Source organism: Burkholderia sp. MSMB1835 (assembly GCF_001526365.1).
Classification (GTDB): Bacteria; Pseudomonadota; Gammaproteobacteria; order Burkholderiales; family Burkholderiaceae; genus Burkholderia.
The window spans coordinates 1-57,671 of the sequence record NZ_LOYP01000019.1 but is presented as its reverse complement, the minus strand read 5'-3'; the positions used below and the strand labels follow the sequence as shown (position 1 = coordinate 57,671).

Genomic DNA, 57,671 nt, shown 5'->3' with positions numbered 1-57,671 from the left:
ATGGCGCTCGTCGCCGGCGCGGACCCGGGCAACAAGTACTCGGTGCCCTGGGCATACGGCACGACCGGTCTCGCGTACAACCTGACGAAGGCGCAGCAGGCGCTCGGCAAGGTGCCGCTCGACAACTGGGACATCCTGTTCAAGCCGGAAAACCTGTCGAAGCTGAAGACCTGCGGCGTGTCGGTGCTCGACGCGCCCGACCAGATGTTCGCGGCGGCGCTGCACTACATCGGCAAGGATCCGATGAGCACGAACCCGGCCGACTACAAGGCCGCGATGGACGTGCTGAAGAAGATCCGTCCGTACATCACGCAATTCAACTCGTCGGGTTACATCAACGACCTGGTCGGCGGCGACATCTGCTTCGCGTTCGGCTGGTCGGGCGACGTCGTGATCGCGAAGCATCGCGCGATCGAGGCGAAGAAGCCGTACAAGATCGAGTACTACATTCCGAAGGGCGGTGCGCCGGTGTGGTTCGACGTGATGGCGATCCCGAAGGATGCGAAGAACAAGGAAGCCGCGCTGCAGTGGATCAACTACATCGAGGATCCGAAGGTGCACGCGGCGATCACCAACGCGGTGTACTACCCGAGCGCCAACGCCGAGGCACGCAAGTACGTGCGTCCCGACGTCGCGAACGACCCGGCGGTCTACCCGCCGGCCGACGTCGTGAAGACGCTGTTCCTGCTCAAGCCGCTGCCGCCTGAAATCCAGCGTCTGCAGACGCGTCTGTGGACCGAGCTGAAGTCGGGCCGCTGACGCGAGCCGAAGTGAACCCGCAGTCATGAAGCCCCTGGTGCCCCCGGGGGCTTTGTTCGTCTAACGCAGGAGAGAAGCAGCACATCATGAATAGCCAGTCGGGCGCGCCGGTCGCGGGCGCGCCGTTCTCCGTTCCTTCCTCCGGCGCCGATGCGCGCGCCGAGAACTTTGTCCAGATCGTCGACGTCGTCAAGAAATTCGGCGACACCGAAGCCGTGCGCAGCGTCAACCTGACCGTGCGCCAGGGCGAGCTGTTCGCGCTGCTCGGCAGCTCGGGCTGCGGCAAGTCGACGTTGCTGCGGATGCTCGCGGGCCTCGAGACGGTCACGTCGGGCAAGATCCTGATCGACGGCGAGGACCTCGCGCAGATGCCGCCGTACAAGCGGCCCGTGAACATGATGTTCCAGTCGTATGCGCTGTTCCCGCACATGTCGGTCGAGTCGAACGTCGCGTTCGGACTGAAGCAGGAAGGCACGCCGAAGGCCGAGATCAAGGAGCGCGTTGCCGCGGCGCTCGAACTCGTGCAGATGGGCAAGTACGCGAAGCGCAAGCCGCACCAGCTGTCGGGCGGCCAGCAGCAGCGCGTCGCGCTCGCGCGTTCGCTCGTCAAGCGTCCGAAACTGCTGCTGCTCGACGAGCCGATGTCCGCGCTCGACAAGCAGATCCGCCAGCGTACGCAGATCGAGCTCGTCAACATCCTGAACAAGGTCGGCGTCACCTGCATCATGGTCACGCACGACCAGGAAGAGGCGATGACGATGGCGAACCGCCTCGCCGTGATGAGCGAAGGCCAGATCGTGCAGATCGGCTCGCCGAACGAAGTGTACGAATACCCGAACAGCCGCTTCTCGGCCGAATTCATCGGCTCGACGAACCTGTTCGACGGCGTGACGGTCGAGGACGAACCCGATCACGTGTACATCGAATCGCCGGAGCTGCCGAGCCGGCTGTACGTGAGCCACGGGATCTCGGGCCCGCTCGGCATGCCGGTCACGGTGTCGGTGCGCCCCGAGCGGATCGCGCTCACGCGCAAGCCGCCCGAAGGCGCGTTCAACTGGGCGCGCGGCCGGATCAGCAACGTCGCGTACATGGGCGGCTATTCGCTGTATCACGTGAAGCTCGACGCGGGCAAGACGGTGGTCGCGAACGTGTCGAGCCTCGCGATTTCCGAACTCGACACGCCGGCGCTCGGCGACGAGATCTACGTGCGCTGGAGCGCGACCGCCGGCGTGGTGCTGACGTCATGAGCGCGTTCAAGTCCCTGCTCGCGTGGCCGGTGCGGCGCTTCAACCTGACGGGCGCCACGGCGGTCGTCGCCGGGCCGTTCACGTGGCTCGTGCTGTTCTTCCTCGTGCCGTTCGTGCTGGTCGTGAAGATCAGCTTCGCGGAGCTGCAGCTCGGCATCCCGCCGTATACGGAGCTCGCGTCGTACGCGGACGGCGTCGTGCACATCGCGCTGAACCTGTCGCACTACGCGTTCCTGCTCACGGACAGCCTGTATTTCGCGACCTACGTGAACTCGGTGTGGGTCGCCGCGATCACGACGCTGCTGTGTCTGCTGCTCGGCTATCCGATGGCGTACTACATCGCGCGGTCGAACCCGGCCACCCGCAACCTGCTGATGATGGGCGTGATGCTGCCGTTCTGGACGTCGTTCCTGATCCGCGTGTACGCATGGATCGGGATCCTGAAGAACAACGGGCTCCTGAACAACTTCCTGATGTGGATCGGGCTCACCCATACGCCGATCGAGCTGTACCGCACGAACTACGCGGTGTACATCGGGATGGTGTATTCGTACCTGCCGTTCCTCGTGATGCCGCTCTACGCGCACCTCGTGAAGATGGACTTGCGCCTGCTCGAAGCCGCGTACGACCTCGGCGCGAAGCCGTGGAAGGCATTCGTGCAGATCACGCTGCCGCTGTCGAAGAACGGGATCATCGCGGGCTGCCTGCTGGTGTTCATCCCGGCGGTCGGCGAGTACGTGATTCCGGAGCTGCTCGGCGGCGCGAATACGCTGATGATCGGCCGCGTGATGTGGAACGAGTTCTTCAACAACGCGGACTGGCCGATGGCGTCGGCCGTGACTTGCGCGATGGTGTTGCTGCTGCTCGTGCCGATGGCGATGTTCCAGCACTTCCAGGCGAAGGAACAGGGAGGCCGTCGATGAAGCCGAATCGTTACCTGCAGTTCGCGGCGCTGTTCGTCGGTTTCGCGTTCCTGTACATCCCGATCATCAGCCTGATCGTCTATTCGTTCAACGAGTCGAAGCTCGTCACCGTGTGGTCGGGCTTCTCGTTTCGCTGGTACGCGGCGCTCGTCGACGACGACGAGCTGCTGACGGCCGCGTGGCTGTCGCTGAAGATCGGCGTGCTGACCGCGTTCGCGTCGGTGTTCATCGGCACGTGGGCCGGCTTCGTGCTCGCGCGGATGGGACGTTTTCGCGGCTTCGCGCTTTTCAGCGGGATGATCAACGCGCCGCTCGTGATTCCCGAGGTGATCCAGGGGATCTCGCTGCTGCTGCTGTTCATCGAGCTCGCGAAGTGGATCGGCTGGCCGGCCGAGCGCGGCGTGTTCACGATCTGGCTCGGCCACGTGATGCTGTGCATCTCGTACGTCGCGATCATCGTGCAGTCGCGCGTGCGCGAGCTGAATCCGTCGCTGGAAGAAGCCGCGCTCGATCTCGGCGCGACGCCGCTGAAGGTGTTCTTCACGATCACGCTGCCGCTGATCTCGCAGGCGCTGATCGCGGGCTGGCTGCTGTCGTTTACGCTGTCGATCGACGACCTCGTGCTGTCGGCGTTCCTGTCGGGCCCCGGCTCGACGACGCTGCCGCTCGTCGTGTTCTCGCGCGTGCGCCTCGGCCTGAACCCGGAGATGAACGCGCTCGCGACGCTGTTCATCATCGCGGTGACGGCCGGCGTCGTGATCGCGAACTTCGTGATGCTGCGTCAGGAACGCAAGCGGATGGCGGGGTTCGCGGCCGCGGCATAACGGCCTGAACCCTCTGCCAGGCGGTCTGCTCGGGCGGCTCTTCGGATGGAGGGCCGCCCGTTTTGCATCTTGCGGCGCCCGAGTCTATCTCATAAATTGACATTGAGAATCGTTCTCATTATCGTCGCGTCTGTGGCCACGTCATCGAACTTTTCAATTTGGAGTGCAGATGATTGAACTCAGGCAAGAAGAGATCGAACGGGTTTCCGGTGCAGGTTTGATGGGTGTGATCGCGGGTACCGCGGCCGGTATTGCCGCCGGGCAGGCACTGGGTCCCGAGATCGGTGCCGCGGCCGGTGCGATGGTTGGCTCGGTCGTTCCGGGAGTCGGCACCCTGGGCGGCGCGTTGATTGGCGCAGGCGCCGGTGCGGTATATGGCGCGGCATTGGGAGGCGCCGCCGGCGGCTATGTCGCGGACAAACTTCAGGAACACGGGTGGGCCTACTTTTTCCCGAATCGAATGCCGAGATTCGAGGATTTGTGGGAGTTCACCAGTTGGCTCTGAGTTTGGCCGGAAGACGTGCCGGATCCCCGGTTCGAAAAGGATTCGGCGCTGCAATGATGATGGGATGCAACGAGATGGTTTCGACTCGCGTGTTTCTTGAACGATATATCTGCCTCGCTTCGCTTTCTTTTGTCGTCGTCACGTCGCTTTATTTTGCGTGGGCGCCGCAACATGCAGCCGAGTATCTCGCCGGAAGTGTTGCTTGCGGTGCGTGTGTCGTCGTTGCGAAGGCGCTCCTGCCGAGGCATCGGGGCTTTGCCCGCATCGCGTGGTATCGGGCGAGCCTCGCGCCATGTCTGGCCGTCATCGGCGTCGTTTTGTCGATCCTCGGGCTGGCGTCGGCGATGCATGAAGGAAGCGGTGGACTCTCGTTCGTGATGCCTGGCTTATGGGCCGCCGCGCTTTACGATTATTTCGGCGTCGTGGCGCGCAAGGATTGATCCGGCGCGGCGTGCGCGCCGTGCCGGACATCGTTTGATATTTATCCGCCGAACGCCGCCTTGGCCAGCAACCCCAGCGCGACACAGACGAGCACGGCCGCGAAGCCGGCCTGCACGTGCCGCGCGGCGAGGCGGCGCGACGCGCCGCGGCCGGCGGCCATGCCGAGCGCGGTCGCGACGGTAAACCACAGCGTCACGTCGAGCGGCGCGCGCGTGCCCGATGCGAGCGTCGCGAGCACGCCGCCGGTGCCGACCAGCGCGATCACCATCAGCGACGTCGCGACCACCCCATGCATCGACACGTTCGTGAACTTGCGCAGCATCGGCACGATCACGAAGCCGCCGCCGACGCCGAGCAACCCGGTCATCAAGCCCGTGACCGCGCCGGTCGACGCCAGCGCGATGCCCACGGGCCACGACCACACGAGCCGGCCCGTATCGGGATTCACGCGGCCGACGCACAGCGGCGACGCGTCGGCATCGGCCGGCTGCCGCCGCAGGGCCTGTCGCAGCAGGCGGCCGGCGACGACGAGCATCGTCAGCGCGAACAGCGTGAGCAGCAGGCGCTGCGGCAGCACGTGCGCGAGCCGGACGCCGAGCGTGGTCAGCGGCACGCCGGCCACGGCCATCAGCAGCGCCGCGCGATAGCGCACGAGCCCGCGGCGGAAGCCTTCGAGCGTGCCGAGCGCGGCACTGCCCGCGACCGCGACGAGTGCGACGGGGGTGGCCTGCTGCATCGGCCAGCTCATCCCGACGACGAGCGCGGGCACCGCGAGAATGCCGCCACCGGCGCCGGTCAGGCCGAGCACGGCGCCGACGAAGCCGCCCAGTACGAGGGAAATCAGCATGACGTCATCGCGCTCCGGTCAACGTGCGATCGCGGGCTTCGCGAGCCATTCGCGGCCCTTGAGCATCGCCTTCCAGTAGAGCGGCGGCAGCACGCGCTCCTTGAGCAGCCACGCGAGCCGCGACGGCCGCTTGCCGTCGATCAGCCATGCGGGGAAGGTCGGGGCGACCTTGCCGCCGTACAGGAATTCGGCGAGCACGATCTTGCCGCGCTCGACGGTGAGCGGGCACGAGCCGTAGCCGTCGTACGCGGCGTCGCCCCATGCGAGGCCGAGCGACGCGAGCAGGTTGTGCGCGACGACGGGCGCCTGCTTGCGGGCGGCCGCGGCCGTTTTCGCGTTGGTCGTGTTGGTGACGTCGCCGAGGGCGTAGATGTCCGGAAAACGTGTGTGCCGCAGCGTCGCCGGATCGACGTCGATCCAGCCGGCCGCGTCGGCGAGCGGGCTCGCGCGCACGAAGTCGGGCGCCTTCTGCGGCGGCACGACGTGGATCATGTCGAACGAACGCTCGACCGTTTCCTTGCCGCCGTCCGGCAGCGCGCGCGAGAACGTCGCACGGCGCGCGGGCCCGTCGATCGCGACGAGGTCATGGCCGAACGACAGTGCGATGTCGTAGCTTTTCACGTATTCCATCAGCGCGGGCACGTAATCGGCGACGCCGAACAGCGCGCCGCCCGCATTCAGGAATTCGACGTTCGCGGCGTCGAGGCGCCCGGTGCGTCGCCAGTGGTCGCACGACAGGTACATCGCCTTTTGCGGTGCGCCCGCGCACTTGATCGGCATCGGCGGTTGCGTGAAGAGCGCATTGCCGCCGCGGAACGCGCGCACGAGCTCCCACGTGTACGGCGCGAGTTCGTAGCGGTAGTTCGACGTGACGCCGTTGCGGCCGAGCGTGTCGGCGAGGCCGTCGATCGCGTGCCAGTCGAGCTTGAGCCCCGGGCACACGACGAGCCTGCGATAACCGATGCGTCGGCCGCCGTCGAGCACGACCGCGTGCGCGTCGGGCTCGAAGCCCGCGACGGCGGCCCGGATCCGCTGCACGCCGCGCGGCAGCACGTCGGTCATCGGCCGCGCGGTGGCGCCGGGCCGGAACACGCCCGCGCCGACCATCGTCCAGCCGGGCTGGTAATAGTGAACGTCGGCGGGATCGATTACCGCGATGTCGAGCGACGCGTCGCGCGCGCGCAGGCTCGACGCGACCGCGATGCCGGCCGCGCCGGCGCCGACGATCACGATGTCGTGCCGCGCGTCCGCGGCCGGCGCCGCCTGGCGGATGCCCGCCGCGTGAAGCGGGGGCAGGTCGGCCGCCGCGATCGGCGGCGGGACCGACTGCGCGTCGGTCAGCTTGCGAATGGTCATGTCGGGTTCTCCGGAGGGGGCGGGGCGCGCGGCTCAGATCGCGTCGAGCGGGATCTTCAGGTAGCGCACGCCGTTGTTTTCGGGCTCGGGCAGGTGGCCGGCGCGCATGTTGACCTGCACGGACGGCAGCATCAGCACGGGCATGTCGAGCGTCGCGTCGCGCGCGGTGCGCATCGCGACGAAATCGTCCTCGGTCACGCCGTCCTTCACGTGCACGTTCGTGCGGCGCTGCTCGGCGACGGTCGTCACGAACTGCACGTCGCGGCCGCCCGGCTGGTAGTCGTGGCACAGGTACAGGCGCGTGTCGGGCGGCAGCGCGAGTACGCGCGCGATCGAGCGGTACAGCGTGCGCGCGTCGCCGCCCGGGAAGTCGCAGCGGGCCGTGCCGTAGTCGGGCATGAACAGCGTGTCGCCGACGAACGCCGCGCGCTGCGTCGCGTCGGCCACGCAGTAGGTCATGCACGCGGGCGTGTGGCCCGGCGTGTGCAACGCGCGGATCGTCAACGTACCGAGCGCGAGCGTGTCGCCGTCGTCGACGAGCCGATCGAACTGACGGCCGTCTTCCGCGAAGCCGGGGCCCGCGTTGAACAGCGTGCCGAACACGTGCTGCACGCGGCGCACGTGCGAGCCGATCGCGATCCGGCCGCCGACCTGCGTTTTCAGGTACGGCGCGGCCGACAGGTGGTCGGCGTGCACGTGCGTCTCCAGCAGCCAGTGCACGGTCGCGCCGAGCTCGGCGACACGCGCGATCAGCCGGTCGGCGCTGACGGTGCGCGTGCGGCCGGATTTCGGGTCGTAGTCGAGCACGCTGTCGATCAGCGCGCACGCGCGGCTCGCCGTATCGAGCAGCAGATAACTCACGGTGTGGGTCGCCGGGTCGAAAAAGCCTTCGACCGACAGGGCGGGGGCGTTGCTCACGGGATGTCCTCGATCGGGTTCTGCATCTGCAATCGCGATCTTCATTTCAAGAAGCGTGCCAGCGGGCGGCGCGGCACCGGCCGATGCGCGAGGGACTTGATTCGGCTCGGGTTTTCGGTGCGCCGGCGCCGCCGCGAGGGCGGCAACGACAGCCGGTGGCGGACGGGGACTGCCACAACTGACAGTGTCGTGGCAGAATTGGCAGTCAGCCTGGCAGTCCGTCCGGGCGCCTCTTCGCCGAGCGAGCCTGCGCATGAATCCGCACGACACCATTCCGATCGTTCCTGCCCCGCGCCGCGACGCGATGCCGGATGTCCGCGCGCTCGTCGCGTATCTCGAGCAGGACCCGCAGCCGATGATCGTGGTCGATCCCGCCTACCGCATCCTCGCGGCGAACGATGCGTACCGGCGCCAGTTCGGCGTGGCCGGCGTCGAGCATGTGGGCCGGCACTGTTTCCAGGTGTCGCATCACTACGACGTGCCGTGCGATCAGGCCGGCGAGCATTGCCCGATGAAGCAGGCGCTCGAATCGCGCGGGCTGAACCGCGTGCTGCACATCCACCACACGCCGCGCGGCCCCGAGCATGTCGACGTCGAGCTGCGGCCGATCTTCGACGCGGACGGCAACGTGATCGCGTATGTCGAGCGGCTGACGACGGTGCGCAGCGCGTCCGCGCAGCCGAGCGCGGAAGGGCTCGTCGGCGGCGCCGACGCGTTCAACGCGGCGCTCGGCGCGCTGCAGCGCGTTGCGCCGTCGACGCTGCCGGTGCTGCTGCTCGGCGAATCGGGCACTGGCAAGGAGCTGTTCGCCCGCGCGCTGCACGAGGCGAGCGATCGCGCGATGGGGCCGTTCGTCGTCGTCGATTGCTCGGGGATCGCCGAGACGCTGTTCGAGAGCGAACTGTTCGGCTACGAGAAGGGCGCGTTCACGGGCGCGAACCAGCGCAAGCCGGGCCTCGTCGAAACCGCGCAGGGCGGCACGCTGTTTCTCGACGAGATCGGCGACGTGCCGCTGCCGATGCAGGTGAAGCTGCTGCGGCTGATCGAATCGGGCACGTTCCGGCGCGTCGGCGGCGTCGAAGCGCTGCGCGCCGATTTCCGGCTCGTCGCGGCCACGCACAAGCCGCTGCGCGAGATGATCGACGACGGCCGGTTTCGTCAGGACCTCTACTACCGGATCAACGCGTTTCCAATTCCGCTGCCGGCGCTGCGCGAACGGCGCGGCGACATCGCGCTGCTGGCCGAATCGATCCTGCGGCGGATCGTGAACGCGCGCGGCAACGCGGGCGACCCGAATGCGCGACCATTCGCGGCCCGACCATTCGTGCTGACCGAGCGTGCGCGGGCGTGCCTCGACGCGTATGCGTGGCCCGGCAACATCCGCGAGCTGCGCAACGTGCTCGAGCGCGCGTGCCTGTTCGCGGACGACGGGACGATTCGCGTCGAACATCTGCCGGCCGAGCTCGTCGCGGCAGCGGCGGCGCCGCACGCGCAGGCGGGGGACGCGCGCGGCGTGTCCGATGCGGAGCTGGTCCGTATCGCGCGTGCGTTCGACGGCACGCGCAAGGCGCTCGCCGCGCAGCTCGGATTGAGCGAGCGTACGCTGTACCGGCGGATGAAGGCGCTCGGCCTCGGCGCGCGCGAGCGCTGAACGGGCCTGCCGGGCGGCGGGCGGCGGCACACGGCTTTGCCGATCATCGCGCGTTCGTCTCCGGATGCGCCGGGTACGTCGCACAGCACGCGATACCGGCTGCCGATGGTGAAACGGGCGACAAGCAGGAAACCCGCTTGCCGCCCGCGCATCATGCGATTAGCGCACCGGCGCCAGCTGCGTCATCGCTTCGCGCACGAAACCGATCAGCGTGTCGTCGGCCCATGAATCCTTCGACAGCGCCGGCTCGTTCGCCAGCGCCGCGCGGAATTTCGCGTGCGTGGCCGGATCGTGGCCCGCGTAGCTGCAGAACAGCTCGAGCCAGCGCTGCGCGAGCGCACGGCCTTGCGGCGAATCGGGCTGCACGCCCGATTCGACCGCGTCGCGCACGTCGGCCATCAGTTGCGGCCATTCCGTCGCGCGTTCGCGATAGTGCGCCCGCATGAAGCGGATCTCGTCCGGCGCGAGGTACTTTTCGAAGAGCCGCATCTTCGTTTCCGACGAGGCACGCAGCACGTAGTCGCGCAATGCGGTCGAAATGCCGATCTTCGACTGCATCGACGGTTCCTGCTCGTGCATCAGGTTCAGCTTCGCGAGCAAGCGCGGATCGTTGTTCGTGTCGCGTACCAGCAGCGCCATCCAGCGCGCGGCGAGCGCGCGCACGCGCTCGTCCTCGGCGGGCACGCCCGCATCGTGCAGCGCCCGCACTTCGGCAACGAGCGCGATCCATTCGGCGTCGCCGGCCTGGCTCTTCTGGTACATCGGCAGGCGAGCGAGTTCTTCCTCGGAGAAATATTTGTCGTACACGGTCATCAACTCCAGTGTGGTGAGCCAATCGGCCAGTTCCGGCTCGGCGCCCGCCGCGAGCTGCGCATGCAGGCTCGCGAGCCGCTCGCGCAGCTGCGCGGTTTGCGCGAGCTGGCGGTCGAGCGACGCGATCTGCCTGGCGACGAGATCGACGAGCGGGGTGCCGGGCCGGTTCAGGTAATCGCCGATTTCGGCGAGCGACAGTCCGAAGCGACGCAGGGCCTGGATCTGGTGGAGCCGGGCGATGTCGTCGCGGTCGTACAGCCGGTAGCCGTTGTCGGCGCGCGCCGAAGGCGTCAGCAGACCGATTGCGTGATAGTGATGAAGCGTGCGGACGGTCAGCCCGGTGCGTTTCGCCAGTTCTCCCACTTTCAGCCGCATTCGTTCCTCCGTTGGTGCGCACACTGGAGTCTCGAACGTTACGCTACGTGAGGGTCAAGCGGAAGATCGGCGATCGGACGGACGTGATCGGGGCGTCGCACGCCCGTCCGATCGAAGGAACGCGCTACTGGGTCGAGGATGCACCGTCTGGCGTGGCGGCGGCGCGCGCGTCCTTGCCGGCTGCGCCGGCGGTTTGACGGGACCCGTCGCCGTTGCCGGCCGGCGGCGTGCCCATCGCCTGGTAGAGCCGCGCGGTATCCGCGAGCCGTGCGCCGGTCGCGCGAATCTCGTCGAGCCGCGCATTGCGGTACTGCAACTCGCTCGCGCGCGCGGCCGACGGCGGCAGCGCGCCGAGCCGCACGCGGGCGGCCGCGTCGTCGTAGGCGCCCCGCGCGGACAGCGCGGCGCGCGACGACGCATCGAGCACCTGCGCGTCGTGCTCGAGCGCCGCGAGCGAATCGGCGACGTTCTGGAACGCGCCGAGCACCGCCTGCTTGTACTGGTCGACCGCGGCCTCGTAGGTCGCCTTCGCCGCGCGACGCTGGGCGAGCAGCGCGCCGCCGTGGAAGATCGGCTGGCTCAGCGACGCGCCGACGTTCCAGATCGCGCCGGCACCCGACAGCATCGTCGGCCAGCTGAAACCGCCTTTGCCCATCGCCGCCGACAGCGACAGTTGCGGAAACATCTGCGCGGTCGCGAGGCCCACTTCGGCGGCGGCGGCCTTCAGCCCCGCGTCGGCGGCCTGGATGTCCGGGCGGCTTTGCAGCAGGTCCGACGGCACGACGACGGGCACCTGCTCGGGCAGGTGCAGATCGGCGAGCGCGAGATCGGCCGGCGGCCGGTCGGGCGTGCGGCCGACCAGCACCGCGAGCGCATGGCGGGCCGAGTCGCGCTGCTGGCGCAGCGCGGGCAGGCTCGCGGCGAACGTGTCGGCGCTTTGCCGGGCCGTCAGCGCGTCGCTGCGCGATGCCGAACCGAGCGCATGGCGGCGCTCGGCGTCGTGCGCCTGGTCGTTCGCGAGCGCGACGAGCCGCTCGGTCGTGTCGATCTGCGCATCGAGCACCGCCACGGTGATCGACGCGGTCACGATGTTCGCGGCCAGCGCGCGCCGCGCGGATTCGAGCTGGAACGCGCTGACGTCGACGCGTTTCGCGAGCGCGCGGTTCGCGAAGCGCGACACGCCGAACAGGTCGACCGTGTAGCTCGCCTGCAGTTGCCCGACGAACGTGTCGTACAACAACGTCGGCGCGCCGAGCGCGGGAATCGGTACGCCGAGCGCGCGCTGGCGCGCGGCCTGGCCGACCGCGTCGATCGACGGCAGCATCGAACTGCCGATCTGCCCGCGCAACTGTTCGCGCGCGGCATCGAGCGAATGCGACGCCGCACTCAGCGTCGGGCTGTTGCGCAGCCCTTCGTCGACGAGCGCGTTCAGCGCATCGGAACGGTACTGCTTCCACCAGTCCGGCACCGGCTGCGCGCCGACCTCGAACTGCTGCGCGACACCGTGCGCGGACACGGTCTGCTCGACTTGCGGCGCCGCGCCGTAGTGCGCGGGCGACGGCATCGCGGGCGGCTCGCCGCTCGGCGCGAACCACGCGCAGCCCGCGAGCGGGCCGGCGACGCTCGCCAGCGCGAGCGCCCGCACGGCTTTGGTTTTCAGGGTCATCGATCGATCCATGGTCAGGCTCCCGACGGCGCGGCCGGCGTGCTGCCGCCTGGCGGCGAGCCGTCGTGCGGGTCGCGTTCGTCGCGCTTCACGCGGAACCACGTCGCGTACAGCGCAGGCAGGTAGAACAGCGTCAGCACGGTCGCGCTCGTGATGCCGCCCATCAGCGCGGTCGCCATCGGCCCGAAGAAGTTCGAGCGCAACAGCGGAATCAGCGCGAGCACGGCGGCCGCGGCCGTCAGCGTGATCGGCCGGAAACGCCGCACGGTCGCGCCGATGATCGCGTCGACGCGGCCGTGACCGACCGCGATGTCCTGCTCGATCTGATCGACGAGGATCACCGAGTTGCGCATGATGATCCCGAACATCGCGATCACGCCGAGCATCGCGACGAAGCCGAACGGCTGGCCGAACAGCAGCAGCGTCGCGACCACGCCGATCAGCCCGAGCGGCGCGGTCAGCACGACCATCAGCACGCGCGAGAAGCTCTGCAGCTGGATCATCAGCAGCGTGAACACGGCGATCGCCATCAGCGGCATCTGCGCGTTGATCGACGTCTGCGCCTTCGCGCTTTCCTCGACCGAACCGCCGATGTCGATCCGATAGCCGACCGGCAACTGCGCGCGCAGCGCGTTCAGCTTCGCGTCGACCGCATGCGTGACGTCGATGCCCTGTGCGCCGGCGCGCACGTCCGACTGCACGGTGATGGTCGGCTGGCGGTCGCGCTCCCACACGACGCCGTATTCGAGCGTCGGCGTGAAGCGGCCGAGCGAGCCGAGCGGCACGGGGCCGTTCGGCGTCGGCAGCGCGAGGCCCGCGAGTTTCGCCGGATCGACGCGATCGGCCTGCGGCGCGCGCAGGTCGACGGCGATCAGCTTGTCGCGCTCGCGATACTGCGTGACGGTCGTGCCGGACAGCGTCATCGCGAGGAAGCTCGACACGTCCTGCGACGTGACGTTCAGCTCGCGCGCCTTCTTCTGGTCGAGCTCGAAGCGCACCGAGCGTTCGGCCGGCTCGTCCCAGTCGAACTGCACGTTGACCGTGCGCGCATCGCCGCGCATCGTCGCCGCGACCTTCTCGGCGATCGAGCGGACCGTCGCGATGCTGTCGCCGCTCACGCGGAACTGCACCGGATAGCCGACCGGCGGCCCGTTCTCGAGCCGCGACAGCCGCCAGCGCACGGCCGGGAAGCGGTCGCGCAGCGTGGTTTCGAGCCAGGTCGCGAGCTTCTCGCGATCCTCGACCGATTTCGCGGTGACCACGAACTGCGCGAAGTTCGGCAGTTGCAGCTGTTGGTCGAGCGGCAGGTAGAAGCGCGGCGCGCCGCTGCCGACGAAGTTCACCGAATGATCGATCTCGGGGCGCTTGTCGAGCACTTTCTCGAGACGCTCGGTCTCGCGCAGCGTCGCCGCGAACGACGCGCCTTCGGGCAGCCGCAGGTCGACCAGCAGCTCGGGCCGGTCGGAGCTCGGGAAGAACTGCTGCGGCACCAGCGAGAAGCCCATCATCGCCACGACGAAGAGGGCGCCCGTGATCAGCAGCACGACGAAGCGTCGCTCGATGCACCAGTCGATCCAGCCGCGCAGCCGCCGGTAGAAGCGGGTGTCGTAGATGTCGTGCTCGTGATCGTCCGGCAGGTGCGCCTCGTGCGCGTGCCGCTTGCGCTCGGGCAGCATGTGGAAGCCCAGCAGCGGGATCAGCACGACGGCCGCGAACCACGACGCGATCAGCGCGATCGCCGACACCTCGAAGATCGAGCGCGTGTATTCGCCGGTGCTCGATTTCGCGAGCGCGATCGGCAGGAAGCCCGATACCGTGACGAGCGTGCCCGTCAGCATCGGGAACGCGGTGCTGGTGTACGCGAACGCGGCGGCGCGCGCGCGGCTGTAGCCCTGTTCGAGCTTCACGGCCATCATCTCGACCGCGATGATCGCGTCGTCGACGAGCAGCCCGAGCGCGAGCACGAGCGTGCCGAGCGACACCTTGTGCAGCCCGATGTCGAACAGGTACATGAACAGCGCGGTGACGGCGAGCACGACCGGAATCGAGATCACGACGACCATCCCGGTGCGCAGCCCGAGCGACACGAGGCTCACGACCAGCACGATCGCGACCGCTTCGGCGACGGCTTCGAGGAAGTCGTCGACCGAATGCGAGACCGCGTGCGGCATGCTCGACACCTCGACGAGCTTCAGCCCCGCAGGCAGTTGCGCCTGCAACTGCTTCGATTCGGCGTCGAGCGCCTTGCCGAGCCGGATCACGTCGCCGCCCGGCTGCATCGTGACGCCGATGCCGAGCACGGCCTTGCCGTTGCTGCGCATCTGCGTGACGGTCGGATCGTCGTAGCCGCGCCGGACCGTGGCGAGATCGCCGAGCCGGAACGTGCGGCCGTTGATGCGGATCAGCGTGTCGGCGATCGCGCCGACGTTGTCGAACTGGCCGCTCGGCCGCACGAACACGCGATCGTCGGCGGTCGTCAGCACGCCGGCCGACGACACGTCGTTCTGCGCGTTGATCGCCTGCCCGAGCTGCTGCGGCGAGATGCCGAGCCGCGTGAGCTGCGCGTTGTTCACCTCGATGAAGATCCGCTGGTCGGGGTCGCCGAAATAGTCGACCTTGCCGACGCCCGGCACGCGCAGCAGCACGGTGCGCAACTGGTCCGCGTAGTCGTGCAGTTGCGCGGGCGTGAAGCCGTCGCCCTCGAGCGTCCAGATGTTGGTGTAGACGTCGCCGAATTCGTCGTTGAAGAACGGGCCCTGCACGCCGGGCGGCAGCGTATAGCCGATGTCGCCCACTTTCTTGCGGATCTGGTACCAGGTCTCGGGCACGTCCTTCACCGGCGCCGAGTCCTTCATCGTGAAGAAGATCAGCGATTCGCCGGGGCGCGAATAGCTGCGCAGGAAGTCGATGGCCGGCGTTTCCTGCAGCTTGCGGCCGATCCGGTCGGTCACCTGTTCCTGTACCTGCCGCGCGCTCGCGCCAGGCCAGAACGTGCGGATCACCATCACGCGGAACGTGAACGGCGGGTCTTCGGATTGCGCGAGCCGCGTGTACGCGAGGATGCCCGCGAGCGTCGCGAGCGCGATCAGGTAGACGACCAGCGCCTGGTGGCGCAGCGCCCATGCGGACAGGTTGAACCGGCCTTCTTCGTGGGAGACGCTCACGATGCGAAGTCCTCCGGATGCAGCGGCGCGATCGCCCGCACCTTCTCGCCCGCGCTGACCGTATGCACGCCCTGCAGCACGACGCGCTCGCCCGGTTGCAGCCCGTGCGACACGGTGACGGTGCGCTCGTTGAAGCGGGCGACGTCGACGCGGCGCAGCTCGAGCGTGTCGTCCTTCGCGCGCACGACCCAGACGGCCGGGTGCGCGCCGTCGTGGAACAGCGCGGTCGCAGGCAGCGTGATCGGCTGCGTATCGGCGGCGGCCGGTGCGCCGTCGAACGCGACGTCCGCGGTCATCCCGAGCCGGATCGCCGGATCGGGCGCGCCGAGCGTGAGCTTCACGCGATAGGTGCGGCTTTGCGGATCGGCGGCCGGCGCGATTTCGCGGACTTTCGCGGCGAACCGGCGGCCCGGCACTGCCGGCAGCGTGACGGTGGCCGCATGACCGGGCGCAAGCGATGCGAGCGCGGCCTCGGGCACGTCGCTGACCACGTCGACGTCGCCCGACCACGCGAGCTGGTAGACCGGCTGGCCGGCCGACACGTTCTGGCCGGTATCGGCCTGTTCGGCGGTGATGGTGCCCGCATGATCGGCGACGAGCGTCGCGTAGCGCAGCTGGTTCTTCGCGAGCGCGAGCTGCTGCTGCGCCTGGTCGCGTTGCGCGAGCGCCGACGTGTAGCTGTTCTGGGTCTGCTCGAGCTGCGCGGTCGCGATCAGGTTTTCGCGGGCCTGCGCGCGATCGCGATCGAGCTGCTGCTTCGCGAACGCGAGGGTGTGCGTCGCGGCATCGAGTTGCGCCTGCGCGCTCGCGGCGTTCTTCTCGACGTCGGACGGATCGAGCAGCGCAACGACCTGGCCGACCTTCACCGTATCGCCGAGCCGCACCCGGCGCTCGATGATCTTGCCGGCGATGCGAAACGACAGCGGGGTGGCGTAGCGCGGCTGGATGTCGCCGGGCAGCGTGCGCGCGGCCGCGAGGGTGTCGGCCCGTGCGGGCAGCGCGACGACGGGGCGCGGGGCGGGCGGTGCGGATTCTTTCGGATGACAGGCGGCAAGGACGAGCGCGGCGCCGATCAGCAGCGCGGCGCGGGAACCGGAGCGATTCACGAAACCCCCAGGTGAGGTGGAGCGGTACGAAGCCGGCAAGCGCGGCGGGCGCTTGCCCCGAGCGGCGCCGGCACCGGCGCACGCGGACAGACGAACGACATCTTCGGAAACTGTGGCGAATTCTAATACACACCTGTATTTGAATGCAAAGATGAATCTGAAAGGGAGGGGATGCTAGACTGCGCGTCATGAAACCACAGCGCTTAACTCGCGAGCAGAGCAGGGACCAGACGCGCGAACGTCTGCTGAAAGCCGCGCATCGAATTTTTCTGAAGAAAGGCTATGTGGCCGCGAGCGTCGAGGACATCGCGGCGGCGGCCGGCTATACGCGCGGTGCGTTCTACTCGAATTTCCGCAGCAAGTCCGACCTGTTGCTGGAATTGCTGGAGCGCAATCACGACGAGGTGCGCGCCGACTTCGAGGCGATTTTCGAAGGGGGCGGCACGCGCGAGCAGATGGAATCGATGGCGCTCGCGTATTACCGGACGCTGTTTCGCGACGACGAATACTCGCTGCTGTGGGGCGAGGCGAAGCTGCAGGCCGCGCGCGACGCGAAGTTCCGCGTGCGCTTCAACCAGTTCCTGCACGGCAAGCGCGTGCAGATGGCCGAATTCATCCAGCGCTTCGCCGAACGGTCGGGCACGCCGCTGCTGCTGCCGGCCGACACGCTCGCGTTCGGGCTGATGTGCCTGTGCGACGGTGTGCAGTCGTACTACACGGCCGATCCGCAGCACGTGTCGGTCGACGCGGCGGAAGCGGTGCTCGCGGGGTTCTTCGCGCGGGTCGTGCTGGGGCGCGCGCCGGACTGACGGCCGGCGCGCGCCTTTCCTTCGTCGCTTCAGTGTGCATCCCCGGGCGGTACGCGCAGCGTGCGGGCCAGCGACGCCGCATAGTCATGCGCCCGGTCCGCGATCGGCGACCGGACGACCGGGTGCGGATGCCCGAACGCTTCGACGAAGGTGTCGACGTACGGAACGAGGCGCGCGCACAACGCGTCGGCTGCCGCGTCGAGTTGCCGGTATCCCGACGGGTCCATCACGCCTTCGCTGATCAGCCAGCCGCCGTGCCGCTGGGCCCGGTCGATGGCGAACAGCGCAGCGAGATCTCGCAGCAATGCGCGCGCCGGCTCGCTCGCGACCGTATCGGTCGCGGCCAGCGCGGCATCCAGCGCGAGGTTCAGCCCGTATGCCTCCGCCGCATCGCGTGCACTCGGCAACAACGGATTCCATACGTCCAGCGAATCGGCACCGCCTGCGCTCCGGTCGTCGACCTGATCGGCGAGCGAGCGGATCAGCCGGCGCTCGCGTGCCCGTAGGGCGGCGATTGCATCACGCGCTGCCTCGGGCCAGTTGCTTGCGCCTTCATCCAGGCCGGTCGACGCGGCAGGCGCTGCCGCAAGCGTGCGCGCCGTGTCGAGCAGAATCAGGAAGTTGTTGCCGCCCGCATCGTTGAACACGTGGCCGAGCCCCTGATAGTCGAGATACCGGTTGACGAGAAGATCGCCGGCCACCCCGCAACGCAGCCGGCATTCGGCCGCCACTTCCTCGGTGGCCCATGCGGTCAGCGCCTTGACGAGCGCGAGCTTGCGATTGGTCGAACTCCACGGCGCCCACATCATGAACGACGAGACCGTACGATCCGGCTGCGCGCGACCCTGCAGCGCCAGCGCCCATTCGCGCGCGGCTTCGTTCGCGAAGCAGGTCATCACGTACGACGTCGCGAGCGCGCGTAACAGCGCACGCTGCTGCGTGCTGTAGCGCATGAGAGACGTTTCGGGCGCGATGCGGGCCATGCTCGAGCGATGCGTCGAGTAGTGCAGCGCCTGGGCGACGCAGGTGCGCGATACGGCGGCCAGCCCGATCGCGCCCATCGCCCATACGTTTTCCGGCGCGGTCAGCGTGCGGACCAGGCGGCCGTTCGGGTCGCCGAGCGGATCGTGGAATCGCCCGTCGGCGTCGATCGACGCACCGTCGGACAGCCATGCGTCGAACGGGATCGTCACGCGATCGAAGCCGGCGAGGCCGTAATCGAACGGTACCAGCGGGATTTCGGCGGGTGCGGACAGACGCACACCTGGCAGCGGACCCTCGCGGGTGGACAAGTCGACGGCGAACGCGAAAACGCCGCAGTCGCGTTCGTCGACGATGACGCGCGCGCAGACGATGCCGAGCTTGTCGAGATCGTTGACGCCGACGTTGGTGAACTTCAGCGCGCCGTCATCCGGCGTATGCAGCACGAAGGTCCGGCTGGCCGCGTCGAAGCGCGCTTCGGTGCGGGTCGCGAGCTGGCTGTTCCCGCCGCCGATTTCGGTAATCATGAACGCGCCGACCTTGCGGCCCGCAGCCAGTTCGCTCGCGTATGCCTGCGCACGGGCGTTGCCCTTGCCGAGTTCGACGAGCGAGCCGATGCAGAGCCCGTAGTGGATCAGCGCGGCGATGCATAGCGACGGATCGTTGACGGCTGTCCATTCGGCGATCGCCGACAGCAGCGACGGGTCGGACAGGCTGCCCGCCGTGGCCGGCAACCTGCCGGCAAGCTTGACGAGGCGATCGTAGGTCGAGCGATGCAGGTCGACCGAATGCCGATCGAGCGGCTTGTCGAAGTCCGCGCCCGACAGCAACTGGATCAGCAGACGGCGATGGTCTGGCGTCGTGAGGCCGGAAAGCGTATCGCGGATTTCATCGATTTCGGGTGCGATGGTCGGTCGGGCCGACGGCGATCCGGATATTCCGCCATTTTCCAGTTGGTATGCATTCATTGCAGGGCCCCCTTGCGATTTAAATCGAATGGAAAGGAATCCGTTTCGCGAGTCGGTGAATAAGTTCGCGCATTCGGCAGCGCGGCTTTAATGCTGCGATTCATGATGCCGGTCATGCTCAGGTCGATATAGATCGAATCCGGCGCGACCTGGCTGTGCTCGAGAACGGCCGGCATGTAATACGGTTTGGTGAAACAGTCCGCCAGCGCGCGAGCGATGTCGTCGGTATCCGTGTAGCGCCGACACGCGACGGCCGAATAGACGGGTACGCGGAAGCGGTTGCGCGGCAATCGCGCGATCGCCTCGTGGAACCGATCCGCGGCCGTCCACAGCGCGGGATGGTGAGCCGGATACGGAATCGGCAGCGCGTGCAGCTTGATACCTCGGCGGCTCGCAAATGCGGCCAACGTGTCGAGCGCCGTATGCGGGCCGCTGACGACCGTCTGGCGCGGCGCGTTGACGCATGCCAGCACCAGCCGCTCGTGGGCAATTTCGTCGAGAAGCGCCCGCGTATCGGTTTCCGACGCCGCGACCGCCGTCATGCCGCCGCGCCCCGCGAACGGCCGGAATGCGTCGTTCAGCGCGAGGACGGCACGCACGCCGTCGGCGACGGACCACACGCCCGAGCAGACGAGCGATCCGATTTCGCCGAGGCTCTGGCCGATGATCGCAACAGGCTGCACGCGCTGCCGTTCCAGGAAGCGGTGCACGCAGACCGCGGTGGCGAATGCCGACAGTTGCGGGATGCCGACGGGAACGGCGGCCGAGGCATTTCCGAGCAGCACGTCTCGCAGCAGCCGCGGCGCGTGGTCATAGGGCTCCTCGCGTAGCGTGGCTTCGATGTCGTCGAGCGTCTCGTCGATACATTCGCGGGCCGGAGGACTTCGCTCGTAAAGCGATTTCAACGCGGCGGACGGACTATCTCCCTGGCCCGGAATCACATAGATTGCGGGCATGCTTGAATAGCTGGAACTGATTTCCATTTTTCCCTCGTAGCGGTTTTGAATCGATCGTTTTGCAGCGGAAGCTTGGCTTTTTGTAATTTTTAAATGATCGTCTGGTTTTCAAGCGCTGCAACGACGAAGGATAGGTAATTTATTTTTTATTTTCTGGGTGGTCGGCTCTATTGATTCGGGTGAAATGAAACAATGGAGCGTTGATTTTTCGTGCAGGATTTTCCGGGTGAGAAAACGGAAATTCCGCTCGTGCAAATATTTTGAAACACGTGCACCGGCAGAGGCGGCGCGACGTCGGCGCGCGCCGGCGGAAACGAACGAGAAGAGCAGGGAAGCGTTGCGCGGGATGGGGGGACGAAGCGCGCGGCCTCCGGTCAGCGTTCGCCGGTCATCCGCCGGTACGCGTCGAGCAGCGACGTCTTGTAGACGACGCCCGCGAGCGTCGGCTCGGCTTCGCTCTCGATCACCGGCAGCCGTTCGCCCTGGAACGCCATGAAGCGCTCGAGCGCGGTCGCGAGCGGCATGTCGGGCGTGAGCAGCGGAAACGGCGTATGCGCGTAGTGCGCGGCCGTCTTGTCGGTCGTGTCGCGCTTGTCGAGCAGGTCCGACGTGATGTCCTTCAGCGCGACCGCGCCGCGAAAGCGTCCGGCGTCGTCGGTCACGTACAGATACTTCACCGGATATTCGAGAAACACGCGCGTCATGTCGGCGACGCTCGCGGTGAGCGGCACGACCGTCTGCGCGGGCTGGATCAGCTCGCGCATCTGCGTGGTGCGCAGGCGCTGCCGCTCCTGCGCGTCCTGGTAGTGGTGCAGCGTGATCTCGTACATCGACGTCGTGCCCGTCGCGCGCGCGACGAAATACGCGAACACGCACGACACCAGCAGCGGCAGCACGACCTGATAGCTCAGCGTCATCTCGAAGATCATCAGGATCGCCATCAGCGGCGCTTGCGTGGCGCCCGCCATGAACGCGCCCATCCCGACGATCGCGTACGCGAAATACGCGGACGTATGGCCCGGCCACAGCGCGTCCATCGCGAGCCCGAACAGCGAGCCGAACACGGCGCCGACGAACAGCGTCGGCGTGAACACGCCGCCGATCGCGCCCGAGCCGGCCGTCGCGGCGGTCGCGATGACCTTGAACACGAGGACCGCGACGAGCGCCTGCCAGGTCCACGGCGAATGGAGGATGTGGTTCACGACGCTGTAGCCGTTGCCCCACACGTCCGGAATCCACACCGAGATCACGCCGACGACCAGGCCGCCGAGCGCGAGCCGCACGGGCAGCGGCACGGGCAGCCGCTTGAACTGCGTCTTCGACGCGTCGAGCAGGTGCAGGAACTGCGGCGCCAGCACGCCGCACAGCGCGCCGAGCACGACGAACAGCAGCACCTCGGGGCCGGTCACGGCCGGAAACACCGGCATCTCGTACGGCGGCCGGTAGCCGGCGAATTCGCGCATCACGATGTTCGCGACGACCGACGCGACCACCATCGGCCCGAAGCTCTCCATCGCGATCGTGCCGAGCACGATCTCCGATACGAAAAAGGCGCCGGCGATCGGCGCGTTGTAAGCGGACGTGATGCCGGCCGCCGCGCCGCAGGCGACCAGCAGGCGCAGACGCGGCGGGTCGAAGTGCGCGAAGCGGCCGACGAGCGACGCCGCGAGCGCCGCGAGCTGCACCATCGGGCCTTCGCGGCCGATCGAGCCGCCGCTGCCGATCGTCAGCAGCGACGACACGCTGCGCCACAGGCTCTGCCGTACCGGTACGACGCCGTTGCCGAGCGCGACCGATTCCATGTAGTCGGTGTTGGCGGCCTGACGGTCGCCGCGCGTCGCGAGCAGCAGCACGCAGCCGGCGAGGAAGCCGCCCGCGGCCGGCATCCAGAATCGCACGTACCACGGCAGGCGCTTCGCCATCTGCACGAAGCTGCCGCTCTGCCCCGAGATCAGGTGCTGCATCAGGTCGATGCCTTCGCGGAACGCCATCGTCGCAAAGGCGCCGCCGACGCCGACGATGGCCGACCAGATCAGCATCGTATGGGCGTCCGACAGGCGGAACAGCGTTTGGGCGCGAGTGCGCAGCTTCAGCAGAAACGAGAGCACGGCTGAAAGGGGGCGATGGAAAACGACGCGAAGCATAGCACTGCGCCGCGCCCGCGGGACCTTCCCGTCGGGCGCGGCGCGCGAACCGTCACGGACGTGCGGCTCAGCCAAGCCAGTGCTGCACGGCCCAGGTGATCCCGTAGCCGCCGGCGATCAGCCACACGTACAGGATCAGGCCGGTCATCAGCGCACGCGGGCCGGCTGCGCGGATCTGCGCGACACGCGTCTCGATGCCGAGCGCGGTCATGGCCATCGTCAGCGCGAAGGTGTCGAGCACGTTCAGCGCATGCGTGACGTCCGCAGGCAGCACGTTCAGCGAATTGACGATCACGAAGCCGAGGAAGCCGAGCGCGAACCAGGGAACCGCCACCTTGCGCCTGGCTTGCGCGCCGCCGGCCGCGTCGCGAGCCGGGCGCGCCGAACGGGCGAGCCACCAGCCGAGCGCGAGCAGCACCGGCACCAGCAGCATCACGCGCGTCATCTTCACGATCGTCGCGACGTGCGCGACCTGCGGGCTGATGTCGCTCGCCGCGCCGACCACCTGCGCGACTTCGTGGATCGTGCCGCCGAAGAACAGGCCGAGGCCGGCCGGATCGAGGTTCAGCAACCCGGCGTGATAGGCGACCGGGTACAGGAACATCGACAGCGTGCCGAACAGCACGACGCTGCCCACGGCCATCGCGCTCTGGTGCGGCTTGGACTGCAGCGTCGACTCGAACGCGAGCACGGCGGCCGCACCGCAGATCGCGCTGCCGGCGGCGGTCAGCAGCGCGGCGTCGCGGTCGAGCTTCATCAGCTTCATGCCGACCCAGGTGCCGATCGCGAGCGTGCTGACGACGATCAGCACCGACACCGCGAGGCACGGCAGCCCGACCTGCGCGATTTCCTGCAGGCTCACGCGCAACCCGAAGAAGGCGACCGCGATGCGCAGCAGCTTGCGTGCGGAGAAATCGACACCGGCCGCCCAGCTGGCCGGCATGCCGTCGCGCAGCCCGTTGCCGTACGCCGCCCCGGCGACGATGCCGACGATCAGCGGCGACAGGCCGAGCCCCGCGATCGCGGGAAGCTCGGCGAGGCGCGTGACGGCGGCGGCGAACAGCGCGACGAACAGCACGCCGTTCAACTGGCCGCGCATCGACGGCGCGGCATGGCTGAGAGGGGAAGTCGGGGCAGTGGACATGGAGGCACCGTGATGGAGCGTGTGGCGATGGTGTAATCCTAGTTTCGTTATATCGATATGAAAAATTGTGATTTGTGACGTAAACTATCCGGAAAGCCGATAATTCATCCCCATGACCCCGGATCAACTGATAACGTTCGCCGCCGTCGCCGAGCATCTGAACATCAGCCGCGCCGCCGTGGCGCTGCATCTGTCGCAGCCGGCCGTATCGGGCCAGTTGCGGCTGCTGCAGGACGAGTTCGGCGAGCCGCTGTACCAGCGCGACGGCCGCGGCATCCGCCTGACGCCGGTCGGCGAGCAACTCGCGCAATACGCGAGGGCGCAGCGCGACACGTTCGCGCAGGCGCGTGCGTTTCGAGACGCGATACGCGGGCTGGAGGCCGGCACGCTGCGCATCGGCGCGAGCACGACGCCCGCGAGCTATCTGCTGCCGTATCTGATCGCGGCGTTCCAGCCGCGCGCGCCGCGCGTGTCGATCCAGACGATGAGCGGCAATACGGCCGACGTGGTCGCGGCGCTGCCGTCGCTCGACATCGCGCTGATCGAAGGGCCGCCCGGCGAGACGTTGCCGCCGGGCACGGCCGTGCACGCGTGGCACGAGGACGAGATCGTCGCGATCGTGCCGGCCGGCCATCCGCTCGCGGCGCCCGGCCATGACGCGGACGTGACGCTCGACGCGCTCGCCGCCCATCCGCTCGTGCTGCGCGAGGCGGGTTCCGCCGTGCGGCAACTCGTCGAGCGCGCGTTCGCGCAGGCCGGCGCGCCGATGCGCGTCGCGTTCGAGATCGCGGGGGTCGAGGCGGTGAAGGAGGCCGTCCGCGCAGGAATGGGCGTCGGGTTCGTGTCCGCGATGTCGCTGCGTCACGAGGATGCCGCGCTCGTGCCGCGCTCGCTGGCGCCCGCGCCGCTCACGCGGCATTTCTCCATTCTCGTGCCGCATGGCGGCGCCCCGTCGCGGGTCGCCGCGCAATTCCTCGAAATGAGCCTCGCGCAGGACCTCGCGTAGGCGCTCGCCGCCGCGCCGGGAACACGCGTTGCATACGGTTGCGCGCGTATTCGTGCGACGACACGGCCTTAGGGATTTCCTCTATGGCGTGGGTCCGACGCGAGGCGCACCATCCGTCTCAAGCAAATGGAACCGGTTCCATTCCGGTTGAGAAAGGGCAACATGGCAGACATCGTGATCGTGGCGAGCGCATTCGGGATGGACCGGGTGCGCCAGGAGGGCCACAGTGCATTCATCGCCACCGTGGCGGCATCCGGGGCGGCCGGTTTCGAGGTGCGGCGCGAGTTGTTCGCGTCGGACGACGATACGGCGCCCGGCGCGCTGGCCGCGCTCGGTGCGCAGATCGCCGGCCACGGGCTGTGGTCGGTCTATTCGACCCCGGACTCGCTGTACACGGAAACGGGGGCGCTCGATGCCGACGCCTTGCGCGATGCGCTCGCGCAAGCCGATGCGCTCGGCGCGCGCTTGATGAAATTCCAGCTCGGCGGCTTCGCCGGCGACGCGCACGCGGCCGAGATCGTCGCGCTGGCGCGCGGCGCGCGGGCCCGCGTGGTGGTCGAGAACGGCCAGCTCGAGCTCGGCGGTGCGTTCGCGCAGTTCCGCGGGCTGTTCGACGCGTTGTCCGAGGCCGGCATGCCCGATGCGCTCGGCATGACGTTCGACATCGGCAACTGGCAGTGGCGCGGCGAAGCGCCGCTCGACTGCGCGCAGGTGCTCGCGCCGCATGTGGAATACATTCACTGCAAGACCATCGAAGGCGAGGGCGCGCGTCGTTTCGCCGTCGCGCCGGCGCCGAACGATCCGCTCGTGACCGGCGTACTCGCCGCGCTGCCGCAGCACGCGCCGCGCGGCATCGAGTTCCCGTTCGACGCGGCCGATCTGGCCGGCGATGCCTGCCGGCGCGTCGCATGGCTTGCGACCGCGTGACGGCGGAAGGATCCTGAGGAGTTCAGTCATGAAAACAGCACTCGATGTCGTGACCTACGGCGAAGCGATGGCGATGTTCGTCGCGACGGAGCCGGGCCATCTCGCGCACGCCGGGCAATTCGCGAAGCGGATCGCGGGCGCCGATCTCAACGTCGCGATCGGCCTGTCGCGGCTCGGTTTCCGGGTCGGCTGGATGAGCCGGGTCGGCCGCGATTCGTTCGGCCGCTACGTGCTCGACACGCTGGCGCGCGAGGGAATCGACGCGTCGTGCGTGACCGTCGATCCGCGCTACCCGACCGGCTTCCAGCTGAAGTCGCGCAACGACGACGGCAGCGATCCGACCGTCGAATATTTCCGCAAGGGCTCGGCGGCGAGCCACCTGTCGTGCGACGACTACGTGGCCGACTACGTGCTCGGCGCGCGCCATCTGCACCTGACGGGCGTCGCGCCGGCGATTTCGGCGACGTCGTGCGAACTCGCGTTCCGGCTCGCGCGCGAGATGCGTGCGGCCGGCAAGACGATCTCGTTCGACCCGAACCTGCGCCCGACGCTGTGGCCGTCCGCCGACGTGATGGCGAAGACGCTGAATGCCCTCGCGACGCTCGCCGACTGGGTGTTGCCGGGCCTGGCCGAAGGTCGACAATTGACCGGGCACGAGACGCCGGCCGACATCGCGGGCTTCTATCTCGCGCGGGGCGCGCGCGGCGTCGTGATCAAGCTCGGCGAGCAAGGCGCGTATTTCCGCACGGCCGACGGTCGCGAAGGCACGGTCGCCGGCGAGCGCGTCGAGCGCGTCGTCGACACGGTCGGCGCCGGCGACGGCTTCGCGGTCGGCGTGGTCAGCGCGCTGCTCGAAGGCCGCAGCGTCGAGCAGGCGGTCGCGCGCGGCAACCGGATCGGTGCGCTCGCGATCCAGGTGATCGGCGATTCGGAAGGGTTGCCGACGCGCGACGCGCTCGACCGTCTCGAAAGTGTCGACAATCGCGCCGATCGCTTAGAGGAAACCGTCACCGCGCAATGAGAGGCCGGACACGGCACAATCCGCGGATCCATTTCGTGCGCGACGCACGGTAGTTTTGTTCGAGGCCGGGCGGGCGCTGGCGCCCACTGCGGCCCCTATACGGAGACACTCTCATGGCAGCCAATCTCGCAGCGCGTCGGTGGTGGACGATCATGCCGATCGTCTTCATCACGTACAGCCTCGCTTACCTCGATCGCGCGAACTACGGGTTCGCGGCGGCGGCCGGCATCAACCAGGACCTCGGGATCAGCAAGGGCCTGTCGTCGCTGATCGGCGCGCTGTTCTTCCTCGGCTACTTCTTCTTCCAGATCCCCGGCGCGATCTACGCGGAACGCCGCAGCGTGAAGAAGCTCGTGTTCGTCAGTCTCGTGCTGTGGGGCGGCTGCGCGGCCCTGACCGGCGTGGTCAGCAACATCCCGTCGCTGATGGCGATCCGCTTCGTGCTGGGCGTCGTCGAGGCGGCCGTGATGCCGGCGATGCTGATCTACATCAGCAACTGGTTCACGAAGAACGAGCGCTCGCGCGCGAATACGTTCCTGATCCTCGGCAATCCGGTCACCGTGCTGTGGATGTCGATCGTGTCCGGTTATCTCGTGCATGAATTCGGCTGGCGCCACATGTTCATCGCCGAAGGCGTCCCGGCCGTCATCTGGGCCGTGTGCTGGTGGTGCCTCGTGCAGGACAAGCCGGCCGATTCGCCGTGGTTGAGCGCGCAGGAAAAGCGCGACCTCGACGCCGCGCTCGCGGCCGAGCAGGCGGCGATCAAGCCGGTCCGCAACTATGGCGAGGCGTTCCGCTCGCCGGCCGTGATCAAGCTGTGCGCGCAGTATTTCTGCTGGAGCATCGGCGTGTACGGCTTCGTGCTGTGGCTGCCGTCGATCGTGAAGAACGGTTCCGATCTCGGGATGGTCGCGACCGGCTGGTTGTCCGCGCTGCCGTACCTGGCGGCGACGATCGCGATGCTCGCCGCGTCGTGGGCGTCCGACAAGGTCGGTTCGCGCCGCGGCTTCGTGTGGCCGTTCCTGCTGGTCGGCGCGGCCGCGTTCGCCGCGTCGTACGCGCTCGGCTCGTCGCATTTCTGGATCTCGTATGCGCTGCTGGTCGTCGCGGGCGCCGCGATGTACGCACCGTACGGCCCGTTCTTCGCGATCGTGCCGGAACTGCTGCCGAAGAACGTCGCCGGCGGCGCGATGGCGCTGATCAACAGCATGGGCGCGCTCGGTTCGTTCGTCGGCTCGTATTTCGTCGGCTACCTGAACGGTGCGACCGGGTCGCCCGTCGCGTCGTACGCCTTCATGAGCGCCGCGCTCGTCGCCGCGGTGATCCTCACGCTGTCCGTCAAACCCCAGGCGCGCGATGCGCATCCGCTCGCGGCGCCGCTGCAAGGAAAATGAAACGATGAAGCCCCGTATCGTCGCGTACAAGCCGCTGCCCGATGACGTTCTCGCGTACCTGCGCGAGCATGCGGAGGTGGTGCAGGCCGACGGCGCCGACGCGCTCGCCGCTGCGCTCGGCGACGCGGACGGCGCGATCGGCGCGAGCCTGAAGGTCACGCCGCAGATGCTCGACCGCGCGCCGCGGCTGAAGGCGTGGTCGACGATCTCGGTCGGCTACGACAACTTCGACGTCGCCGATCTCACGCGGCGCGGCATCGTGCTCGCGCATACGCCGGACGTGCTGACCGAGTCGACGGCCGACACGGTGTTTTCGCTGATCCTGGCCTCCGCACGGCGCGTGGTCGAACTGGCCGAATGGGTGAAGGCCGGCCATTGGCATCGCAGCATCGGCCCGGACCTGTACGGCACCGACGTGCAGGGCAAGACGCTCGGCATCGTCGGGCTCGGGCGGATCGGCGGCGCGGTCGCGCGGCGCGCGGCGCTCGGCTTCCGGATGCAGGTGCTGTACGCGAACCGGTCCGCGCATGCCGAGGCCGAGACGCAGTACGGCGCCCGGCGCGTGACGCTCGATGCGCTGCTCGCGCAGTCGGATTTCGTGTGCCTGCAGGTGCCGCTGTCGCCCGACACGCGCCACCTGATCGGCGCGCCCGAATTCGCGAAGATGAAGCGCAGTGCGATCCTGATCAACGCGTCGCGCGGGCCCGTCGTCGACGAAGCGGCGCTGGTCGACGCGCTGCGCGCGGGGACGATCCGGGGCGCGGGGCTCGACGTGTTCGAGAAGGAGCCGCTGCCGGCGGATTCGCCGCTGCTGCAGATGAAGAACGTCGTCGCGCTGCCGCATATCGGCTCGGCGACGCACGAGACGCGCCATGCGATGGCGCGCTGCGCCGCGGAAAACCTGGTCGGCGCGCTGGCCGGCACGCTGCGCACGAATCTCGTCAATCCGGATGCGCTGGCGCACGCCTGAGCCGCCTCCGGCAACCGGCTGGCGCGGCGCCGGCGCCGTTAGAGTCGATGATCTTGGTGCCGGCGGGCCGGCTGCGTTATGATCGCCCGCTCTCGTCGCATCGACGGTCGGCCGCGCGGCCGGCTGCATCGGGCGACGGGCATCCGCGCCAGCTCCGGTGCGGCCGACTGCCGTAGCACGCGACCGGCGGGCGCTGCGCGAGCGCGAAGCATCGGGCCGGCGCAGGCGCCGACGCGCCAGGACAAGGGAGGCCGCCGGTTGGCTTACGTTTCCAACAACAATGGTCCGTCTGCTCACGAAGCGGCGCGGATCGTACGTCGCGAGGCACGACAGTGACCGATTCGCAACCTTCCACCACGCGTCCGGCGACGATCAGCGACGTCGCGCGTGAGGCCGGTACGGGCAAGACCAGCGTTTCGCGCTACCTGAACGGCGAGACGCACGTGTTGTCCGTCGATCTGCGCCAGCGGATCGAAGCGGCCATCGCGCGGCTCAACTACCGGCCGAACCAGATGGCGCGCGGGCTCAAGCGCGGCCGCAACCGGCTGCTCGGCATGCTCGCGGCCGATCTGACCAATCCTTACACCGTCGAAGTGCTGCAGGGCGTCGAGGCCGCGTGCCATGCGCTCGGCTACATGCCGCTCATCTGTCACGCAGCGAACGAAGTCGAGATGGAGCGCCGCTTCCTGCAACTGCTCACGACCTACCGCGTCGAAGGGCTGATCGTCAACGCGCTCGGCGCCGACGAAGACGTGCTGCGCCCGTTGCGCGGCGCGGGTATTCCGGCCGTGCTCGTCGACCGCACGGTCGAGGGCTTCGAGGCCGACCTGATCGGCCTCGACAACGACGACGCGATCGAGACGGCGCTCGCGCACCTGGTCGAACACGGTTTCGACGCGATCCATTTCGTCGTGCAGCCGTTCGAGCGCGTCAGCTCGCGGCGCGTGCGCGAGGCCGCGTTCCGCGCGGCGCTGGCCGCGCGCGGGCTGGCGGTGCCGTCGACGGTCGTGCTCGACCTGAACGCGCCCGACGCGGCCGCGGCGGCGCTCGCCGACGTCGATGCGCGCATCGATCACGCGGCCCGGCGCGGCGTGCGCGCGGCGCTGTTCGCCGCGAATGCGCCGGTCGCGTTGGCGATCGCGCGCCACCTGCGCGCGCGCTTCGGCGCCGCGTGGCAGCAGCAGGCGGCGCTGCTGTCGATCGACGATCCGGAGTGGGCCGAGCTGATCGGCATCACGACGATCCGTCAGCCCACCTACGAAATCGGCTACAAGGCCGTCGAATTCGTGCACGAGCGGATCGACGGCGCGGCGGGCGACGTGCGCGTCGCGATGCTGCCCGGCGAGCTGATTGCGCGCGCGTCGACCGCAAGCTGAGTATCATTCGGGGCACGCGGCGCATCGGGTGCGTTGCCTCGAACCAAGGAAATACATGACTGTCGCTCCCGTCACGCTGGCGGCGCTGATCGCTGCCACGCTGATCATCGCGCTGCTGCCGCTCGTCCTCTATCGCATCCTGCGCAAGCCGCTTGCGCTCAATCGCCGCGACACGATCGTCGGCGTCGCCGTCTTCACGCTGTTTGCCATGATCCTCGAGCGCGCGTTCCACGGGCTCGTGCTGAGCCACACGCCCGAGGACGGCTGGCTCACGCAGCCGCTCGCGTTCGTCGCGTACGGCGCGCTTGCGACCGCCGTATTCGAGGAAGTCGGCCGCTATCTCGGGATGCGCGTGCTGAACCGCCGCTATGGCGCATCGGCCGGCGACGCTCGCGGCATCGGCTACGGGATCGGTCACGGCGGCGCCGAAGCGTGGTTCGTCGGCGTGCTGGTGTGGGGCCAGTGGTCGTATCTCGCGTGGCTCGCGAGCCGCGGCCAGCTCGAGACGCAGTTGTCCGACCTGCCGGTCGACACCGTCGTGCGGCTGCACATGATGCTCGCGACGCTGTCGGTCCAGTCGATCCTGCTGTTGCTGCTCGAACGCTGCGCGGCGTTCGCGGTGCAACTGGCGCTGTCGGTGCTGGTGTGGCGCGGCGTGCGGGCCGGCCGGATGGCCGTGTTGCCGCTCGCGATCGTGCTGCATGCGCTCGCGGCGACGCCGACGCTGCTGTACCAGGTGCGCGTGCTGCCGGCCGCATGGGTCGAGGCCGCGCATTTCGTGCTGGCCGCGATCCTGGCGGTCGTGCTGGCGAAGGCGTGCCGGCCGTCGCGTGCGGCGGCCTGACGGGAGACACGGCATGGACGACTATCTGATCGAATGCCCGAGCGCCGAATTCGACGCGCTCGCACGCGTGATCTGCGATCTGTTTCCGGAGCAGACGCGCTTCGCCGAAAGCAGCGACACGCGCGGGCGCTTCCTGTCCGTGCACTGGCTGGCGATGCGTTTCGGCGCGACGCCGAAGCGGATGACGCTCGACATCCGGATCGTGCCAGCCGCGCTCGCGCGCTACCTGGCGCTCAAGCCGATGCAGCGCGCGCGCAGCCATGCGGTGCTGCATGCGTATACGGAAGCGATGCTCGGATCGCTCGAAGAGCGACACGCGGCCGGCGAGACCGTCGAGCGCGACGCGGAACTCGAGCTCGACGAAGACTTCGCGTGAGCAGCGGCGCCGGCCTTGGGCCGGCGCGGTGCATTACGCGGGTGCATTACGCGGGTGAATTACGCGTCGCGATAGACCTGCGCGAAGCGCTGCGCCTGCACGACACCGTAGTCGCCCGGCGCGTATTGCATCACCCAGTCGCCGGCGACGCCGCGCAGCGTGTCGCCGTTCTCCGAGCGGGCGATCGTGAACGGCTCGTCCATCCGGCGTGCGAGCACGACGGCCGGCCGGTTGCGGTAAGCGCCCGGCGCACCGTGCGCGAGCGCCGGATCGGCGGGCAGGTATTTGGCGTCGAAGCGCGCGCGCGACACGACCCAGCGGTCGCCGGTCGAGCCGGTGATCAGCGCGTCGCCCACAGCATAACGGTTCGGGCCTTCGAGGCTCATCAGTTCGCCGTCGGCCTGCGCGAACGACACGGCGACGGTTTCGTCCTTGACGACGCGACGGGCCTGCGGATCGGTACGCAGATCGAGTTGCTTGAGTTCGAGCATGGCGGGAAAGGGCGGGAAAGCGGGAAAAGCCGGGAGCTTATCCCGAATTCGGCGCGCCGTGTGACGCGCCGATGCCGCCAGCGGCGCGGCGCCGTTCGGCCCGGACGGGCAGCACGGCGCCGGCGAGGAGGGCGTCAGGGCTGCGCGGGAGCGCTCGCGGCCGGCGCGGCGGCCGCGTTGCCTTCCTTGCCCTTCGTCCTGCCCTTGCCGCGGTGCTCGCCGCCGTGGTGCAGCCAGTTGCGGAAGGTCGTGTCGGCCAGCGCCTTCTGCTCGGCCGGGAAGCTCTCGTAGAGCGGCGCGAAGGCGTCGGCGAGCTTCTTTGCGCCGTCGGCGTTCGCCTGCGACAGTTCCGCGTACTGCTTCATGTCGTCGAGCGCGGACACGTCGTGCTTGGCGATCCGTTCGCCGTAGAGACGGCCCATCGTTGCGCCGTTGTCGCGCATCGTATCGGCGAACGTCTTCCATTGCGGCTCCTGCGCCGACGTGATCTTCAACTGGTCGTGCAGGTACTTGATGCGCTGCTCGATGCGCGCTTCGTGGCGTGCCGCGCGCTGCTCGGCGCTCGGGGCCGACGCCGCGGCCGTCGTGGCCGGCGCCTGGGCGGACGCTTGCGGCTGCGCCGGGGTTTGCGCGAACGCGCTGGCTGCAACGACGAGCGTAGCGAGGGTGAGCGAGATTTTCTTCATGGTTGGCTCTCCGGGGTGGTGTCTGGCGAGCGGGCGCGGCGGCCAACGCCGCCGGCGCGCATCTCGCGTCGCCCGCTATTAGTAGCACGTTGCATGCAGTGCAGCAGCGAATGCGACACTTGCTTACATCCGATACGAATCGAAATCGAAAGGTTCGAATCCGGTCATGCCGGTTGGGCGCGCCGGCGTTCGGCGCTATCATCGCGTCACTTTCCACTCCGCCGGCATCTGCGTACCGGCCCAGCGTCATGCGCCCACCCCGCCTCGACCAACTCGACGATCTCGACCGGCAACTCGTCGCGCTGCTGCAAGCCGATGCGCGCGCCAGCGTCGCGGATCTCGCGCGTCAACTCGACGTGGCGCGCACGACGGTCGTCGCACGCATTGCGCGTCTCGAACGCACCAACGTGATCGCCGGATACAGCGTGCGACTGGGGCAGGACGTGCTCGACGCCAGCATCTATGCGTACGTCGGCATCATCCTCACGCCGAAGTTCGGCAAGGACGTATTGCGCAAGCTCGACCGGATGCCGGAAGTCCAGCTGCTGTGCGCGGTGAGCGGCGAGTACGACTACGTCGCGTGGCTGCGCGCCGATTCGCCCGAACGGCTCAACGATCTGCTCGACCAGATCGGCACGCTCGAAGGCGTCGAGCGCACGACGACGTCGATCATCCTGTCGCGCAAGATCGATCGCGGGACGATCGGCGGCTGACCGGTCGCATGCCGCGCCGCGCATGACCGCGCGAGCGTGGTGCGGGTTTCATGGCGTCGCGGGCGCCGGCCCCGCGTCGGGTGCCCGCACGCATTCGTCCTGGCCTTCGCTGTACGTCGTGATCGGCGCGGGGTATCCGCCATCATCGGCATCATCCTTTCGCGCACGTCGCGCATCTCTCCCGAATCCTCTTTCGTATGCCGCTTCGACCGGCGTGCCGCATCCCGCGCATGGGCCGTTCGTGTGCCGGCGCCGCGCCGTGCGTCCTCGTCTTCGTCGTCGCCATGCGCAACCGCCAACGACCGGTTCGCGACAGCCCCTATACGCGATTTTCAGACGTGTATGTCATTTCGGCGAAATATATCGTCATAACGTCGAAATTATCGGTCGTTTCGCATCATTCTTCGTCTTGGAACTGATTTTGAGCGTCCCTACACTGTGTGCATGGCTCGACGCCGTCCACAACACCACACCCATCATCAGGAGATAAGCGCATGAAAATCGCCATCGTCGGCGCAGGTCTGATCGGCCACACCATTGCTCACATGCTGCGTGAAACGGGCGACTACGAAGTCGTCGCGTTCGACCGCGACGCGGATGCGCTCGCGAAGCTGTCGCGCGAAGGCATTGCGACGCAGCGGGTCGATTCGGCCGATGCCAATGCGATTCGCGAAGCAGTGAAGGGCTTCGATGCGCTCGTCAACGCGCTGCCGTACTATCTCGCGGTCAATGTGGCCGCCGCCGCGAAGGCTGCCGGCGTTCACTACTTCGACCTGACCGAGGACGTGCGCGCCACGCACGCGATCCGCGAACTGGCCGACGGCTCCGATCGCGCGTTCATGCCGCAGTGCGGCCTCGCGCCGGGCTTCATCGGCATCGCCGCGCACGAGCTCGTGAACGGCTTCAGCGAAGTGCGCGACGTGAAGATGCGCGTCGGCGCGCTGCCCGAATATCCGACCAACGCGCTGAAGTACAACCTCACGTGGAGCGTCGACGGCCTGATCAACGAATACTGTCAGCCGTGCGAAGCGATCCGCGACGGCCGCAAGCAATGGGTGCAGCCGCTCGAAGGCCTCGAGCACTTCTCGCTCGACGGCACCGAATACGAAGCGTTCAACACGTCGGGCGGCCTCGGCACGCTGTGCGAAACGCTGTCGGGCAAGGTCGAGACGCTCGATTACAAGTCGGTGCGCTATCCGGGCCACCGCGAGCTCATCCAGTTCCTGCTGGAAGACCTGCGCCTGTCGACCGACCGCGACACGCTGAAGTCGATCATGCGCCGCGCGGTGCCGTCGACGAAGCAGGACGTCGTGCTCGTGTTCGTCACGGTGACGGGCGTGAAGGACGGTCAACTGGTGCAGGACGTGTTCACGCGCAAGATCTTCGCGAAGGACGTGTGCGGGATGCACATGAGCGCGATCCAGATCACGACGGCCGGCGCGATGTGCGCGGTGCTGGATCTGTTCCGCGAAAAGAAGCTGCCGCAGAGCGGTTTCATCCCGCAGGAAAAGGTATCGCTGAAGGCGTTCCTGTCGAACCGCTTCGGCAAGCTGTACGACGGCGGTACGATGGAGCGCGTGCACGCGGTTGCCTGACCGCGGTTGCCGGACCATTCGCCAGCGTCCGGCACGAGGGCCGTACGACGCCGGGAGCGCAGCAGCGCTTCCGGCGTTGTTTTTTTGAGGAAGCGGGAAGGGCGCCTGGCGGCGCGATCAGGCGGGCAGCGGCGGGACGATCGTCGCCGGTTGCGGCGGCGGCACGATGCGGTACAGCAGCGCGTCGATGTCCGCGTCGGACGGCGCGGTGTTGTCGAACATCACGATGCCGTCGCATTCGTGGCCGGTCGGCACGAAGCGGCGCTGCCGGTATTCGTCCCAGTGCGCGAGCTTGTACGCGTCGTTCGGGTTGGCGCGCGCGACGATCCGCTGATGCGCGACGTCTTCCGACGTGTGAACCCAGACGACCGTCAGCGCGACCTCGGGCGCGATGCCGAGCCACGTGCGATCGAGGATGCGCCGGTCGCGCACCTCGCGCGACAGCGGGCCCACGACGAGCGCACCGATGCCGAGCGCGAGATTTTCACGGGCCGTATCGAGCAGGCCCTGGTATTCGGGATCGCGAAGATGTTTGAGGTAGAGCGGGCTGTCGCGGTCGTTCGGATCGTCCGTGAGCGCGCCCATCGCGGCCGCGCTGTAGCGGCCGTACAGCGTATCCTTGTCGAGCAGGCAGAACGCCTCGCCGGTCGCGCGCATCAGCGGCCCGATGAGCCGCTTCGCGAGCGTGGTCTTGCCGGTGCCGGCGTGACCGCAGAAGAACACGAGATGCGTCACGAATACCGGCTCCCCGCTTTCCGGCGCGACGTGTCGCCGCGCTCTTCGCCGCGCGAGAACACTTCCGCTTCCAGCCACATCGCGTTGATGATGCCGAAGCCGAGTGCCACGCCGATGCCGAGTATCCACGAGAAATACCACATAGGTCTGTCTCCTTGACGGTGGGGCCGCGCGGCCGTTGTGCATCGCGCAACGCAGGCCCGGCGGGCCAGTCGACGTGCCCCGATGCGCGTGCTGCGGCGCACGCAGCCCGATCATGACCAATATCGGCGTGCCGCGCAAGCCGGGCCGTCCGTGCGGCAAACCGGTAAACTGATGGGCAAACCGCAACATCGTGGGACAACATGCTGATCAACTGTGCTGCTTACCAGGATGGCCGCAAGCTGGCCGATATCGACATCGCCGCCATCAGCGATTACGTGTCGAAGCCCGAATGCTTCGTGTGGGTCGCGCTGAAGGATCCGACGCCCGAGGAAATCGATCTGATGGGCGAGGAGTTCGGATTGCACGAGCTGGCGCTGGAGGATGCCCGCAAGGGTCATCAACGGCCGAAGATCGAGGAATACGGCGATTCGCTGTTCGCGGTGCTGCATACGGTCGAACTCGATGAGGACGACGAATTCAAGGTCGGCGAACTGAACGTGTTCGTCGGCCCGAATTACGTGCTGTCGATCCGCAATCACACCGAGCAGGATTTCCGCGACGTGCGCAAGCGCTGCGAGCGCGAACCGCATCTGCTGCGCGAGGGGTCGGCGTTCGTGTTCTACGCGTTGATGGACCAGGTCGTCGACCGGTATTTCCCGATCCTCGAAACGCTCGGCAACGAGCTCGAGGAACTCGAGGATCGCATCTTCGCGAAGGCGACGCCCGCGTCGTCGCGCGCGATCATCGAGGATCTCTATTCGCTGAAACGCCGGCTCGTGCTGCTGTACCAGCACACGGCGCCGCTGATGGAGCCGCTCGCGAAGCTCACCGGCGGGCGCATTCCGGAGGTCTGCAGCGGGATGGCAGCCTACTTCCGCGACGTGTACGACCATCTGCAGCGAATCGTGAAGACGATCGAAGGGCGCCGCGAGATGGTCGTCACCGCGATCCAGGTCAACCTCGGGATGATTTCGCTCGCGGAGAACGAGGTGACCAAGCGGCTCGGCTCGTTCGCCGCGCTGTTCGCGATACCGACGATGATCGCCGGCATCTACGGGATGAACTTCGCGAACATGCCCGAGCTGCACCTGAAATACGGGTTCTACGGCTGTATCGCGGTGATGGCCGTCGCCGATCTCGCGTTGTGGTGGCGCTTCAAGCGAGCAGGGTGGCTGTAGCCCGATATCACGCGGGACGCGGCGCGTGCTTGCCGACCACGACGCGCCACGGCCGCACGCGCCACGATTTCACGAGGCCGTTCTGCACGTACGGATCGGCGCGTGCGAACGATTCGGCCGCTTCCGGCGAATCGCCTTCGAACACGAGCACGGCCTGGTCGGCCGGATCCGCCAGCGCGCCCGCGAGCACGAGTTCGCCGCGCTGGGTCGCGGCCTGCGCGAGCGCGAGATGCTCGGCACGGAACGCGTCGCGCCGCGACAGGTAATCGTCGACGAGTTCGTAGATCAACTGGTAATGCATGATCGCTCCAGGAGTCGGTTTCCGCCCGGAGGAAGGGGCGGCCGGCTCAGTATAGGACACCGGGAAAGCTGTGGGCGACGTGGCTTGCCGGCATGACGGCGCGCATTCGCGGGGGCGCTTTTTGAACGGCGCATCCTCGGCGGTATCTCGTTGTTCTTCGGAAAACGCAACTAACAGTCTAGTTTCTCGACATCGGCAAATTGCCGACCCGTTCGCGTCTACGTCGCACTACCTGGAATTCGTCTACAGGGACGGGGGGGGGGCCACGCTCGTTCCGGGTCTCGATCTCGCATGCCGACGAGGGCAGGCGCACGGATGAAAAATGACGGGAGCTGGCTGCCGGGGCACCTGGAGCGGCGTCGCGCGAGGGCGTTTCCATTGGGCCAGAATGCGACCTATGCTGAACGAATCCGGAGCGAACGCCGTTCGCCCGATTCACCCAGACGAGGTGTGCCATGCCGGTCTCAGCCACCCTGCAGGATTGCCTGCGCCAGAAGTCATCGCGGTACGAAATCGTGTACCACCCCTATAGTCATACGAGCATGGAGACGGCCGCCGCCGCGCATATTCCCGGCGACCGGCTCGCGAAAACGGTGCTCCTCGAGGACGCCGAGGGCTACGTCGCCGCCGTATTGCCGACGACGCATGCCGTGCGCCTGTCGGATCTCTGGGTGAAGACGGGACGCCATCTCGTGCTCGCCCGGGAGGTCGAATTGCGCGAGTTGTTCAAGGATTGCGACATGGGCGCGCTGCCGCCGGTCTGCATGGCGTACGGGATGAAGACGTTCCTCGAGGAACGCCTCGCGCAGCAGCCGGAAGTCTATTTCGAGGCCGGCGATCACGAAGCGCTGATTCACATGATGCAGGACGAATTCCTGATGCTGATGGAGACCGCCGAGCGCGCGCATTTCTCGCACCGGATGCAGGGGATGATGCTGTCCTGAGCGAAGCCGGTCGTGCGTCGACGAAGCATGCGCGGGCATTTGTCTCGCCGGCCTCGGTGAAGCGGATGTGCCGGTGCGCGCAAAGTGGCGGGTAACGAATTCACGCTGACGCAGCGGTTTCTGGCATCAAAAAAACAGATTCGGTATGCAGATCATCGTATGGATCCGATCGGTGGAAAAGGCACGGTTATTTTGATTCGGATTCCTTATAAACAAGAGGCGAATGCCCATCCGAACATTGCATGAACAAGCCCCGGCGCCGCATGACGATGGTCAATCGGATTTCATCCGTGCGATGTGACAACGAAACGCATCCGGCGATGCTCATTACCGACGCGCCAATTCGGTGCTTGGCACTAAGTTGGTGATTATTTTAGAGAGGCACTTGATTGGTGCGGCCGCCATACAAATCAATTACTAAAGCAATGGAAAATGGTCGGCGAAGTTTACTAAATCATTATTCGAGCAAACTCTCCAAACTTTGTATTCGAGTATCAAATAAAGTTTGACGCTCAAATTTTTTCCTTGCTATCTTCTGCACCCAAGACGAACGACTCGGCTGACATCAGTGCGTAACGAAGATCCAATCGTCACGCGAGAAAAGTGCCTGTGTCGACGCAGCTGACAATTGCCTGAACGCGCTGGTTCGGGGTAGACGCCGGATAGGGTGGCTATCCCGTTGCGGTTGAAACGATTCCTTGAAATTGAATAAATCGGGATCCGAAATCGATTCTTTCGATTCGGATGGCTAATTGCATCAAAAATGAAATTTCGGGGTGAGGCGGAGACGGAACCGACCCGGTTCCGGGGCCGGCCATCATCGCGAAACTGGGCGATTCGCTTGGGGGATGGATAGTGGGCATGAAAGTCGAAGAGCATCTGGTTGCTTCGAACAGCGGACTGGCCACGCTTGGGCGTCCGCGGGAATTCGGCAAGAAGCAGCAGAACCCGGTGCGCCGTTTCGGCGGCATCGCAGTCGTCCTCCTGTTGCACGCAGTGCTGATCTACGCATTGCTCAACGGCCTCGCGACGAAAGTCGTGCAGGTGATCCAGCATCCGATCGAAACCCGCATCATCGAGCCGGTGAAGCCGCCGCCGCCCCCGCCGCTGCCGGTCGTCAAGCTTCCGCCACCAAAATTCGCGCCCCCGCCGCCGCCGTTCGTGCCGCCGCCCGAAGTGCCGGTGCAGGCGCCGCCGCAAGCGCCGATCACGCACCAGGCGGCGCCGGTGCCGTCCGCGCCGGCCGTGCAGGCGCCCGTCATCGCACCGCCCGCGCCCGCGCCCGCGAAGCCGGTCAGCCACGAGGTGGGTGTCGTCTGCCCGAATTCGGACACGATTCGCGCGTCGATGCAGTACCCGAAGGAAGCGCAGGAAAACAACATCACGGGTGAGGTGACGATCGAGTTCGTCGTGGACGCGGACGGGAACATCACGAACGAACGCGTGGCCCAGTCGGCCGACCCCGTGCTCGATCGTGCGGCCTACAACACCGTGAAGCGGTTCAAATGCGTGGCGCAAGGCCAGGCGGTAAGGGTGCAGGTGCCGTTCTCGTTCAACCTGAATTGATGCAGTGGGCGGTCCGGCAAGCGCCGGACCGGGGAAAACCGTCTTGAACTTCAACCGTAAGTTCAACGAAAGAATCGGAGTGGGGTATGACCAAGCGTTCTCTGGCCGCACTGGCGGCAAGCCTGTTGATGTCCGTCGCTGCAATCGACGGGCTCGTTGCACCGCAATTCGCTTACGCGCAAGCGAGCGGATCCACGGCGGTATCCGACGCGTCGGCACAGGCCGCGGCGCCGGCGCCGTCCGCCGCCGACTCGGCCCCGCCGCCGGCGCCGGCCGCGACCGAAGCGGTCGAGAATCCGTACGGGCTGGGGGCGCTCTGGAAGAACGGCGACTTCGTCGCGCGCTTCGTGCTGATCCTGCTCGTGATCATGTCGATGGGCAGCTGGTACATCATGGTCACGAAGTTCGTCGAGCAGTTGCGGGCGAACCGCCGCGCGAAGCTTGCGGACGCGCAACTCTGGAGCGCGCCGTCGCTGGCCGAAGGCGCGAAGCTGCTCGACGAGGCATCGCCGTTCCGCTTCATCGCCGAAACGGCGATCGAGGCGGGCGAGCATCACGACGAGGCATTGCTCGAAGCCGTGGACCGCAACACGTGGATCGACGTGTCCGTCGAGCGCTCGATCACGAACGTGTCGAACCGCATGCAGGACGGGCTCGCGTTCCTGGCGACGGTCGGGTCGACCGCGCCGTTCGTCGGGCTGTTCGGCACGGTCTGGGGGATCTATCACGCGCTGACGGCGATCGGGATCGCGGGCCAGGCGTCGATCGACAAGGTCGCGGGCCCGGTGGGCGAGGCGCTGATCATGACGGCGATCGGCCTGGCGGTCGCGGTGCCGGCCGTACTCGGCTACAACTTCCTCGTCCGGCGCAACAAGTCGGTGATGGAGCGGGTCCGCAACTTCGGCGCCCAGCTGCACACCGTGCTGCTGGCCGGCAGCAAGCGTGCCGCTCGCGCGCCGTCGCCTGCCGCGTCGCTCGTGAACTGACCGGCTGACGGAGGCGCGCGATGGGCATGAACGTCGGGCAGGACGAAAGCGACGAGGTGATCGCGAACATCAACACGACGCCGCTCGTCGACGTGATGCTGGTGCTGCTGATCATCTTCCTGATCACGATTCCGGTCGTCACGCACACGATCCAGCTGCAGTTGCCGAAGGAGGTCGTGCAGCCGCTGCAGACCACGCCGAAGAGCGTCGAGATCGCGGTGAATCGCGACGGCGATTTCTTCTGGGGTGAACAACGGGTGGATGCGTCGACGTTGCTCGCGAAGCTGAAGAGCGTGTCGCAACAGCAGCCGCAGCCGAGCGTGCACGTGCGCGGCGACCAGAACACGCGCTACGAGTTCATCGGCCGGGTCGTCACGATGTGCGAGCGGGCAGGTATCGCGAAGGTGTCGTTCATTACGGAACCCCCGGCGCGGGGTGGCTAGCCTTGCACGGCTACGGCACGCGCGTCGATTCCGATTGACGGCGACGCAGGGGATCAGAGCAAGCATCGACAGGAGCAGACGATGGGAATGAACGTGCCTTCGGGCGGAGGCGGCGCCGAGCCGGACGTGATGGTCGACATCAACACCACGCCGCTGATCGACGTGATGCTGGTGCTGTTGATCATGCTGATCATCACGATCCCGATCCAGATGCATTCGGTGAAGATGGACCTGCCGGTGGGCAACCCGCCGCCGCCCGCCGCACCGCCGGAGGTCGTGCAGATCGATATCGACTTCGACGGGACGACGACGTGGAACGGCGCGCCGGTGCCGGATCGCGCGGCACTCGAGGCGAAGCTGACGGCGGTCGCGCACGAGCCCGTGCAGGCGGAGATCCATCTGCGGGCGAACAAGCTGGCGCCGTACAAGGACGTGGCGGCCGTACTGGCGTCCGCGCAGCGCGTGGGCGCGACGAAGATCGGCCTGATCGGCAACGAGCAGTTCATGCAATGACGGGACAGGCCAACCGATGAGCCAGCGACGATGGAAACGGATGATGGCGCTGACGGCGCTCGGGGCGGCCTGCGTGCTCGGCCGGCCGGCGTGGACGGCCGACGCGTTGCGGCCGGACGTGGCGAAGCCGCTGGCGGCCGCGCAGGAGCTGTATCGCGCGCACAAGTATCGCGACGCGCTCGGCAAGATCGCGCAGGCGGCCGCCGTGCCCAACCGCACGCCGTATGAAACCTATATGGTGGAAGCGACGCGCGGCGCGGCGGCGATGGCGGCCGGCGATACCGGCGTGGCCGCGCAGGCCTACGAAACCGTCCTGAACTCGGGGCGCCTGTCGGGCGAGGACGAGCAGAGGACGACGGCGGCGCTCGCGGGGATCTACTTCCAGCAGAAGAACTATCCGCAGGCGATTCGCGTCGCGCAGCGCTACTTGAAGGCGGGTGGTACGGATCCGGAAATGCACACGCTGCTCACGCAGGCGTATTACCTGTCGAACGATTGCGGCCAGGTCGTGAGCCAGCTGAAGGCGAGCGCGGACGCGCAGGTGAAGGCCGGCCACGCGCCGGACGAAGCGCAGTTGCAGATGCTGGCGTCCTGCGCGCAAAAGAGCAAGGATGCCGGTGCGTATCGCAGCGCGCTCGGCATGCTGGTGGCTTATCATCCGAGCCCCGCGTACTGGGAGGAAATGATCTCGGCGATTCGCGGCAGCCCCGGTTACCTGTCGTCGCTCGACCTCGACATCTACCGGCTGCGCAGGGCGACGGGCTCGCTGACGACGGCCGACGCCTATATGGAAATGACGCAGCTCGCGCTGGTGGCGGGCACGCCGGCCGAAGGCCGGCAGGTGATCGATCAGGGTTTCGCGTCCGGCGTGCTCGGCAAGGATGCGCAGGCGGACCGCGAGAAACGGCTGCAGGCGCTGGCCGCGAGGCGCGCGCAGTCGGGCGCGGACGCCGCCGATCCGGTGGCGCCGATCGACGCCGGCATGAATCTGGTGTTCGCGGGCCACGCGGCGCAGGGGCTGTCGATGATGGAGCAGGTCATCGCGAAGGGTGGCCTCCAGCATCCCGATGCGGCGCGGCTGCGGCTCGGCGAGGCGTACTACGTCGCGGGCCAGAAGGCGCGTGCGATCCAGGTGCTGCGCACGGTCAAGGGTAATGACGGATCGGGGGATCTGGCGAAGCTGTGGACGGTCGTCGCGTCGCGGTAAGGCGACGCTGGGGGACGCAGCGGCCGCAGCGGCCGAATGCGGGATGGGCGCCGTACCGCATGCACGTGCCATTGCGGCCACCTGAAGGCGGAGAAGTCTGGCTGGACGAGGAAAAAGGGGCAGCCGTGTTGATTAGTAAACCGAATGAAATGAGCGCGAATCGTGCGACCGCGACGCGGGACTCCCGTTTCGCTTCGCGTGAGACGTGCGCGTGGCGGCGACGGGCAGCGCAGCCTCGCGCCGTGGCGGCGGCTTCATGGCATCGGACAAGGTCTGCCTACATCGAATCGATTGCGATTGAGAGGGTCCGTTCTTCCATGGTCTTGCCTCCCGATGAATCGGTGCTCGTCGCGATTTCGCTCGGCAACAAGATCCGCGCGCTTCGGCAGCGGCTGAAACTCACGCTCGACGAAGCGGCCACGACGGCAGGGATCTCGAAGCCATTCCTGTCGCAGGTCGAGCGTGGGCGCGCGACGCCGTCGATCACGTCGCTGGTCCGGATTGCGAAGGCGCTCGGCGTGACGATGCAGTACTTCATCGACACGCCGACCGAGGCGCGCTCGGTGTGTCGCGGCGACGCCCTGCGGTATTTCCAGTTCACGAACTCGGCGAGTTCCTTTGCCCGGCTGACGAATCTCGTGGACGGTCGCAAGCTCGACGCGATCCTCGTCAGGATACCGGCGGGGCAGTCGCCGTCGGAAGTGACGACGCATGCAGGGGAGGAGTTCCTCTATGTGATGCGCGGAAGGGTCGCGCTCACGCTGGAGGATTGCACGTTCGTGTTGAGCCCCGGCGACACCGCGCACTACGAGTCGACGATGCCGCACGCGTGGCACAACACGGCCGACGAAGAGGCGGTGATCGTCTGGGTCGGTACGCCGCGGCTGTTCTAGCCCGTCGGGCCAGGATCACTCGAAGCGGAAAGCAAGCAGTGCGCTCAGTGCAGGTAATCAGTATTGGAAATTAAAGAATACGAAAGGGCCGTATGGCGTTCGAGTTGCATGGCCGATTCATTCGGATCGCGGTGGTTGGCAGGTCGGAAATGGCGAACTCCGGTACACGGGTGCCCAGAGCGCGCGACGGAATTCACAAGATTCGGACGCGCAGCGGGCGGGGTCTTACTGACGAGCGAGAGGGAACAAGATGAAGCAAAGAGCACGACATCGAGCGCATCGAAATCGTGAAGACGGGCGCGGTGTCGCAATACGGGGCGGACGCGATCGGCGGCATCGTCAACATCATCGCGAAACGTAATTTTTGCGAGCTGCAGCTCGACGGCAGCATCGGCAGCGCGATCAACGCCGGCAACGGCGACGGCACGACGAAGTTCGGCGTGCCCGGCACGCTGAGCCAGAGCGGGTACGACACGCGGTGTATTCGTACATCGGCCGCTTCGCGCAAGTCGGCGCGACGTACAAGTTCTGACGGCGATACGCGCAAGACCGATCAGCTTGGACGGGCCGCTCCACGTCCACTACCCCAATTAGGAGCGGCCTTTTTTTAACCGGGCGCGATGACGGTACGGCCGGGTCCGACCGGCATCGACGACGTATGAATCGACAGGCATTGATCGCGTGCGGGCATCGGGCCGGCATGCTACCGGGTTGACTGAACATGAGACTGTTGAAATGGCGGCGGATGCCCGCGCTGATCGCGTGCGTGGCGCTGGCCGCGGTCATGCCGCCGGTCGCGCACGCGGTGTCGGCCATCGCGCAATACGACCAGCCGAAATACCCGCCGGGCTTCACGCATTTCGATTATGCGGATCCGCAGGCGCCGGACACCGGCGCGCTCAATTTCGAAAACTACGACGAAGCGCAGAGCTACGACTCGCTGAACCCGTTCCTCGTGCGCGGCTCGCCCGCGCCGGACATCAAGAATCTGATGTTCGACACGCTGATGCAGCGCAGCTGGGACGAACTCGCGTCCGAATACGCGTTGATCGCCGACGACGTCGAGGTGGCGCCGGACGGACTGTCGGCCACGTTCCACATCAATGCGGCCGCGCGCTTCTCGAACGGCGACGCGATCACCGCGGCCGACGTCAAGTATTCGTTCGATACGCTGACGAGCCCGCAGGCGTCGCCGCTGTACAACGCGCAGTTCTCGATCATCCGGCGCGCGGTGGTCGTCGACGGTCACACGATCCGCTTCGAATTCAAGCATGCGGAGCGCGACGCCCCGCTGATCGCAGGCGACCTGCCGGTGTTCTCGCCGAAGTGGGGGCAGCGCGCGGACGGTACGCGACCGCCGTTCGACCAGATCGCGAACGTGCCGCCGATCGCGAGCGGCGCGTACCTGATCGAGCAGCGCAGGAACGACAAGCAGATCGTGTACGTGCGCAACCCGCACTACTGGGCCGCGAACCTGCCGTCGCGGCGCGGGATGTTCCGTTTCGCACGCGTGTCGTTCAAGCTGTACCTCGACCAGTACACGGCGCTCGAGGCGCTGAAGGCCGGCGACGTGGACGCGCGGATGGAATACAGCTCGACGCAGTGGGCGCGCAAGTACGTCGGCAAGAATTTTCGCAACGGACTGCTGACGAAGGGCGAATTCCCGGACGGCCCCGCACAGATGCAGGGTTTCCTGATGAATCTGCGCAAGCCGATGTTCCAGGACGTACGCGTGCGGCATGCGCTCGCGCTGGCATTCGACTTCGACTGGATGAGCCGGATGATGTTCTACGGGCAGTACCGCCGCACCAACAGTTTCTGGGACGCGAGCCCGTTCGCCGCGTCCGGCATGCCGAGCGCGAAGGAGCTCGCGCTGCTCGATCCATACCGGTCAACGCTGCCGCCGGAGGTGTTCGGCCCGATGAGCAAGCAGCCGTCGACGCTGCCGCCGGGCTCGCTGCGCGCGAACCTCAAGCAAGCGCGCGACCTGCTCGCGCAGGCCGGCTGGCACTACCGAGACGGCGCGTTGCGCGACGCGAGCGGCACGCCGATGACGATCGAGATCATCGACGACCAGCCCGGGATGGATCGCCTGATCCTGCCGTACACGCAGGCGCTCGCGACGCTCGGCATCCATGCGTACCTGCACGAGATCGACAGCGCGCTCTACCAGAAGCGGCTCGACAATTTCGAGTACGACATGACGACGTACATCTACTCGCCGGTGACGATCCCCGGCGCGGAGCTGACACGCCGTTTCGGCAGCGCGGCCGCGTCGCAGCCCGGCTCGGAGAACTATCCGGGCGTGAAGTCGAAGGCCGTCGACGCACTGATCCGCGCGGCGCTCGCGGCCAATACGCTCGAGGATCTCGAGACGGCCACGCACGCCCTCGACCGCGTGCTGATCAACCTGTACGTGCTGGTCCCGCAGTACTACATGCCGAACGCGCGGATCGCGTACAAGACGACGCTCGGCCATCCGGCGGTCGTGCCGGCTTCCTATCAGTACGAGGACTGGATCATCGACTACTGGTACGTGAAGCAGCCGGCCGCACGAGCACAACCCGCTCCGGCGGCCTGACGGGGAGCAACGATGCTGGCATACATATTGAGGCGGCTGCTGCTGATGATTCCGACGCTGATCGGGGTGGTGACGATCACGTTCGCGGTCACGCAGTTCGTGCCGGGTGGCCCGGTGGAGCAAGTGCTCGCGCAGTTGCGCCACGGCAGCACGCGGGGCGGCGAGGCGGGCGCAGGCGGGGGCGGCTACCACGGCAGCCAGGGCGTCGACCCGCAGCAGATCGAGCAGATCCGCAAGCAGTTCGGTTTCGACAAGCCGCCACTGCAGCGCTATCTGCTGATGCTGAAAAGCTATGCGACGTTCGACCTCGGCCAGTCCTACTTCGCGCACCGCAGCGTGTGGACGGTCATCCGCTCCAAGCTGCCGGTGTCGATCACGCTCGGGCTGTGGACGGTGATCCTCACGTATCTGGTGTCGGTGCCGCTCGGCATCGCGAAGGCGGTGCGCAACGGCTCGCGGTTCGACACCGCGACGAGCGTGCTGGTGCTGACCGGCTACGCGGTGCCGGGCTTCGTGCTCGGCGTGCTGCTGCTGATGCTGTTCGGCGGCGGCACGTTCTGGCAGGTCTTTCCGATGCGCGGGCTCACGTCGGACAACTTCGACGAGCTGACGCTGGTCGGCAAGACCCTCGACTATCTGTGGCATGTCGCGTTGCCGGTGACGGCCTCGGTGGTCGGCAATTTCGCGATCGTCACGATCCTCACGAAGAACACGTTCCTCGACGAAATCGGCCGGCAATACGTGCTCACCGCACGCGCGAAGGGCGCGCCGGAGCGCGACGTGCTGTGGAAGCACGTGCTGCGCAACGCGGCGATTCCGCTGCTCACCGGGTTGCCGGCCGCGTTCGTCGGCGCGTTCCTGAACGGCAACCTGTTGATCGAGACGCTGTTCTCGCTCGACGGGATGGGGCAACTGTCGTACGACTCGGTGATCCGCCGCGACTATCCGGTCGTGCTCGGCTCGCTGTTCCTGTTCACCCTGATCGGTCTGCTGACCAAGCTCATCGCGGATATCTGCTATGTCCTCGTCGACCCCCGTATCCAGTTCAGCCGCCTGGACCACTGATCCGGCCGCCATCGCGTGCACGGCGTCGCCGTCGCCGTGGCGACGCACGTGGCTGCGGTTTCGCGCGCAACGACTCGGCTACTGGAGCCTCGTGATCTTTGCCACGCTGTTCGCACTCAGCCTGCTGGCCGACGGATTGTCGAACGACCGGCCGCTGCTCGTGCGCTACGATGGACACTATTATTTTCCGATCCTGAAGGATTATCCGGAGACGCAGTTCGGCGGCGATTTTCCGGCGAAGACCAACTATCTCGATCCGTACATCCGCGCGAAACTCGAGTCGCACGGCAACTTCGCGATCTATCCGCCGAACCGCTACCGCTACGACACGATCGACTACTTCGCGTCGCGGCCGTATCCGGCGCCGCCGTCCGCGAGCAACTGGCTCGGCACCGACCAGTTCGGCCGCGACGTGCTCGCGCGGTTGCTGTACGGGTTTCGGCTGTCGGTGCTGATGGCGTTGGCGCTGACGGTGTCGGGTGTCGCGCTCGGCGTGCTGACGGGGGCGCTGCAGGGCTTCTACGGCGGGCGCACCGATCTCGTCGGGCAGCGCCTGATCGAGGTCTGGAGCGCGCTGCCCGACCTGTACCTGCTGATCATCTTCGCGTCGATCTTCGAGCCGTCGCTGTGGCTGCTGTTCGTGCTGCTGTCGATGTTCGGCTGGCTCGTGCTGTCCGACTACGTGCGCGCGGAGTTTCTGCGCAATCGTGCGCTCGACTACGTGAAGGCCGCGCGCACGATGGGGTTGTCGAACCGGCAGATCATGTGGCGGCACGTGCTGCCGAACAGCCTGACGCCGGTGATCACGTTCCTGCCGTTCCGGATGAGCGCGGCGATCCTGTCGCTGACGAGCCTCGACTTCCTCGGCCTCGGCGTGCAGCCGCCGACGCCGAGCCTCGGCGAACTGCTGCAGGAAGGCAAGAACTACCTCGACGCATGGTGGATCTCGATCTCCGCGTTCTCGGCGCTGGTCGTCACGCTGCTGCTGCTCACGTTCATGGGCGACGCGCTGCGCAACGCACTCGACATGCGCGCGCGCGGCTCGGCCTTCGGCGGGGAGCAACGATGACGACGCCGTTGCTGGACATCCGGCGGTTCTCCGCGCACTTCGGCGCGAAAGCCGCCGTGCAGGATCTGAGCCTCTCGGTCGGACGCGGCGAGCGCGTCGCGCTCGTCGGCGAATCGGGCTCGGGCAAGAGCGTGACGGCGCTGTCGATCCTGCGGCTCGCGCAGCAGGCGACGCTGTCGGGACAGATGCTGTTCGACGGCGAGGATCTGCTCGCCAAGACCGAGCAGCAGATGCGCGGCATCCGCGGCGCCGATATCGCGATGGTGTTTCAGGAGCCGATGACGGCGCTCAATCCGCTGTATACGATCGGCAAGCAGATCGCCGAGAGTCTGCGGTTGCACGAGGGGCTGCGGGCAGGCGAGGCGCGCGAGCGCGGCATTGCGCTGCTGCGGCGCACCGGGATTCCCGAGCCGGAACGGCGCATCGACAGCTTCCCGCACCAGTTGTCGGGTGGCCAGCGGCAACGCGCGATGATCGCGATGGCGCTCGCGTGCCGGCCGCGGCTGTTGCTCGCCGACGAGCCGACGACGGCGCTCGACGTGACGGTGCGCCAGCAGATCGTCGACCTGCTGATCGAACTGCAGGAGCAGGAGGCGGCCGCGCGCGGAATGGCCGTGCTGCTGATCACGCACGACCTGAATCTCGTGCGGCGCTTCGCGCAGCGCGTGGCCGTGATGGAGCAGGGCGTGCTCGTCGAGACGAACACGACCGCCGCACTGTTCGCCGCGCCGCAGCACGCGTACACGCGCCGGCTGCTGGACAGCGCGCCGCAACGCGCCGTGCAGCCGGTCGCCGCTGGCGCGCAGACGATCCTCGACGTGCAGCAGCTCGCCGTCGATTACCGCATCGCTGCGAAGGGCTGGCGCGCGGTGTTCGGCAAGACGACGTTCCGGGCCGTGCACGACGTGAAGCTGAGCCTGCGGCGCGGCGAGACGCTCGGCATCGTCGGCGAATCGGGATCGGGGAAATCGACGCTGGCGGCGGCCGTGCTCGGCCTGCAGCGGCCGGCGTCGGGCGGCATCGAGATCGACGGCATGCCGCTGGCGTTGCTGCGCACGACCCGCGGCCGGCGCGCGTTGTACGGCCGCATGCAGGTCGTGTTCCAGGATCCGTTCGGCTCGCTGTCGCCGCGCATGACGGTCGAGCAGATCGTCGGCGAGGGGCTCGCCGTGCATCGGCCGACGGCGGCCGGCGCCGCGCGGCGCGCGCGGATCGCGGCCCTGCTGCAGGAGGTCGGTTTGCCGGCCGAAGCGATGCTGCGCTATCCGCACGAATTTTCCGGCGGCCAGCGCCAGCGCATCGCGATCGCGCGCGCGCTGGCGGTCGAGCCGGAACTGCTGGTGCTGGACGAGCCGACGAGCGCGCTCGACGTGTCGATCCAGAAGCAGGTCCTGAATCTGCTGACGAATCTGCAAAAGAAGTACGCACTGAGCTACCTGTTCATCACGCACGATCTCGCGGTGATGCGCGCGATGGCTCACCGGGTCATCGTGATGAAGGCGGGGCGCGTGGTCGAGGAGGGCGATACGCTCGACGTGTTGCACGCGCCGTCCCACCCGTATACGCAGGCGCTGCTCGCGTCGTCGATGCTCGCCCCGGAACCGGGGGCGCAGCAGACGGAAGGGGGCGCGGATGATTGACGTGAAGCGGGCGCGGGGCGCCCGTGCCGTTCGCTGAGGCGCCGCGATGCCGTCGTTCTTCATCGACCGCCCGGTGTTCGCGTGGATCGTCGCGCTCGCGATCGTCGTCGCGGGCGTGCTGGCCATTCCGCAATTGCCGATCGCGCAGTATCCGCGTCTTGCGCCGCCGCGCGTCGTGATCACCGCGACCTATCCGGGCGCGTCGACCGAGACCGTCGACGGCGACGTCGGCAGCATCATCGAGGAAAGCCTCGACGGCGCCGACGGGCTGCAGTACTACGAGACGAGCAGCGACGGTCACGGCAACCTCGAGATCGACGTGACGTTCGCGCCCGGCACCAATCCGGACATCGCGCTCGTCGACGTCAACAACCGGCTCAAGCAGGTCGAGCCGCGGCTGCCGCAGCAGGTCGTGCAGCAGGGCATCGGCGTGTTCAAGGCCGCCAACACGTTCCTGATGCTCGTCACGCTGACGTCGACCGACGGCATGCGCGACTCCGCGCAGCTCGGCGACTATCTGAACCGTTACGTGCTGCGCGAACTGAAACGTGCGCCGGGCGTCGGCGCGGCCGAGCTATGGGACGCCGACGAGGCGCTGCGGGTCTGGCTCGATCCGAACAAGTTGCGCGAATACGACCTCGGCGCCGACGACGTGATCGCGGCGATCGGCGTGCAGAACGCGACGGTGACGGCCGGCGCGATCGGCGATGCGCCGTTCGTGCACGGCCAGCAGCTCACCGCGACGATCGTCGTCAAGGGGCAGTTGACGTCGCCGGAGGAGTTCGGCCGGATCGTGCTGAAGTCGAAGCAGGACGGTTCGGTGGTGCGCGTCGCCGACGTCGCCCGCGTCGAAATCGGCCGCGACGACTATTCGTTCTATTCGCGGCTGAACGGCCGTCCGGCGGCCACCGTCGGCATCCAGCTCGGCCCGCGCGGCAACGCGCTCGAAACGTCGAACGCGATTCGCGCGCGGCTTGCCGAGCTGTCGAAGACGCTGCCGCCGGGCGTCGCGGTCGAGATTCCGTTCGACGGCGCGCATTTCGTGAAGATCGCCATCCGCGAAGTCGTGCTGACGCTCGCCGAGGCCGTCGTGCTGGTGTTCTGCGTGATGTGGCTGTTCCTGCGCGAGTTGCGCTACACGCTCGTGCCGACGGTGGTGATTCCCGTCACGCTGATGGGCGCGTTCGTCGCGATGTGGGCGTTCGGGCTGTCGATCAACGTGTTCACGATGTTCGGCCTCGTGCTGGCGATCGGCATTCTCGTCGACGACGCGATCGTCGTGGTCGAGAGCGTGCATCGCGTGATGGAGGAGGGTGTGTCGCCGCGCGATGCGACGCGCCGCGCGATGAAGCGGATCGGCGGGGCGATCGTCGGCGTGACGGCGGTGCTGACTGCCGTGTTCGTGCCGATGGCGTTCTTCCCGGGCAGCGTCGGCGGCATCTACCGGCAGTTCGCGGTGTCGATGATCGCGTCGATGCTCGTGTCGTCGTTCATGGCCCTGTCGCTCACGCCGGCGCTGTGCGCGAACCTGCTAAAACCGGTCGGCCGTCACGAAGGCGGGGGCACCCACGTGCCGCGACGCAGCCTCGGCGCGCGCCTGGCCGACCGCTTCGGCGTCGGATTCGCGCGCGCGGAGGCCGGCTATCGGCGCCTGACCGTGACGGCGGTACGCCGCACCGGCGCGGTCGTGGGCATCTACGTCGCACTCGTGGCCGTGTGCGGGCTGCTGTCCTGGATGATGCCGGGCGGTTTTCTGCCGACCGAGGACCAGGGGCAACTGCAGGTGATGATCCAGTTGCCGGCTGGCGCCACGCAGGCGCGCACGGCCGCGGTCGTCCAGCGCGTCGAGGCGATCCTGCGGGCGGAGCCGGCCGTCGCGAACGTGACGAGCGTGATCGGCTGGAGTTTCGCGGGCAGCGGGCAGAACGTCGGGATGGCATTCGTCGAGCTGAAGGACTGGTCGCAGCGCGACGTCGATGCGATGACGTTGCGCGATCGGCTCAACCGGCGTTTCGACGCGATTCTCGACGGCGACGTACAAGCGACGCTGCCGCCATCGGTGCCCGGCCTCGGTCACGCGGACGGCTTCACGTTTCGTCTCGAGGATCGTGGCGGGGTCGGGCTCGACGCGCTGAAGGCCGCTCGCGAGCAATTGGCCGCGCGCGCGAAGGTGGACCCGGCGCTCGCGTCCGTGCATTTCGAGGACTTGCCGGATGCGCCGCGCATCGAGCTCGACGTCGATCGCGCGAAGGCGTATGCGCTCGGCGTGCCGTTCGAGCGCATCGCGGGGCTGCTCGGCGGCACGTTCGGCTCGAACTACGTCAACGATTTTCCGGCGTCGGGCCGGATGCGCCGCGTGATCATCGAGGCCGATCCGGGCGCGCGCGCGACCGACGCGCAACTGATGGCGCTGACGGTGCCGAACCGGACGGGGGACATGGTGCCGCTGTCGGCTATTGCCGCGCCGCACTGGACGGTCGGGCCCGTGATGCTGAATCGCTACGACGGCTACCCGTCGCTCGACGTCAGCGGCCGGGCGGCGACCCACACCAGTTCGGGCGCGGCGATGGCGGAGATGGAGCGGCTGGCCTCCATGCTGCCGGCCGGGATCGGCTACGACTGGGTCAACGCGGCGCGCGAGGAGCGGATCGCCGAGCGGCAGACGCCGCTGCTGGTCGGGTTGTCGGTGCTTGCGGTATTCATGGCGCTCGCCGCGCTGTACGAAAGCTGGACGATTCCGCTGTCGGTGCTGACGATCGTGCCGCTCGGCATCGTGGGCGCGTTGGCGGCGGCGCTCGCGCGCGGGATGCCGAACGACGTGTACTTCAAGGTCGGGATGATTACGGTGATCGGGTTGTCGGCGAAGAATGCGATTCTGATCGTGCAGTTCGCACGCGAACTCGTCGCGCGCGGTGTGTCGCTGCGGCAGGCGGTGGTGGAGGCGGCGGCCGCGCGGTTTCGGCCGATCGTGATGACGTCGATGGCGTTTCTGCTCGGCGTCGTGCCGTTGGTGCTGGCGACCGGTGCGGGCGCGGAAAGCCGGCGTTCGATCGGGACCGGCGCGTTCGGGGGCGTGCTGGCGGCGACGATGTTCGGGCTGGTGTTCGCGCCGGTGGCGTTTCGGGTCGTCGTGTCCATAGGCCGGCGCGGGCGACATGCGGCGGTGACGAAGCGCATGGAAACGGCCGGGAATCTGGAGGTCGACTGATGTGCGCGACGAGGTGTTGGGGTGGGAGCAAGGGGCGACGACGTGCGAATGTCACACGACAGCCGTCAACTCGGCGGTGCGCGACGCCACGCACGTGCTCGAAGGATTGCTCTATCAGGAATCCTATCTGCTTCTCGAGGAACCCCATACGGGCACGACCGGGAAATCCCGTGCTCGAGCGGTACCCGTCCCGGCTAAACAAAACGGTTCGGACCGGCGAGCGCCTGCCGTGTGCTCCATTGCGGCGCATTCGCGAGCGGGTGAGAAAAGCAGCAGAACAAGGAAGAAAGGCAACGGTAGCGGTTGATGAACCATATCGATTTTTATTCGGCACCAACCGAGTGCATTTAATGCACCTAAACAATGTTTCGTGTCGTCAAATATTTTTTGACGCGTCGATTCTGGCCTGCTATGTTCGCGTCCAAAGTAAAACTCTGGTAGTGAACGGTAATGAAGATTTCGTGCATTACGACTTCAAAGTGAAGACGTAAAGCGGCCCTTCAACGGGAGACTGCCTTTCCTGCCAGCGCGTACGCCGTGACGGATGAAGCGGCATGGCGGGAACGTGCCAAATGCCGTTTGCAGTGCGGCTTGCATGCGGCCGCTCGAAGCATGGATGGATCGATTCATGTAATTAGAGATGCTAATTTTTGTAGTTATCCGTTTCTTGCATTTCAGATTAATTATTATTGTAAACAAAAGAAATGGTATTGAAAGAAATAAGCGATTGGACGGAGTGGTTGTGAGCACAAGATGAAAAATCGGGAATGCGGGGCAACGCTATTTAAAGGCCGGCGAATCTCCGTGCATACGAAAAGGTCAGGCCTTGCGACGACAGAGGGGTGTTATGAAACCAACGGCTTTGGGATCGGCAATACGCAGCATCGCATGGGCTGAAGTCGCGTTGACGGCGGCTTTGGGTACCTCCGCTTACGCGCAGACAACGCCTGTCGACGGGAGCGTCGCCGTCGGGCAAACCGGCAGCACTGCCGCGGCGGCGCCCGCGCCGGCATCGGGCGCCGCCGAAGGCGGGCAGACCGTGAAAAAGCTCGACAAGTTCGAGGTGACGGGCTCGTTGATCCGTACGTCCGACAAGGTCGGCCACACCGAAGTGCAGGTCATCACCGCGAAGGAAATCCAGCAAAGCGGATACACGACGGTCGCCGATTTCCTGCGTTCGACCTCGGCCAATTCCGCCAGCAGCTGGGGCCAGACGACGATGAACAGCTCGGCCCCCGGCGGCGCCGGCATGGCGTTGCGCGGGCTCAGCGAGAAATACACGCTCGTGCTCGTCGATGGCCAGCGCGTCGCGAACTATGCGCAGTCGGTGAACTTCACCGACACGTTCTTCGACGTCAACGCGATTCCGCTGAACATGGTGGAGCGCGTCGAGATCGTCAAGACCGGCGCGGTGTCCGTCTACGGGTCGGACGCGATCGCGGGCGTCGTCAACATCATCACGAAGAAGAACTTTCAGGGCCTGCAGATCGACGGCCAACTCGGCAAGGCGCAGCATCCGGGCGACGGGCAAGGCAACTTCAGCGTACTGGCCGGCTTCGGCGATCTGAATTCGGATCGCTTCAACGTCACCGCGGCCGCCAGCTATTACCGCGATTCGGGCTCGACGCTCGGCGATCGCGACATGACGTCGGCGCAAGACTTCACGCAATATCCCGGCGGCCTGGCCGCGCCGCTCGGGCCGAACCAGCAGTCGTACTGGTCGCTGGCGGATGGCTCGAAGGTGCCGCTTTCGCCGTGCCCGCCGGGCAGCAAGACGAGCGCGACCAATTGCACGTACAACCCGGCCGCCTCGACATCGCTCGTTCCGTCCACGACGCGCCTGAACGCGAAGGTGCGCGCCACCTTCAAGATCGACGACAACACGCAGGCCTATGCGGGCTTCTGGGTGAGCCGCGATGAAACCGTCCAGTCGCAGGGGCCGGCCTCGATCTCGAGCACGACGAACGTCTACAACCCGTCGACCGGATCCGTTTCGCCGTTGCCGCGCACCGTACCGGTGAGCAACCCCTATAACCCGTTCGGCGTGCCGACGGCGATCAACCTGACCTTCCCGAGCAACGTCGTGGGGGCGGATACGGTATCGACGTTCTGGATGGCGAATACGGGCGTCAAAGGCGCGTTCGACGCGGGCCGGTTCGGCGCGTGGGACTGGTCGGCCGATTACGGCCATTCGCAGAGCACGGTCGATACGACGTACAGCAACCGGATCAACGTCGCGGGCCTGGAGAACATGCTCGCCAACGGCACCTACAACTTCTCGAACCCGGCCTCCACGCCGAACGGCCTGAAGGGTGTTTTCACGGACGACGATCAGCAGGCCATCTCGAAGATCGACAGCGTGACGGCCAAGGCTTCGACGTCGAATCTGTTCACGCTGCCCGGGGGACCCGTCGGCCTGGGCCTGGGCACCGAGTTCCGCCACGAATCGTCGACGATCAACCCGCAGACGCTCGCGTCGCAAGGCGTATCCGCGCCCGCGAACGTGCAGACGGTGGAGGGTTCGCGCAACGTCGCCGCCGCGTTCTACCAGGTCGACATTCCGATCCTGCGCAACCTGACGTTCACGCAGGCGGGCCGCTACGATCACTACAGCGACTTCGGCGGGGCGTTTTCGCCGAGCTTTGCGCTGCGTTTCCAGCCCGTGCAAATGCTGACGACGTATGCATCGTATAGTCGCGGCTTCCGCGCGCCGACCCTCGTCGAAAACTCGCAGGCCGTCTATCTGTCTCACCAGAACCTCGTCGATCCGAACGATCCGAGCGGTGTGCCGACGAAGCACTTCACGACGGAGCAAGTCGCGGGCAATCCGAATCTTCAGCCCGAGCACACGAAGAACTACAACATCGGCTTCCAGCTTTCGCCCGACGCGATGACCGATATCGGCGCGGCGTTCTACAAGGTCCGCATCGACGGCGTCATCGGCACCGACGATCCGAACGCGGTGCTCGTCGCCAACGATCCCTCCCGCGTCGTGCGCAACGCCGACGGGTCGGTGCGTTACCTTGTTCAGCATTTCGTGAACCTCGGCGCGCTCGACACCGACGGTTTCGATCTCAACTTCCGCAAGGCGCTGCGCACCAAGTACGGCACGTTCACGCTCTCGGGCGACTGGGCTTATGTATGGCACTTCAAGCTGCACAGCCCCGGAACCGCACCGCAGGACTTCGCCGGCAACAACCTTGCGCTGCTGCAGCCGTTCGGCGCGAGCAACCCGCGCTGGAAGGGCAATACGAGCCTGAGCTGGGACTACCGGCAACTGATCACCACGCTGACCTGGCAATACACGGGGCCCTATACGAACGCCGTGGCCGCGGAATTCGGCGACGGCGGCACGGGCTCGGTGGCGTCGTACAGCCAGTTCAACCTGATGTTCAACTACCGCGGCTTCAAGCATTGGACGATTTACGGCGGCATCACGAACCTCTTCGACAAGAAGCCGCCGTTCGACGTCGAGTGGCAAGCCGTGCCCGACATCACGGGCTATGATCAGTCGCTCTACACGGACCTTGGCCGTTTCTTCCAGATCGGCGCGACGTACCGGTTCTGACGGCGAGGAAGCCGCCAGGCGGCAACGGGTCCCGGCGCGCGACGCGCGCCGGGACGACGAAGGACGAACACGGACCGGATCGGCTGCATCGAGCAGAAGTATGGTGGTCGAGATGCAGGTTCGATCCGCGCTTGAGGCGCACCTCGTGGGCGTCTTCGTGGTCTTGCTTCTGGACTGGCAGCCAGCCTCACTCGAGATCAAGTGCGGAGGCGTAAGGTTTGAACGCGAGGACGCGCGATCCCGGAATTGCGACCGAGGAGGGTAACGAACGCGGGGTATTTCCAACGCAATTCGGCGCACGTGTGACCGGACCATGCGGCAGGTTGGTCGACCGAATATCGGTCGCGCGGGCTTCATTTGCCGATGACGTCGATCCCGGATGCTCGCGTGCTGCCAATCGCGTAGTGTCCGCCAGCAGCTCATGCCTGAATCGCAGCCATTTTCGGCGGAAGCATTTCCCGGGGAATTCTGGCTTGCAGTACGAACGACGGTGGCCAGCAGTATCTTTTCCAGATTTTTCTAATTTGACATAATCAAAGTTATCGACAGTTTTGGTGTGTAGCAGCTAAGTTCAAATGTCCGCTTCCGGCTAAGTTCAGATGTCCGTTTTTCGACCCGTCGTAAGCTGACCGAC

47 protein-coding genes and 2 pseudogenes (1 of these 49 running past the window's edge) are annotated in these 57,671 nt (G+C 67.0%); 33 read left to right on the top strand and 16 right to left on the bottom strand.

What is annotated here, in order from left to right; all coding sequences use genetic code 11:
* From WS96_RS09655 to WS96_RS09630, 6 genes are all read left to right on the top strand, one after another.
* A protein-coding gene (locus tag WS96_RS09655; protein ID WP_034207395.1) for a polyamine ABC transporter substrate-binding protein crosses the window boundary here: on the top strand, nucleotides 1–759 show its 3' portion. It extends 336 nt beyond the left edge of the window; only the last 759 of its 1,095 coding nucleotides appear in the window; its start codon lies off the left edge, out of view; its stop codon occupies nucleotides 757–759.
* Nucleotides 760–845: 86 nt separating this feature from the next.
* Nucleotides 846–2,006 carry an ABC transporter ATP-binding protein gene (locus WS96_RS09650; RefSeq protein ID WP_059785905.1) on the top strand — a complete coding sequence of 387 codons (1,161 nt, stop codon included), beginning with the start codon at nucleotides 846–848 and terminating at the stop codon, nucleotides 2,004–2,006.
* On the top strand, nucleotides 2,003–2,929 hold the full coding sequence (locus WS96_RS09645; RefSeq protein ID WP_034207393.1) for an ABC transporter permease subunit: 927 nt from the start codon (nucleotides 2,003–2,005) through the stop codon (nucleotides 2,927–2,929). The genes WS96_RS09650 and WS96_RS09645 overlap by 4 nt, the downstream gene beginning before the upstream one ends.
* Nucleotides 2,926–3,753 carry an ABC transporter permease subunit gene (locus tag WS96_RS09640; protein ID WP_059832222.1) on the top strand — a complete coding sequence of 276 codons (828 nt, stop codon included), beginning with the start codon at nucleotides 2,926–2,928 and terminating at the stop codon, nucleotides 3,751–3,753. Before WS96_RS09645 ends, WS96_RS09640 begins: the two co-directional genes overlap by 4 nt.
* A 169-nt stretch (nucleotides 3,754–3,922) precedes the next feature.
* A complete protein-coding gene (locus WS96_RS09635; protein ID WP_059832220.1) occupies nucleotides 3,923–4,258 on the top strand; it encodes a hypothetical protein in 336 nt (111 codons plus the stop codon).
* Nucleotides 4,249–4,698 (top strand): hypothetical protein, encoded by a 450-nt coding sequence (locus WS96_RS09630; protein ID WP_156443617.1) that lies wholly within the window; start codon nucleotides 4,249–4,251, stop codon nucleotides 4,696–4,698. The genes WS96_RS09635 and WS96_RS09630 overlap by 10 nt, the downstream gene beginning before the upstream one ends.
* Before the next feature lie 41 nt (nucleotides 4,699–4,739).
* Here the strand turns inward: WS96_RS09630 and WS96_RS09625 are convergent, their stop codons facing one another.
* From WS96_RS09625 to WS96_RS09615, 3 genes and pseudogenes are all read right to left on the bottom strand, one after another.
* Nucleotides 4,740–5,546: a sulfite exporter TauE/SafE family protein gene (locus WS96_RS09625; protein WP_059832217.1), complete on the bottom strand. Its 807-nt coding sequence runs from the start codon at nucleotides 5,544–5,546 to the stop codon at nucleotides 4,740–4,742.
* A gap of 18 nt (nucleotides 5,547–5,564) precedes the next feature.
* Nucleotides 5,565–6,791, bottom strand: a pseudogene (locus WS96_RS09620) (NAD(P)/FAD-dependent oxidoreductase); the annotation flags it as partial.
* Between the two features lie 144 nt (nucleotides 6,792–6,935).
* On the bottom strand, nucleotides 6,936–7,820 hold the full coding sequence (locus WS96_RS09615) for an MBL fold metallo-hydrolase (protein WP_059832213.1): 885 nt from the start codon (nucleotides 7,818–7,820) through the stop codon (nucleotides 6,936–6,938).
* Between the two features lie 253 nt (nucleotides 7,821–8,073).
* Here WS96_RS09615 and WS96_RS09610 point away from each other — a divergent pair, with 253 nt between their 5' ends.
* Nucleotides 8,074–9,471, top strand: a complete 1,398-nt coding sequence (locus WS96_RS09610) for a sigma-54 interaction domain-containing protein (protein ID WP_059832211.1) — start codon at nucleotides 8,074–8,076, stop codon at nucleotides 9,469–9,471.
* Nucleotides 9,472–9,630: 159 nt separating this feature from the next.
* Here the strand turns inward: WS96_RS09610 and WS96_RS09605 are convergent, their stop codons facing one another.
* The 4 genes from WS96_RS09605 to WS96_RS09590 all read right to left on the bottom strand — a co-directional run bounded on the left by WS96_RS09605 (nucleotide 9,631) and on the right by WS96_RS09590 (nucleotide 16,595).
* Nucleotides 9,631–10,659 (bottom strand): MerR family transcriptional regulator, encoded by a 1,029-nt coding sequence (locus WS96_RS09605; protein ID WP_059832209.1) that lies wholly within the window; start codon nucleotides 10,657–10,659, stop codon nucleotides 9,631–9,633.
* A gap of 124 nt (nucleotides 10,660–10,783) precedes the next feature.
* On the bottom strand, nucleotides 10,784–12,337 hold the full coding sequence (locus WS96_RS09600; RefSeq protein WP_059832207.1) for an efflux transporter outer membrane subunit: 1,554 nt from the start codon (nucleotides 12,335–12,337) through the stop codon (nucleotides 10,784–10,786).
* A 2-nt stretch (nucleotides 12,338–12,339) separates the two neighbouring features.
* Nucleotides 12,340–15,489 carry an efflux RND transporter permease subunit gene (locus tag WS96_RS09595; protein ID WP_059832205.1) on the bottom strand — a complete coding sequence of 1,050 codons (3,150 nt, stop codon included), beginning with the start codon at nucleotides 15,487–15,489 and terminating at the stop codon, nucleotides 12,340–12,342.
* Nucleotides 15,486–16,595 carry an efflux RND transporter periplasmic adaptor subunit gene (locus tag WS96_RS09590; protein ID WP_059832203.1) on the bottom strand — a complete coding sequence of 370 codons (1,110 nt, stop codon included), beginning with the start codon at nucleotides 16,593–16,595 and terminating at the stop codon, nucleotides 15,486–15,488. Before WS96_RS09590 ends, WS96_RS09595 begins: the two co-directional genes overlap by 4 nt.
* Before the next feature lie 188 nt (nucleotides 16,596–16,783).
* Here WS96_RS09590 and WS96_RS09585 point away from each other — a divergent pair, with 188 nt between their 5' ends.
* Complete coding sequence (locus WS96_RS09585; protein WP_034207384.1) at nucleotides 16,784–17,404, top strand: TetR/AcrR family transcriptional regulator; 621 nt, start codon at nucleotides 16,784–16,786, stop codon at nucleotides 17,402–17,404.
* A 29-nt stretch (nucleotides 17,405–17,433) separates the two neighbouring features.
* On the opposite strand, the gene WS96_RS09580 is transcribed toward WS96_RS09585, so the two are convergent.
* The 4 genes from WS96_RS09580 to WS96_RS09565 all read right to left on the bottom strand — a co-directional run bounded on the left by WS96_RS09580 (nucleotide 17,434) and on the right by WS96_RS09565 (nucleotide 23,597).
* On the bottom strand, nucleotides 17,434–19,353 hold the full coding sequence (locus WS96_RS09580) for an acyl-CoA dehydrogenase (RefSeq protein WP_059832201.1): 1,920 nt from the start codon (nucleotides 19,351–19,353) through the stop codon (nucleotides 17,434–17,436).
* Entirely contained in the window at nucleotides 19,350–20,336 is a 987-nt protein-coding gene (locus WS96_RS09575; protein WP_082720233.1) for an acyltransferase domain-containing protein, read from the bottom strand. The genes WS96_RS09580 and WS96_RS09575 overlap by 4 nt, the downstream gene beginning before the upstream one ends.
* Before the next feature lie 347 nt (nucleotides 20,337–20,683).
* Nucleotides 20,684–22,417 (bottom strand): ClcB-like voltage-gated chloride channel protein, encoded by a 1,734-nt coding sequence (locus WS96_RS09570; RefSeq protein WP_034207383.1) that lies wholly within the window; start codon nucleotides 22,415–22,417, stop codon nucleotides 20,684–20,686.
* 103 nt (nucleotides 22,418–22,520) lie between these two features.
* Nucleotides 22,521–23,597 (bottom strand): YeiH family protein, encoded by a 1,077-nt coding sequence (locus WS96_RS09565; RefSeq protein WP_059832197.1) that lies wholly within the window; start codon nucleotides 23,595–23,597, stop codon nucleotides 22,521–22,523.
* 112 nt (nucleotides 23,598–23,709) lie between these two features.
* Here WS96_RS09565 and WS96_RS09560 point away from each other — a divergent pair, with 112 nt between their 5' ends.
* From WS96_RS09560 to WS96_RS09525, 8 genes are all read left to right on the top strand, one after another.
* Nucleotides 23,710–24,603 carry a LysR family transcriptional regulator gene (locus WS96_RS09560; RefSeq protein WP_059832195.1) on the top strand — a complete coding sequence of 298 codons (894 nt, stop codon included), beginning with the start codon at nucleotides 23,710–23,712 and terminating at the stop codon, nucleotides 24,601–24,603.
* Nucleotides 24,604–24,765: 162 nt separating this feature from the next.
* Entirely contained in the window at nucleotides 24,766–25,530 is a 765-nt protein-coding gene (locus WS96_RS09555) for a sugar phosphate isomerase/epimerase family protein (RefSeq protein WP_059832193.1), read from the top strand.
* A 28-nt stretch (nucleotides 25,531–25,558) separates the two neighbouring features.
* Entirely contained in the window at nucleotides 25,559–26,551 is a 993-nt protein-coding gene (locus WS96_RS09550; protein ID WP_034207379.1) for a sugar kinase, read from the top strand.
* A 113-nt stretch (nucleotides 26,552–26,664) separates the two neighbouring features.
* A complete protein-coding gene (locus WS96_RS09545) occupies nucleotides 26,665–27,945 on the top strand; it encodes an MFS transporter (protein ID WP_034207378.1) in 1,281 nt (426 codons plus the stop codon).
* A gap of 4 nt (nucleotides 27,946–27,949) precedes the next feature.
* Nucleotides 27,950–28,915, top strand: a complete 966-nt coding sequence (locus WS96_RS09540) for an NAD(P)-dependent oxidoreductase (RefSeq protein ID WP_034207377.1) — start codon at nucleotides 27,950–27,952, stop codon at nucleotides 28,913–28,915.
* A 332-nt stretch (nucleotides 28,916–29,247) separates the two neighbouring features.
* On the top strand, nucleotides 29,248–30,291 hold the full coding sequence (locus tag WS96_RS09535; RefSeq protein WP_034207376.1) for a LacI family DNA-binding transcriptional regulator: 1,044 nt from the start codon (nucleotides 29,248–29,250) through the stop codon (nucleotides 30,289–30,291).
* 55 nt (nucleotides 30,292–30,346) lie between these two features.
* Entirely contained in the window at nucleotides 30,347–31,135 is a 789-nt protein-coding gene (locus WS96_RS09530) for a YhfC family intramembrane metalloprotease (RefSeq protein WP_059832191.1), read from the top strand.
* 13 nt (nucleotides 31,136–31,148) lie between these two features.
* Nucleotides 31,149–31,511: a DUF3022 domain-containing protein gene (locus WS96_RS09525; RefSeq protein WP_059832189.1), complete on the top strand. Its 363-nt coding sequence runs from the start codon at nucleotides 31,149–31,151 to the stop codon at nucleotides 31,509–31,511.
* A gap of 59 nt (nucleotides 31,512–31,570) precedes the next feature.
* On the opposite strand, the gene WS96_RS09520 is transcribed toward WS96_RS09525, so the two are convergent.
* Together WS96_RS09520 and WS96_RS09515 are read right to left on the bottom strand one after the other, a co-directional pair.
* Nucleotides 31,571–32,002, bottom strand: a complete 432-nt coding sequence (locus tag WS96_RS09520; RefSeq protein ID WP_034207373.1) for a PGDYG domain-containing protein — start codon at nucleotides 32,000–32,002, stop codon at nucleotides 31,571–31,573.
* A gap of 134 nt (nucleotides 32,003–32,136) precedes the next feature.
* The gene (locus tag WS96_RS09515) at nucleotides 32,137–32,688 is read right to left on the bottom strand and encodes a Spy/CpxP family protein refolding chaperone (RefSeq protein WP_059832187.1); all 552 of its coding nucleotides are present in this window, start codon (nucleotides 32,686–32,688) and stop codon (nucleotides 32,137–32,139) included.
* Nucleotides 32,689–32,936: 248 nt separating this feature from the next.
* Between WS96_RS09515 and WS96_RS09510 the strand changes: the two genes are divergently transcribed.
* Entirely contained in the window at nucleotides 32,937–33,401 is a 465-nt protein-coding gene (locus WS96_RS09510; protein WP_006481526.1) for an Lrp/AsnC family transcriptional regulator, read from the top strand.
* A 494-nt stretch (nucleotides 33,402–33,895) separates the two neighbouring features.
* Nucleotides 33,896–34,996 carry a saccharopine dehydrogenase family protein gene (locus WS96_RS09505; RefSeq protein ID WP_059832185.1) on the top strand — a complete coding sequence of 367 codons (1,101 nt, stop codon included), beginning with the start codon at nucleotides 33,896–33,898 and terminating at the stop codon, nucleotides 34,994–34,996.
* A gap of 117 nt (nucleotides 34,997–35,113) precedes the next feature.
* Here the strand turns inward: WS96_RS09505 and WS96_RS09500 are convergent, their stop codons facing one another.
* Both WS96_RS09500 and cydX read right to left on the bottom strand, forming a co-directional pair.
* On the bottom strand, nucleotides 35,114–35,731 hold the full coding sequence (locus tag WS96_RS09500; RefSeq protein ID WP_034207371.1) for an AAA family ATPase: 618 nt from the start codon (nucleotides 35,729–35,731) through the stop codon (nucleotides 35,114–35,116).
* A complete protein-coding gene (gene cydX / locus WS96_RS32120; RefSeq protein ID WP_034207370.1) occupies nucleotides 35,728–35,874 on the bottom strand; it encodes a cytochrome bd-I oxidase subunit CydX in 147 nt (48 codons plus the stop codon). The genes WS96_RS09500 and cydX overlap by 4 nt, the downstream gene beginning before the upstream one ends.
* 201 nt (nucleotides 35,875–36,075) lie before the next feature.
* Here cydX and corA point away from each other — a divergent pair, with 201 nt between their 5' ends.
* The gene (gene corA, locus WS96_RS09495) at nucleotides 36,076–37,053 is read left to right on the top strand and encodes a magnesium/cobalt transporter CorA (protein ID WP_059832183.1); all 978 of its coding nucleotides are present in this window, start codon (nucleotides 36,076–36,078) and stop codon (nucleotides 37,051–37,053) included.
* Between the two features lie 7 nt (nucleotides 37,054–37,060).
* Here the strand turns inward: corA and WS96_RS09490 are convergent, their stop codons facing one another.
* Nucleotides 37,061–37,354 carry a YciI-like protein gene (locus WS96_RS09490; protein ID WP_034207368.1) on the bottom strand — a complete coding sequence of 98 codons (294 nt, stop codon included), beginning with the start codon at nucleotides 37,352–37,354 and terminating at the stop codon, nucleotides 37,061–37,063.
* A 455-nt stretch (nucleotides 37,355–37,809) separates the two neighbouring features.
* On the opposite strand from WS96_RS09490, the gene WS96_RS09485 reads away from it, so the two are divergent.
* The 14 genes and pseudogenes from WS96_RS09485 to WS96_RS09420 all read left to right on the top strand — a co-directional run bounded on the left by WS96_RS09485 (nucleotide 37,810) and on the right by WS96_RS09420 (nucleotide 57,037).
* Complete coding sequence (locus WS96_RS09485; RefSeq protein WP_034207367.1) at nucleotides 37,810–38,298, top strand: aminoacyl-tRNA deacylase; 489 nt, start codon at nucleotides 37,810–37,812, stop codon at nucleotides 38,296–38,298.
* Nucleotides 38,299–39,159: 861 nt separating this feature from the next.
* Nucleotides 39,160–39,864: an energy transducer TonB gene (locus WS96_RS09480; protein WP_059826729.1), complete on the top strand. Its 705-nt coding sequence runs from the start codon at nucleotides 39,160–39,162 to the stop codon at nucleotides 39,862–39,864.
* Nucleotides 39,865–39,950: 86 nt separating this feature from the next.
* A complete protein-coding gene (locus WS96_RS09475) occupies nucleotides 39,951–40,850 on the top strand; it encodes a MotA/TolQ/ExbB proton channel family protein (RefSeq protein WP_059832181.1) in 900 nt (299 codons plus the stop codon).
* A 20-nt stretch (nucleotides 40,851–40,870) separates the two neighbouring features.
* A complete protein-coding gene (locus WS96_RS09470; RefSeq protein ID WP_059832180.1) occupies nucleotides 40,871–41,293 on the top strand; it encodes an ExbD/TolR family protein in 423 nt (140 codons plus the stop codon).
* Nucleotides 41,294–41,374: 81 nt separating this feature from the next.
* The gene (locus WS96_RS09465; RefSeq protein WP_059832178.1) at nucleotides 41,375–41,806 is read left to right on the top strand and encodes an ExbD/TolR family protein; all 432 of its coding nucleotides are present in this window, start codon (nucleotides 41,375–41,377) and stop codon (nucleotides 41,804–41,806) included.
* Nucleotides 41,807–41,822: 16 nt separating this feature from the next.
* Nucleotides 41,823–43,013 (top strand): tetratricopeptide repeat protein, encoded by a 1,191-nt coding sequence (locus WS96_RS09460; RefSeq protein ID WP_059832176.1) that lies wholly within the window; start codon nucleotides 41,823–41,825, stop codon nucleotides 43,011–43,013.
* Between the two features lie 317 nt (nucleotides 43,014–43,330).
* Nucleotides 43,331–43,906, top strand: a complete 576-nt coding sequence (locus WS96_RS09455; RefSeq protein ID WP_059832175.1) for a helix-turn-helix domain-containing protein — start codon at nucleotides 43,331–43,333, stop codon at nucleotides 43,904–43,906.
* A gap of 269 nt (nucleotides 43,907–44,175) precedes the next feature.
* A pseudogene (locus tag WS96_RS34960) lies at nucleotides 44,176–44,356 on the top strand (hypothetical protein); the annotation flags it as partial.
* A 271-nt stretch (nucleotides 44,357–44,627) separates the two neighbouring features.
* Entirely contained in the window at nucleotides 44,628–46,487 is a 1,860-nt protein-coding gene (locus WS96_RS09445) for an extracellular solute-binding protein (RefSeq protein WP_059832171.1), read from the top strand.
* Between the two features lie 12 nt (nucleotides 46,488–46,499).
* Entirely contained in the window at nucleotides 46,500–47,552 is a 1,053-nt protein-coding gene (locus tag WS96_RS09440; RefSeq protein WP_059832170.1) for a microcin C ABC transporter permease YejB, read from the top strand.
* Nucleotides 47,506–48,621, top strand: coding sequence for an ABC transporter permease (locus WS96_RS09435; RefSeq protein ID WP_059832168.1), 1,116 nt, complete (start codon nucleotides 47,506–47,508; stop codon nucleotides 48,619–48,621). The genes WS96_RS09440 and WS96_RS09435 overlap by 47 nt, the downstream gene beginning before the upstream one ends.
* The gene (locus WS96_RS09430) at nucleotides 48,618–50,261 is read left to right on the top strand and encodes an ABC transporter ATP-binding protein (RefSeq protein WP_059832166.1); all 1,644 of its coding nucleotides are present in this window, start codon (nucleotides 48,618–48,620) and stop codon (nucleotides 50,259–50,261) included. The genes WS96_RS09435 and WS96_RS09430 overlap by 4 nt, the downstream gene beginning before the upstream one ends.
* A 46-nt stretch (nucleotides 50,262–50,307) precedes the next feature.
* A complete protein-coding gene (locus tag WS96_RS09425) occupies nucleotides 50,308–53,469 on the top strand; it encodes a multidrug efflux RND transporter permease subunit (protein ID WP_059832165.1) in 3,162 nt (1,053 codons plus the stop codon).
* 847 nt (nucleotides 53,470–54,316) lie between these two features.
* Nucleotides 54,317–57,037, top strand: a complete 2,721-nt coding sequence (locus tag WS96_RS09420) for a TonB-dependent receptor plug domain-containing protein (RefSeq protein WP_059832163.1) — start codon at nucleotides 54,317–54,319, stop codon at nucleotides 57,035–57,037.
* The last annotated feature ends 634 nt before the right edge of the window (nucleotides 57,038–57,671 follow it).

Coding starts and splice junctions, on each gene's coding strand:
- cydX (WP_034207370.1), bottom strand. CDS start 35,874: ATGTGGTATTTCTCGTGGATACTCGGCATCGGCGTGGCACTCGGCTTC.
- WS96_RS09605 (WP_059832209.1), bottom strand. CDS start 10,659: ATGCGGCTGAAAGTGGGAGAACTGGCGAAACGCACCGGGCTGACCGTC.
- WS96_RS09470 (WP_059832180.1), top strand. CDS start 40,871: ATGGGCATGAACGTCGGGCAGGACGAAAGCGACGAGGTGATCGCGAAC.
- WS96_RS09510 (WP_006481526.1), top strand. CDS start 32,937: ATGCGCCCACCCCGCCTCGACCAACTCGACGATCTCGACCGGCAACTC.
- WS96_RS09425 (WP_059832165.1), top strand. CDS start 50,308: ATGCCGTCGTTCTTCATCGACCGCCCGGTGTTCGCGTGGATCGTCGCG.
- WS96_RS09530 (WP_059832191.1), top strand. CDS start 30,347: ATGACTGTCGCTCCCGTCACGCTGGCGGCGCTGATCGCTGCCACGCTG.
- WS96_RS09580 (WP_059832201.1), bottom strand. CDS start 19,353: ATGAATGCATACCAACTGGAAAATGGCGGAATATCCGGATCGCCGTCG.
- WS96_RS09430 (WP_059832166.1), top strand. CDS start 48,618: ATGACGACGCCGTTGCTGGACATCCGGCGGTTCTCCGCGCACTTCGGC.
- WS96_RS09540 (WP_034207377.1), top strand. CDS start 27,950: ATGAAGCCCCGTATCGTCGCGTACAAGCCGCTGCCCGATGACGTTCTC.
- WS96_RS09575 (WP_082720233.1), bottom strand. CDS start 20,336: ATGGAAATCAGTTCCAGCTATTCAAGCATGCCCGCAATCTATGTGATT.
- WS96_RS09625 (WP_059832217.1), bottom strand. CDS start 5,546: ATGCTGATTTCCCTCGTACTGGGCGGCTTCGTCGGCGCCGTGCTCGGC.
- WS96_RS09585 (WP_034207384.1), top strand. CDS start 16,784: ATGAAACCACAGCGCTTAACTCGCGAGCAGAGCAGGGACCAGACGCGC.
- WS96_RS09635 (WP_059832220.1), top strand. CDS start 3,923: ATGATTGAACTCAGGCAAGAAGAGATCGAACGGGTTTCCGGTGCAGGT.
- WS96_RS09650 (WP_059785905.1), top strand. CDS start 846: ATGAATAGCCAGTCGGGCGCGCCGGTCGCGGGCGCGCCGTTCTCCGTT.
- WS96_RS09465 (WP_059832178.1), top strand. CDS start 41,375: ATGGGAATGAACGTGCCTTCGGGCGGAGGCGGCGCCGAGCCGGACGTG.
- WS96_RS09645 (WP_034207393.1), top strand. CDS start 2,003: ATGAGCGCGTTCAAGTCCCTGCTCGCGTGGCCGGTGCGGCGCTTCAAC.
- WS96_RS09555 (WP_059832193.1), top strand. CDS start 24,766: ATGGCAGACATCGTGATCGTGGCGAGCGCATTCGGGATGGACCGGGTG.
- WS96_RS09610 (WP_059832211.1), top strand. CDS start 8,074: ATGAATCCGCACGACACCATTCCGATCGTTCCTGCCCCGCGCCGCGAC.
- WS96_RS09560 (WP_059832195.1), top strand. CDS start 23,710: ATGACCCCGGATCAACTGATAACGTTCGCCGCCGTCGCCGAGCATCTG.
- WS96_RS09445 (WP_059832171.1), top strand. CDS start 44,628: ATGAGACTGTTGAAATGGCGGCGGATGCCCGCGCTGATCGCGTGCGTG.
- WS96_RS09475 (WP_059832181.1), top strand. CDS start 39,951: ATGACCAAGCGTTCTCTGGCCGCACTGGCGGCAAGCCTGTTGATGTCC.
- WS96_RS09515 (WP_059832187.1), bottom strand. CDS start 32,688: ATGAAGAAAATCTCGCTCACCCTCGCTACGCTCGTCGTTGCAGCCAGC.
- WS96_RS09565 (WP_059832197.1), bottom strand. CDS start 23,597: ATGTCCACTGCCCCGACTTCCCCTCTCAGCCATGCCGCGCCGTCGATG.
- WS96_RS09545 (WP_034207378.1), top strand. CDS start 26,665: ATGGCAGCCAATCTCGCAGCGCGTCGGTGGTGGACGATCATGCCGATC.
- WS96_RS09550 (WP_034207379.1), top strand. CDS start 25,559: ATGAAAACAGCACTCGATGTCGTGACCTACGGCGAAGCGATGGCGATG.
- WS96_RS09480 (WP_059826729.1), top strand. CDS start 39,160: ATGAAAGTCGAAGAGCATCTGGTTGCTTCGAACAGCGGACTGGCCACG.
- WS96_RS09435 (WP_059832168.1), top strand. CDS start 47,506: ATGTCCTCGTCGACCCCCGTATCCAGTTCAGCCGCCTGGACCACTGAT.
- WS96_RS09485 (WP_034207367.1), top strand. CDS start 37,810: ATGCCGGTCTCAGCCACCCTGCAGGATTGCCTGCGCCAGAAGTCATCG.
- WS96_RS09525 (WP_059832189.1), top strand. CDS start 31,149: ATGGACGACTATCTGATCGAATGCCCGAGCGCCGAATTCGACGCGCTC.
- WS96_RS09440 (WP_059832170.1), top strand. CDS start 46,500: ATGCTGGCATACATATTGAGGCGGCTGCTGCTGATGATTCCGACGCTG.
- WS96_RS09520 (WP_034207373.1), bottom strand. CDS start 32,002: ATGCTCGAACTCAAGCAACTCGATCTGCGTACCGATCCGCAGGCCCGT.
- WS96_RS09490 (WP_034207368.1), bottom strand. CDS start 37,354: ATGCATTACCAGTTGATCTACGAACTCGTCGACGATTACCTGTCGCGG.
- WS96_RS09600 (WP_059832207.1), bottom strand. CDS start 12,337: ATGGATCGATCGATGACCCTGAAAACCAAAGCCGTGCGGGCGCTCGCG.
- WS96_RS09505 (WP_059832185.1), top strand. CDS start 33,896: ATGAAAATCGCCATCGTCGGCGCAGGTCTGATCGGCCACACCATTGCT.
- WS96_RS09640 (WP_059832222.1), top strand. CDS start 2,926: ATGAAGCCGAATCGTTACCTGCAGTTCGCGGCGCTGTTCGTCGGTTTC.
- WS96_RS09460 (WP_059832176.1), top strand. CDS start 41,823: ATGAGCCAGCGACGATGGAAACGGATGATGGCGCTGACGGCGCTCGGG.
- WS96_RS09420 (WP_059832163.1), top strand. CDS start 54,317: ATGAAACCAACGGCTTTGGGATCGGCAATACGCAGCATCGCATGGGCT.
- WS96_RS09455 (WP_059832175.1), top strand. CDS start 43,331: ATGGTCTTGCCTCCCGATGAATCGGTGCTCGTCGCGATTTCGCTCGGC.
- corA (WP_059832183.1), top strand. CDS start 36,076: ATGCTGATCAACTGTGCTGCTTACCAGGATGGCCGCAAGCTGGCCGAT.